General features: G+C 65.2%; 58 protein-coding genes, 2 tRNA genes and 2 pseudogenes (2 of these 62 running past the window's edge). 27 read left to right on the forward strand and 35 right to left on the reverse strand.

What is annotated here, in order from left to right; genetic code table 11:
- Positions 1–1,347: the 5' portion of an FAD-dependent monooxygenase gene (locus ACWEO2_RS26480; RefSeq protein WP_452407772.1), read on the reverse strand. Its footprint begins 201 nt before the window's first position; only the first 1,347 of its 1,548 coding nucleotides appear in the window; the start codon lies at positions 1,345–1,347; the stop codon falls past the left edge of the window.
- Positions 1,348–1,392: 45 nt separating this feature from the next.
- Here ACWEO2_RS26480 and ACWEO2_RS26485 point away from each other — a divergent pair, with 45 nt between their 5' ends.
- Positions 1,393–1,839 (forward strand): MarR family winged helix-turn-helix transcriptional regulator, encoded by a 447-nt coding sequence (locus tag ACWEO2_RS26485; protein WP_452407773.1) that lies wholly within the window; start codon positions 1,393–1,395, stop codon positions 1,837–1,839.
- 253 nt (positions 1,840–2,092) lie between these two features.
- On the opposite strand, the gene ACWEO2_RS26490 is transcribed toward ACWEO2_RS26485, so the two are convergent.
- From ACWEO2_RS26490 to ACWEO2_RS26500, 3 genes are read right to left on the reverse strand one after another with little or no spacing between them, the layout of a single operon-like run.
- Positions 2,093–2,446, reverse strand: a complete 354-nt coding sequence (locus ACWEO2_RS26490; RefSeq protein ID WP_452407774.1) for a putative quinol monooxygenase — start codon at positions 2,444–2,446, stop codon at positions 2,093–2,095.
- Complete coding sequence (locus ACWEO2_RS26495) at positions 2,443–3,198, reverse strand: MBL fold metallo-hydrolase (RefSeq protein ID WP_452407775.1); 756 nt, start codon at positions 3,196–3,198, stop codon at positions 2,443–2,445. The genes ACWEO2_RS26490 and ACWEO2_RS26495 overlap by 4 nt, the downstream gene beginning before the upstream one ends.
- 11 nt (positions 3,199–3,209) lie before the next feature.
- Positions 3,210–4,016, reverse strand: coding sequence for an alpha/beta fold hydrolase (locus ACWEO2_RS26500; protein WP_452407776.1), 807 nt, complete (start codon positions 4,014–4,016; stop codon positions 3,210–3,212).
- 93 nt (positions 4,017–4,109) lie between these two features.
- Here ACWEO2_RS26500 and ACWEO2_RS26505 point away from each other — a divergent pair, with 93 nt between their 5' ends.
- Positions 4,110–4,529 (forward strand): MarR family winged helix-turn-helix transcriptional regulator, encoded by a 420-nt coding sequence (locus ACWEO2_RS26505; protein WP_452407777.1) that lies wholly within the window; start codon positions 4,110–4,112, stop codon positions 4,527–4,529.
- A 151-nt stretch (positions 4,530–4,680) separates the two neighbouring features.
- Here ACWEO2_RS26505 and ACWEO2_RS26510 read toward each other — a convergent pair whose 3' ends face one another.
- The 3 genes from ACWEO2_RS26510 to ACWEO2_RS26520 all read right to left on the reverse strand — a co-directional run bounded on the left by ACWEO2_RS26510 (position 4,681) and on the right by ACWEO2_RS26520 (position 5,722).
- On the reverse strand, positions 4,681–4,941 hold the full coding sequence (locus ACWEO2_RS26510) for a hypothetical protein (RefSeq protein WP_452407778.1): 261 nt from the start codon (positions 4,939–4,941) through the stop codon (positions 4,681–4,683).
- Positions 4,942–5,074: 133 nt separating this feature from the next.
- Positions 5,075–5,308: an FAD-dependent oxidoreductase gene (locus ACWEO2_RS26515; protein WP_452407779.1), complete on the reverse strand. Its 234-nt coding sequence runs from the start codon at positions 5,306–5,308 to the stop codon at positions 5,075–5,077.
- Positions 5,309–5,649: 341 nt separating this feature from the next.
- Positions 5,650–5,722: transfer RNA gene (locus ACWEO2_RS26520), tRNA-Lys, on the reverse strand.
- 321 nt (positions 5,723–6,043) lie between these two features.
- On the opposite strand from ACWEO2_RS26520, the gene ACWEO2_RS26525 reads away from it, so the two are divergent.
- A complete protein-coding gene (locus ACWEO2_RS26525; protein ID WP_452407780.1) occupies positions 6,044–7,258 on the forward strand; it encodes a L,D-transpeptidase in 1,215 nt (404 codons plus the stop codon).
- A gap of 75 nt (positions 7,259–7,333) precedes the next feature.
- Here ACWEO2_RS26525 and ACWEO2_RS26530 read toward each other — a convergent pair whose 3' ends face one another.
- From ACWEO2_RS26530 to ACWEO2_RS26545, 4 genes are all read right to left on the reverse strand, one after another.
- Complete coding sequence (locus tag ACWEO2_RS26530) at positions 7,334–7,636, reverse strand: hypothetical protein (RefSeq protein ID WP_355180978.1); 303 nt, start codon at positions 7,634–7,636, stop codon at positions 7,334–7,336.
- Positions 7,637–7,809: 173 nt separating this feature from the next.
- Positions 7,810–8,199: a TauD/TfdA dioxygenase family protein gene (locus ACWEO2_RS26535; protein ID WP_452407867.1), complete on the reverse strand. Its 390-nt coding sequence runs from the start codon at positions 8,197–8,199 to the stop codon at positions 7,810–7,812.
- Between the two features lie 101 nt (positions 8,200–8,300).
- Entirely contained in the window at positions 8,301–8,696 is a 396-nt protein-coding gene (locus ACWEO2_RS26540; protein WP_452407781.1) for a hypothetical protein, read from the reverse strand.
- 108 nt (positions 8,697–8,804) lie between these two features.
- A complete protein-coding gene (locus tag ACWEO2_RS26545) occupies positions 8,805–9,419 on the reverse strand; it encodes a TetR/AcrR family transcriptional regulator (protein WP_452407782.1) in 615 nt (204 codons plus the stop codon).
- A 98-nt stretch (positions 9,420–9,517) separates the two neighbouring features.
- On the opposite strand from ACWEO2_RS26545, the gene ACWEO2_RS26550 reads away from it, so the two are divergent.
- The 5 genes and pseudogenes from ACWEO2_RS26550 (at position 9,518) to ACWEO2_RS26570 (ending at position 14,074) form a co-directional block, all read left to right on the forward strand.
- Positions 9,518–10,411: a metal-dependent hydrolase gene (locus ACWEO2_RS26550; RefSeq protein ID WP_452407783.1), complete on the forward strand. Its 894-nt coding sequence runs from the start codon at positions 9,518–9,520 to the stop codon at positions 10,409–10,411.
- Positions 10,411–11,488 (forward strand): annotated as a pseudogene (locus ACWEO2_RS26555) (PDR/VanB family oxidoreductase). Before ACWEO2_RS26550 ends, ACWEO2_RS26555 begins: the two are co-directional and overlap by 1 nt.
- A 29-nt stretch (positions 11,489–11,517) precedes the next feature.
- Positions 11,518–11,721, forward strand: a complete 204-nt coding sequence (locus ACWEO2_RS26560) for a hypothetical protein (RefSeq protein ID WP_452407784.1) — start codon at positions 11,518–11,520, stop codon at positions 11,719–11,721.
- Between the two features lie 2 nt (positions 11,722–11,723).
- Positions 11,724–13,187, forward strand: a complete 1,464-nt coding sequence (locus tag ACWEO2_RS26565; RefSeq protein ID WP_452407785.1) for a flavin-containing monooxygenase — start codon at positions 11,724–11,726, stop codon at positions 13,185–13,187.
- The gene (locus tag ACWEO2_RS26570; protein WP_452407786.1) at positions 13,187–14,074 is read left to right on the forward strand and encodes a short-chain dehydrogenase/reductase; all 888 of its coding nucleotides are present in this window, start codon (positions 13,187–13,189) and stop codon (positions 14,072–14,074) included. Before ACWEO2_RS26565 ends, ACWEO2_RS26570 begins: the two co-directional genes overlap by 1 nt.
- 62 nt (positions 14,075–14,136) lie before the next feature.
- Here ACWEO2_RS26570 and ACWEO2_RS26575 read toward each other — a convergent pair whose 3' ends face one another.
- From ACWEO2_RS26575 to ACWEO2_RS26600, 6 genes are all read right to left on the reverse strand, one after another.
- Positions 14,137–14,589 (reverse strand): hypothetical protein, encoded by a 453-nt coding sequence (locus ACWEO2_RS26575; protein WP_452407787.1) that lies wholly within the window; start codon positions 14,587–14,589, stop codon positions 14,137–14,139.
- A gap of 570 nt (positions 14,590–15,159) precedes the next feature.
- Positions 15,160–17,961 (reverse strand): DUF5682 family protein, encoded by a 2,802-nt coding sequence (locus ACWEO2_RS26580; RefSeq protein WP_452407788.1) that lies wholly within the window; start codon positions 17,959–17,961, stop codon positions 15,160–15,162.
- Positions 17,958–19,076 carry an ATP-binding protein gene (locus ACWEO2_RS26585; RefSeq protein WP_452407789.1) on the reverse strand — a complete coding sequence of 373 codons (1,119 nt, stop codon included), beginning with the start codon at positions 19,074–19,076 and terminating at the stop codon, positions 17,958–17,960. Before ACWEO2_RS26585 ends, ACWEO2_RS26580 begins: the two co-directional genes overlap by 4 nt.
- Before the next feature lie 13 nt (positions 19,077–19,089).
- A complete protein-coding gene (locus ACWEO2_RS26590) occupies positions 19,090–20,466 on the reverse strand; it encodes a vWA domain-containing protein (RefSeq protein WP_452407790.1) in 1,377 nt (458 codons plus the stop codon).
- Positions 20,467–20,507: 41 nt separating this feature from the next.
- Positions 20,508–21,884 carry a hypothetical protein gene (locus ACWEO2_RS26595; RefSeq protein ID WP_452407791.1) on the reverse strand — a complete coding sequence of 459 codons (1,377 nt, stop codon included), beginning with the start codon at positions 21,882–21,884 and terminating at the stop codon, positions 20,508–20,510.
- Positions 21,884–22,393 carry a hypothetical protein gene (locus tag ACWEO2_RS26600; RefSeq protein ID WP_452407792.1) on the reverse strand — a complete coding sequence of 170 codons (510 nt, stop codon included), beginning with the start codon at positions 22,391–22,393 and terminating at the stop codon, positions 21,884–21,886. Before ACWEO2_RS26600 ends, ACWEO2_RS26595 begins: the two co-directional genes overlap by 1 nt.
- Before the next feature lie 591 nt (positions 22,394–22,984).
- Here ACWEO2_RS26600 and ACWEO2_RS26605 point away from each other — a divergent pair.
- Together ACWEO2_RS26605 and ACWEO2_RS26610 are read left to right on the forward strand one after the other, a co-directional pair.
- Complete coding sequence (locus tag ACWEO2_RS26605) at positions 22,985–23,806, forward strand: alpha/beta fold hydrolase (RefSeq protein ID WP_452407793.1); 822 nt, start codon at positions 22,985–22,987, stop codon at positions 23,804–23,806.
- 29 nt (positions 23,807–23,835) lie between these two features.
- Positions 23,836–24,606 carry a MerR family transcriptional regulator gene (locus ACWEO2_RS26610; RefSeq protein ID WP_452407794.1) on the forward strand — a complete coding sequence of 257 codons (771 nt, stop codon included), beginning with the start codon at positions 23,836–23,838 and terminating at the stop codon, positions 24,604–24,606.
- Between the two features lie 308 nt (positions 24,607–24,914).
- On the opposite strand, the gene ACWEO2_RS26615 is transcribed toward ACWEO2_RS26610, so the two are convergent.
- Positions 24,915–24,987, reverse strand: a tRNA-His gene (locus tag ACWEO2_RS26615).
- Positions 24,988–25,042: 55 nt separating this feature from the next.
- Positions 25,043–25,693 carry an oligoribonuclease gene (gene orn / locus ACWEO2_RS26620; RefSeq protein WP_452407795.1) on the reverse strand — a complete coding sequence of 217 codons (651 nt, stop codon included), beginning with the start codon at positions 25,691–25,693 and terminating at the stop codon, positions 25,043–25,045.
- Between the two features lie 244 nt (positions 25,694–25,937).
- Between orn and ACWEO2_RS26625 the strand changes: the two genes are divergently transcribed.
- The 3 genes from ACWEO2_RS26625 to ACWEO2_RS26635 all read left to right on the forward strand — a co-directional run bounded on the left by ACWEO2_RS26625 (position 25,938) and on the right by ACWEO2_RS26635 (position 29,934).
- Positions 25,938–27,782 (forward strand): helicase HerA-like domain-containing protein, encoded by a 1,845-nt coding sequence (locus tag ACWEO2_RS26625; RefSeq protein ID WP_452407796.1) that lies wholly within the window; start codon positions 25,938–25,940, stop codon positions 27,780–27,782.
- 145 nt (positions 27,783–27,927) lie between these two features.
- A complete protein-coding gene (locus ACWEO2_RS26630; protein WP_452407797.1) occupies positions 27,928–29,571 on the forward strand; it encodes a S8 family peptidase in 1,644 nt (547 codons plus the stop codon).
- A gap of 159 nt (positions 29,572–29,730) precedes the next feature.
- Complete coding sequence (locus tag ACWEO2_RS26635) at positions 29,731–29,934, forward strand: MarR family winged helix-turn-helix transcriptional regulator (protein WP_452407798.1); 204 nt, start codon at positions 29,731–29,733, stop codon at positions 29,932–29,934.
- A 206-nt stretch (positions 29,935–30,140) separates the two neighbouring features.
- Here ACWEO2_RS26635 and lysA read toward each other — a convergent pair whose 3' ends face one another.
- Entirely contained in the window at positions 30,141–31,484 is a 1,344-nt protein-coding gene (lysA, locus tag ACWEO2_RS26640) for a diaminopimelate decarboxylase (protein ID WP_452407799.1), read from the reverse strand.
- Positions 31,485–31,933: 449 nt separating this feature from the next.
- On the opposite strand from lysA, the pseudogene ACWEO2_RS26645 reads away from it, so the two are divergent.
- Positions 31,934–32,045 (forward strand): annotated as a pseudogene (locus ACWEO2_RS26645) (sugar phosphate nucleotidyltransferase); the annotation flags it as partial.
- Between the two features lie 184 nt (positions 32,046–32,229).
- Here ACWEO2_RS26645 and cmrA read toward each other — a convergent pair.
- Positions 32,230–33,033, reverse strand: coding sequence for a mycolate reductase (gene cmrA / locus ACWEO2_RS26650; protein WP_452407800.1), 804 nt, complete (start codon positions 33,031–33,033; stop codon positions 32,230–32,232).
- Between the two features lie 443 nt (positions 33,034–33,476).
- On the opposite strand from cmrA, the gene ACWEO2_RS26655 reads away from it, so the two are divergent.
- On the forward strand, positions 33,477–33,857 hold the full coding sequence (locus ACWEO2_RS26655; protein ID WP_354961309.1) for a VOC family protein: 381 nt from the start codon (positions 33,477–33,479) through the stop codon (positions 33,855–33,857).
- A 40-nt stretch (positions 33,858–33,897) separates the two neighbouring features.
- On the opposite strand, the gene ACWEO2_RS26660 is transcribed toward ACWEO2_RS26655, so the two are convergent.
- The gene (locus tag ACWEO2_RS26660; protein WP_452407801.1) at positions 33,898–35,928 is read right to left on the reverse strand and encodes an FAD-dependent oxidoreductase; all 2,031 of its coding nucleotides are present in this window, start codon (positions 35,926–35,928) and stop codon (positions 33,898–33,900) included.
- Positions 35,925–36,506 carry a PadR family transcriptional regulator gene (locus tag ACWEO2_RS26665; protein ID WP_452407802.1) on the reverse strand — a complete coding sequence of 194 codons (582 nt, stop codon included), beginning with the start codon at positions 36,504–36,506 and terminating at the stop codon, positions 35,925–35,927. The genes ACWEO2_RS26660 and ACWEO2_RS26665 overlap by 4 nt, the downstream gene beginning before the upstream one ends.
- Before the next feature lie 147 nt (positions 36,507–36,653).
- On the opposite strand from ACWEO2_RS26665, the gene ACWEO2_RS26670 reads away from it, so the two are divergent.
- Positions 36,654–37,991, forward strand: coding sequence for an MFS transporter (locus ACWEO2_RS26670; protein WP_452407803.1), 1,338 nt, complete (start codon positions 36,654–36,656; stop codon positions 37,989–37,991).
- Here the strand turns inward: ACWEO2_RS26670 and ACWEO2_RS26675 are convergent.
- Positions 37,988–38,608 carry a TetR family transcriptional regulator gene (locus ACWEO2_RS26675; protein WP_355181029.1) on the reverse strand — a complete coding sequence of 207 codons (621 nt, stop codon included), beginning with the start codon at positions 38,606–38,608 and terminating at the stop codon, positions 37,988–37,990. The two genes, ACWEO2_RS26670 and ACWEO2_RS26675, sit on opposite strands and share 4 nt — an antisense overlap.
- A 266-nt stretch (positions 38,609–38,874) precedes the next feature.
- Here ACWEO2_RS26675 and ACWEO2_RS26680 point away from each other — a divergent pair, with 266 nt between their 5' ends.
- The 3 genes from ACWEO2_RS26680 to ACWEO2_RS26690 are packed head-to-tail and all read left to right on the forward strand — an operon-like array spanning position 38,875 to position 41,440.
- A complete protein-coding gene (locus ACWEO2_RS26680) occupies positions 38,875–39,933 on the forward strand; it encodes a ferredoxin reductase (RefSeq protein ID WP_452407804.1) in 1,059 nt (352 codons plus the stop codon).
- 22 nt (positions 39,934–39,955) lie between these two features.
- On the forward strand, positions 39,956–41,104 hold the full coding sequence (locus tag ACWEO2_RS26685; protein ID WP_452407805.1) for a fatty acid desaturase family protein: 1,149 nt from the start codon (positions 39,956–39,958) through the stop codon (positions 41,102–41,104).
- 42 nt (positions 41,105–41,146) lie between these two features.
- Positions 41,147–41,440: a hypothetical protein gene (locus ACWEO2_RS26690; RefSeq protein WP_452407806.1), complete on the forward strand. Its 294-nt coding sequence runs from the start codon at positions 41,147–41,149 to the stop codon at positions 41,438–41,440.
- 23 nt (positions 41,441–41,463) lie between these two features.
- On the opposite strand, the gene ACWEO2_RS26695 is transcribed toward ACWEO2_RS26690, so the two are convergent.
- Complete coding sequence (locus ACWEO2_RS26695) at positions 41,464–41,997, reverse strand: DUF4254 domain-containing protein (RefSeq protein WP_452407807.1); 534 nt, start codon at positions 41,995–41,997, stop codon at positions 41,464–41,466.
- Between the two features lie 440 nt (positions 41,998–42,437).
- On the opposite strand from ACWEO2_RS26695, the gene ACWEO2_RS26700 reads away from it, so the two are divergent.
- Positions 42,438–42,716, forward strand: a complete 279-nt coding sequence (locus ACWEO2_RS26700) for a hypothetical protein (RefSeq protein ID WP_452407808.1) — start codon at positions 42,438–42,440, stop codon at positions 42,714–42,716.
- Positions 42,717–42,844: 128 nt separating this feature from the next.
- Here the strand turns inward: ACWEO2_RS26700 and ACWEO2_RS26705 are convergent, their stop codons facing one another.
- Positions 42,845–44,326, reverse strand: a complete 1,482-nt coding sequence (locus tag ACWEO2_RS26705) for a hypothetical protein (RefSeq protein WP_452407809.1) — start codon at positions 44,324–44,326, stop codon at positions 42,845–42,847.
- A 262-nt stretch (positions 44,327–44,588) separates the two neighbouring features.
- Positions 44,589–45,386 (reverse strand): alpha/beta fold hydrolase, encoded by a 798-nt coding sequence (locus ACWEO2_RS26710; protein ID WP_452407810.1) that lies wholly within the window; start codon positions 45,384–45,386, stop codon positions 44,589–44,591.
- Between the two features lie 166 nt (positions 45,387–45,552).
- Between ACWEO2_RS26710 and ACWEO2_RS26715 the strand changes: the two genes are divergently transcribed.
- Positions 45,553–46,419, forward strand: a complete 867-nt coding sequence (locus ACWEO2_RS26715) for a MerR family transcriptional regulator (RefSeq protein ID WP_452407811.1) — start codon at positions 45,553–45,555, stop codon at positions 46,417–46,419.
- 267 nt (positions 46,420–46,686) lie between these two features.
- Here the strand turns inward: ACWEO2_RS26715 and ACWEO2_RS26720 are convergent, their stop codons facing one another.
- Together ACWEO2_RS26720 and ACWEO2_RS26725 are read right to left on the reverse strand one after the other, a co-directional pair.
- Positions 46,687–46,935 carry a hypothetical protein gene (locus tag ACWEO2_RS26720; RefSeq protein WP_452407812.1) on the reverse strand — a complete coding sequence of 83 codons (249 nt, stop codon included), beginning with the start codon at positions 46,933–46,935 and terminating at the stop codon, positions 46,687–46,689.
- Complete coding sequence (locus ACWEO2_RS26725; RefSeq protein ID WP_452407813.1) at positions 46,928–47,251, reverse strand: hypothetical protein; 324 nt, start codon at positions 47,249–47,251, stop codon at positions 46,928–46,930. The genes ACWEO2_RS26720 and ACWEO2_RS26725 overlap by 8 nt, the downstream gene beginning before the upstream one ends.
- 462 nt (positions 47,252–47,713) lie before the next feature.
- On the opposite strand from ACWEO2_RS26725, the gene ACWEO2_RS26730 reads away from it, so the two are divergent.
- From ACWEO2_RS26730 to ACWEO2_RS26745, 4 genes are read left to right on the forward strand one after another with little or no spacing between them, the layout of a single operon-like run.
- Positions 47,714–48,661, forward strand: coding sequence for a helix-turn-helix domain-containing protein (locus tag ACWEO2_RS26730; RefSeq protein ID WP_452407868.1), 948 nt, complete (start codon positions 47,714–47,716; stop codon positions 48,659–48,661).
- Positions 48,651–48,848, forward strand: coding sequence for a DUF397 domain-containing protein (locus ACWEO2_RS26735; protein WP_452407814.1), 198 nt, complete (start codon positions 48,651–48,653; stop codon positions 48,846–48,848). Before ACWEO2_RS26730 ends, ACWEO2_RS26735 begins: the two co-directional genes overlap by 11 nt.
- 8 nt (positions 48,849–48,856) lie before the next feature.
- Positions 48,857–49,036 carry a DUF397 domain-containing protein gene (locus ACWEO2_RS26740; RefSeq protein ID WP_452407869.1) on the forward strand — a complete coding sequence of 60 codons (180 nt, stop codon included), beginning with the start codon at positions 48,857–48,859 and terminating at the stop codon, positions 49,034–49,036.
- Positions 49,033–49,239, forward strand: a complete 207-nt coding sequence (locus tag ACWEO2_RS26745; protein ID WP_452407815.1) for a DUF397 domain-containing protein — start codon at positions 49,033–49,035, stop codon at positions 49,237–49,239. Before ACWEO2_RS26740 ends, ACWEO2_RS26745 begins: the two co-directional genes overlap by 4 nt.
- 131 nt (positions 49,240–49,370) lie before the next feature.
- On the opposite strand, the gene ACWEO2_RS26750 is transcribed toward ACWEO2_RS26745, so the two are convergent.
- From ACWEO2_RS26750 to ACWEO2_RS26760, 3 genes are read right to left on the reverse strand one after another with little or no spacing between them, the layout of a single operon-like run.
- On the reverse strand, positions 49,371–50,216 hold the full coding sequence (locus tag ACWEO2_RS26750) for a helix-turn-helix domain-containing protein (RefSeq protein ID WP_452407816.1): 846 nt from the start codon (positions 50,214–50,216) through the stop codon (positions 49,371–49,373).
- Positions 50,213–50,740, reverse strand: coding sequence for a DUF6879 family protein (locus ACWEO2_RS26755; RefSeq protein WP_452407817.1), 528 nt, complete (start codon positions 50,738–50,740; stop codon positions 50,213–50,215). Before ACWEO2_RS26755 ends, ACWEO2_RS26750 begins: the two co-directional genes overlap by 4 nt.
- Positions 50,712–50,873, reverse strand: a complete 162-nt coding sequence (locus ACWEO2_RS26760) for a hypothetical protein (protein ID WP_452407818.1) — start codon at positions 50,871–50,873, stop codon at positions 50,712–50,714. Before ACWEO2_RS26760 ends, ACWEO2_RS26755 begins: the two co-directional genes overlap by 29 nt.
- 362 nt (positions 50,874–51,235) lie before the next feature.
- Between ACWEO2_RS26760 and ACWEO2_RS26765 the strand changes: the two genes are divergently transcribed.
- On the forward strand, positions 51,236–51,913 hold the full coding sequence (locus tag ACWEO2_RS26765) for a DUF4389 domain-containing protein (RefSeq protein ID WP_452407819.1): 678 nt from the start codon (positions 51,236–51,238) through the stop codon (positions 51,911–51,913).
- A 38-nt stretch (positions 51,914–51,951) separates the two neighbouring features.
- On the opposite strand, the gene ACWEO2_RS26770 is transcribed toward ACWEO2_RS26765, so the two are convergent.
- The 3 genes from ACWEO2_RS26770 to ACWEO2_RS26780 form a co-directional block, all read right to left on the reverse strand.
- A complete protein-coding gene (locus tag ACWEO2_RS26770; RefSeq protein WP_452407870.1) occupies positions 51,952–52,815 on the reverse strand; it encodes an ABC transporter ATP-binding protein in 864 nt (287 codons plus the stop codon).
- Positions 52,816–52,943: 128 nt separating this feature from the next.
- Positions 52,944–53,777 (reverse strand): ABC transporter permease, encoded by an 834-nt coding sequence (locus ACWEO2_RS26775; protein WP_452407820.1) that lies wholly within the window; start codon positions 53,775–53,777, stop codon positions 52,944–52,946.
- Positions 53,770–54,588, reverse strand: a complete 819-nt coding sequence (locus ACWEO2_RS26780; protein ID WP_452407821.1) for an ABC transporter permease — start codon at positions 54,586–54,588, stop codon at positions 53,770–53,772. The genes ACWEO2_RS26775 and ACWEO2_RS26780 overlap by 8 nt, the downstream gene beginning before the upstream one ends.
- Before the next feature lie 203 nt (positions 54,589–54,791).
- Here ACWEO2_RS26780 and ectB point away from each other — a divergent pair, with 203 nt between their 5' ends.
- A protein-coding gene (ectB, locus tag ACWEO2_RS26785; RefSeq protein ID WP_452407822.1) for a diaminobutyrate--2-oxoglutarate transaminase crosses the window boundary here: on the forward strand, positions 54,792–55,023 show its start. 1,025 nt of this gene lie beyond the right edge of the window; the window shows 232 of its 1,257 coding nt (coding positions 1–232); its start codon is at positions 54,792–54,794; its stop codon lies beyond the right edge, outside the window.

The raw sequence follows: 55,023 nt of genomic DNA on the forward strand, positions 1-55,023 counted from the left end.
TGCGTCGACACGGTCCACGTGGTCGGTCCACGGGGTGGGAATGCTCGTCGATCCGTTGGCACGGAGATCGATCAGCACCGGACGGGCTCGGTGGAGCAGGCTGAACACGTCTGTGCGGCCCTGGTCGGTGGTCAGAGGCAGATTTGGCATGCGCCGCCCGAGCAGGGGGTGGGTGTCGCCGAGTGGGTAGCGCAGATCCAGTCCGCTGAGGATTCCGCTCAGACGCAGGCACACCTCGGGCACGGTGAGGATGTCGGCGACGACCTCGCGCAGAGCGTCGTTCTGCCGTCCGGGTTTGATCAACGCGGTTTGGGCCTTGGTCAGCTGCAGCACGGTGGCCGCGATCGGGTGCCGCTCCTGGTGGTAGGTGTCCAGCAGGGCGTCGGCCGCAGTGCCGTCGAGTACGGCGGCGAGTTTCCAGCCCAGGTTCACCGCGTCCTGAATGCCGAGGTTCAATCCCTGTCCGCCGATGGGCGAGTGGGTGTGGGCTGCATCCCCGGCGAGGAAGACCCGGCCCCTGCGATAGTGGGTGACGTGGCGGAAGCCGTCGGAGAAGCGCGACATCCAGCGCGCGTCCCGTAGACCGTAATCGGTGCCCAGGCCGTCGCGCATGACCTCGCGCAATTCGTCAAGGGTGACCGGTGCGGTGCGGTCGGCCGGGGGCGTGGCCCGCATCAGGCTCAGGCGGAACAGCCCCGATTCGGCCCGGGAGATCTGGTAGGTGCCGATGCGTTCGTTGCGGCCGAAAACACCGTTGCCGTCGGGCGGGGAGTCCAGGTACACGTCGCCGACCACCCAGAACGCGACCGGCTCGTCGCCAGGGAAGGGAAAGCCGCTGATCTTCCGCACGGAGCTGTGGCCGCCGTCGCAGCCGATGAGATAGTCGGCGCGGATCGAGGCCGGGCCTTGCGGCCTTTCGAGAAACACCTCGATGCCGGTGTCGTCCTGGTGCAGGTTCACCACGGCCGTGGACCACAGGAAACGGACGCCGAGGTCGGCGGCGCGGGCGGCCAGGATCCGCTCGGTTTCGTGCTGCGGCAGGATCAGCGCGCAGGGCCAGGCCGGATCGAGTCGGTGCGGGGCCATCGGTATACCGGAGAACAGGACCCCGGGCAGGACCTTGCCGCTGCTGAGGAACTTCTCGGCCAATCCGCGCTGGGTGAATATCTCCATGCTGCGGGCATTGATGCCCGGTGCGCGCGACTCGCCGACCGTGCCGACCGGGCGGCGCTCCAGCACGACGACGTCGATGCCGCCGAGCCGCAGCTCGCAAGCCAGCATGAGGCCGGTCGGGCCCGCGCCCGCGATGACTACTTGGGCTGTTGGTGCAGAAACGCTATTGTTCATAGGATCCTATGTAACTCTAAATAGGATCCTATGTAAAGGAGGGATGTGGAAACCACATCGATGCCAAGCCTGGCCCAGCTGATCAATCGCGCCGCACGCGCGCTGGCGCGCGACGGAGACGCCGCGCTCAAACCGCTCGGGCTGCGTTACGCCCAGGTCCCCGTGCTCGCGCTGCTGCGCGACGGCACCGAGCTGACGCAGAAGGAGCTGGCCGACGCCACCGGTATCGAGCAGCCCTCCATGGCCCAGCTGCTCACCCGGATGGAACGCGACGGGCTGATCCGCCGCACGCCCAACCCCCGCGATGCGCGCAGTCAGACGATCACGCTGGCCACCGAGACCGCCCCGCACCTGAACGCCGCGCGCCGGCAGCTGGCCGACCTCAACGCGCGGGCCGTCGCCGGATTCACGTCCGCGGAGATCCGAACCCTCGAGGAGCTGCTGATCCGGCTCAACGACAACCTCGACAGGGGCAGTGCTGAATCGGCCTGAGGCGGTGCGAAGGAATTCGAGCTTCTCCGACGGGTTTCCGTCGGATCGCCCGCCGCGGTGGTAGCCACAGCGCCTGGCATGCCAGCTTTCGGTGTGGCGTCCGTTTCGTTTCTCGCACCAGCTCGATTCAGGCGCGAGAGTTCAATTCACCCAGCAGCCGCAGGGTTCGGTGTTCGTCTATGGAATTCCCCTCCGGAACAGGCATATTCGGGCTGTCGCCGCGCGGACCATCCTCAGCGGTCCAGCCGGTGGATCACGGGGCGGGGAGTTCGATGAGCTGGATCAGGGATCTGGCGTCGGTCGTGCTGTGCTGGGCGAGTTCGGTGAAGAAATGGGCGACGTGCGCGGTGGTCAGGTGGGTGCGGAAGGCGGCGGTGTCGGTGTAGATCTCGTAGAGGTAGAACATGCTGGGGTCGGAAGCTGTACGGAAGGAACGGAATTCGAGGCAACCCGGTTCCTTTCGCACGGCGGCGGTGAGGGTCGCGATGGCCGCCGCCAGCGGCTGCTCATGGCCGGGCGCGGCCCGGACCATCGCGACCATGGGGCGCTCGCCCGTCGGGAGGTCGTCGGGGATTTCGGGCGTGTACTGCGGGTAGGCGGCGCTCATGCGACTCGCACCGCCGTTCCGGGCAGGACCATGCGGACCTCGACATCGGGGGCGAGCCGGGCGACCGCGTCGGCGTAGTGCCGCGGGTCGCGATCGCCCTTGGTGATCATGCGGTCACCGAGTCGGCCGCTATGGAAGGCGTAATGGTGCGGGATCGCCAGGGTTGGGCGCAGGGCCGCGGTCAGGGCGGCGGCTTCCTCGGCGTCCATGACGACCTGGCGCATGTTCGCCGGGCGGACGCACAGGCCGTTGGTCGGCAGGATCGCCAGGTCGATCTTCCCGAAACGTGCTGGGATCGCGTCGAGTTCGGGCACTCGCAGCGTGTCGCCGCCGAAGAAGACGGTGCGCCCGCCGGATTGGAGCACGAAGGTGACCTCGTGGACACCGTGTTGGCCGGGCGTCGCCGTCACCCGCAGGTTGCCGACAATCGTCGACTCCCACGCCTCGATGGTGCGCAGTTCGCGGAAGCCTTTCCGGGCCGCGATGGCCGTCACCGTGGCCGGGCCGATCAGCGGGATGTCGAGGTCGAAGCCGCCGGCGACCAGGGCATCCAGGTCGCAGTGGTCGTAGTGCTCATGGCTGACCAGGACGGCGTCGATGCCGCCGAGTTCGGCGACGGTCGCGGTGACCGGCTCGCCCTGATGGTAGGTCGCGGTCTCGGTGAACCAGGGATCGGTCAGGACCCGGATGCCGCCGATCTCGATCAGCTGGCAGGCGTGCCCGATCCGGGTCACGGTGAGAGAGGTGCTCATGGTCGTGGTCCTCACTTCGGGAGGTCGAGGTCGAGGATGGCGCCGAGGAGTTCCTCGGGCGTCTCGACCTGGGGCATATGACCGGTGCGGGGCAGCAGCGTGAAGGCCGCGCCGGGGATCGCGGCGGCGTACGCCTTGCCGTATTCGGGGTCGACCATGCGGTCGCTCTCACCCCACAGCACATGGACCGGCAGATCGATGGCGGCCAAGCGCGTGGCCAGTGTCGGGTCGGTCATGGTCGGGCCGGTGTAGCCGATCAGCGCCTGCACATCCGGGCTCGGACCAGTGCCGGCACCGGGCGCGGTCGGCGCCTTGCTCGGGTCATGCCAGGAAAACGAGCGGATCTCCGCGATCGACTTGCCGCGCACATCGGTTATCGGGTGGCCTTCGACCTCGATGCCGATCGCGTCGATGATCACCGCGCCGCTGACCCGCGGGCTGGCCTGCATGGCGATCTCGGCGGCCAGCCAGCCGCCGAAGGAGTTGCCGATCACGGTCACATCGCCGAGGTCGAGTTGGTCGAGCAGCGCGACGTACGCCCGGGCCAACGCGGTGACATCGGTCAGCCCGTCGGCCTTCGGCGTGCCGGAGAAGCCGGGGTGGGTGGGCAGCAGCACCCGCGAGTGCGTGCGCTCGGCCAGTAGGTCGGCAAAGTCGACCATGGTCTGCACCCCACCGCCGCCGTGCAGGAGCAGGAATGGCCGCGTGCGGTCACGCTCGTCGACGGCGATCTCGACGGTGTCGACCGAATCGGTTGCGAGAGTGTGGATGTCGGTGCGGGTGGGTCGCAGGCTGCCGGCCGGAACGGAAGTGCTCATTGTCGTGATCCTTTGCGCTATCGGTTATATAAGGAACCTTATATCAGCAACCTTATGTAAGCAACCTTCATTTGAGCAGTTAGGATGAGTGCCATGAGCTATCGCCCGGCCGAGGTGGGTCTGTCCGTCAAACGGCTGCAGTACCGCCACCACCGCGCGCTGAACCGCGCCCTGACGCCGCTGGGAGTCTCCCTCGTGCAGTGGGACACGCTCCGTCACCTGCACCGCAATCCGGACGCCTCACTGCACGATCTGGCCGTGCTGACTTTTCAGACCGACCAATCGTTCGGCTCACTGGCCACCCGAATGGCGGACCGCGGACTGATCGAACGCATCTCCGGCCCCGGACGCGCGGTCCGCCATCGACTCACCGAGCAGGGCGAACGCGTACGCGCCGAGGGCCAGGCGATCATGGACTCGATCCTGGAAGAGTCCTTCCACGGCTTGTCGCAGACCGAACTCGACGCGCTCGGAGCGCTTCTGGACAAAGCTCTCGCCTCCGAACCGGCCTAGCAGGACGCCGACTCGCCGACGGGCAGGCCGAAGATAGACGATCCGGCTGTGATCCGACGATGGATCGACGAAGAGCCGAGCCTGCTCCGGCACGGCAACCACTCCCGGCTCGCCGATCGCTATCGCAGTGCGGAATCCGCTGAGTAGGTGTTCAACTCAGTTCTCGAGGCCGCAGTGTGCTGTCGGGGCGCAGGTGGCCCGCGACGTCGAGGTCGGCGAGCACGGCCGGTAGGCCGGTCGGCAGCATGGTGCGGCGGACCCTGCCCAGCAAGGTCGACAGCAGGAATCCGCCGATGCCGGTGTACCCGGTGTGGTCGTAGGTGAAGCGAGTGCGGCAGACGTGCGATTCGAGCCGATAGGTCACCGTAGTGAGCTGACCGCCTCCGCTGGTCCACGTCGGCGACGCGGTCATCGCCGACATCCACCGCGCGGCCCGGTTACTCGAGGAAGGTTTCGGCACCTGGAATTCACCACGCTGACACGCGAATTCGGATGCGGCGGTTGACCGCGGGACCTGATCGAGTGCTGTCCGCGCTGGTCGGCGACTACATCGTGGTGGGCATTGGGTCCTGGCCGACGAGGTGATGGCCGCGGGCCGTCGATTCGCGGACCGCATCGAAGGCGTAATCGAACATGTCCCGCTCATAGGCATGGAGGGCTTGCAGCAGCGGCCGTCCGTCGCGGGTCACCCGGGTCAGGTGATCGGTGAGCACCTGTGCGTCGCGCAATGCGGTGTTCGCGCCGATTGCGGGGCTCATGACGTGGACGACATCGCCCATCAGGGTGATCGCGGTGGTGTCTCACGCGATAGGCGGCGAGCGACACCAGTCGGCGGGCCTTGGACCGGCGCAACCCGCCGCCAGGTCGAGCTCACCCTCGTCGCGAGATCGCTGAGGCGTCGGATTCGAAAACGGCCGCGAAGCAGCTGGGGCATTCTCGTGAGGGCGTCACGGGGCATCTCGCCGGAGCAGGCACCGGACTCATCGCCCGCCCTGGAGCCGGGGTTAGGCACGGCCAGCAGAGGAACCAATGGTGGTGACTTTTTGGTGTTCTTTTGGTGACGGTCCGGTAGAGCAAAACAAGCCCAACCGTAGTATCGGGCCTGACCTGCTAATTTAAGTGCGCCATCAGGGACTCGAACCCCGAACCCGCTGATTAAGAGTCAGCTGCTCTGCCAATTGAGCTAATGGCGCGGATCTTGCTGTGCTCCGTGTTCCGGTGCGGGACAAAGATTAACAGGCGGAGTGCCCATAAGTGAAATCGGTTTCTGACCGGGGCAGATGGGGAGCCTGCGGCCGGTGTTAACACGGCGCGGGATGGAAGTGATCTAACCGGTGAACCTGCCAGCGGCGGAGTGGTTTCACGTTGGATCATGCCTTCCGACCTGACAGAATGGCGGGGGCGTGATCTTGACCGGACTCCAACGGCGTTGCGGGAGGAGCTGTGTCGGTTGGATCCGACGCCATCGGTGCGCTGACGCGGCATCGAGACTTGAAACGGGGTTGAAGTTGAATATGAGCGTTGGTCGGGGTCGGCATCGGTTGATGCGAAAGATCACCGGACCTGCAGTCGTTTTCGCGGTGTTCGCGCTGGCCTTGACGGCATGCTCGTCATCCAACGCCGCGGACACCGCATCGGTCGCCATCGACCGCAATCCGATCACCGAACTGATGAAGCCCAAGCTGTTGTCCCCGGTCAAGGACGGTGAGGTTGGGGTTTCTCCCGGCATGCCGATGACGTTCAAGGTCGATGACGGCAAGTTCACCACGGTGACATTGATCAATCCGCAGGGGGCTCCGGTCGGCGGCAAGCTGGCCGCCGACGGGCGGAGCTGGGAGACCACCGAGGTGCTCGGCTACGGCAAGACCTACAAGCTCAAGGCCGACGCGATCGGTCTCGGTGGCGCGAACTCCACTGTGCTGAGTTTCACCACCAGCTCGCCGAACAGTCAGACCAAGCCGTTTCTGCTGCCCGGCGAGGGCGAGGTGGTCGGCATCGGCCAGCCGGTCGCCGTGCAGTTCGACGAGAACATCCCGGACCGCAAGGCCGCGCAGAATGCGATCAAGGTCACCACTGAGCCACCGGTAGAGGGCGCCTTCTACTGGGTGAACAATCGTGAGGTCCGGTGGCGGCCGGAGCATTTCTGGGCGCCGGGTACCAAGGTCACCATCGATGTGAACGTCTACGGCCGCAATCTCGGCAATGGGCTGTTCGGCCAGGACAACATCCACTCCTTCTTTACCATCGGCGATCCGACGGTCTTCACCGCCGACGACAACACCAAGCAGGTGACGGTGGAGATGAACGGTCAGGTGGTGCGGACCATGCCGACCTCGATGGGCAAAGACAGCACGCCCACCGATAACGGCATCTACATCGTCGGCGACCGTTTCGATCGGATCATCATGGACTCCTCGACCTACGGCGTCGCGGTGAGTTCGCCGAACGGCTACAAGACGCCGGTCGACTATGCGACCCGGCTGTCCTACTCGGGCATCTTCTTCCACTCCGCGCCGTGGTCGGTTGGCGCGCAGGGCTATTCGAACACCAGCCATGGCTGCCTGAACCTCAGTCCGGCGAATGCGCAGTGGGTGCTGCAGAACGCCAAGCGTGGTGACATCACCATCGTCAAGAACACGGTGGGCGGCACTTTGTCGGGCGTGGACGGTCTCGGTGACTGGAACATTCCGTGGCCGGAATGGAAAGCGGGTAACGCCGACAATCGCTGACCTCCTCGGATAGTGAAAAGGCCCCCGGCGACAGCTTGGGTTCACGCTGTCGCCGGGGCCTATTCACAGATCGGATCAGGGAATGACCGGGCCCGCTGTGCCCGCGCAACTGAGCGTCCCGCCGACCGCGCTGCCGAGGGCGGCGCACAATAGCGGCCCGCCGAAGAGCAGGCTCTCGAAGCCTTTCATGGCGGCCCCGGCCGATCCGGTCCCCGAGGAGCCGGTGGTGGTGGCTCCGCCCGCCGATCCGGTGGTGAGTGTGCCCGAGCCGGAACTGGATCCGGTGCCCGGCTCGACCGCGATATCCGCGGTTGCGGTACCGGTGGCGCCTGCGAGCAGGGTTGCGCCGACGAAAGCTGCGATTACCGCGGAACGCATCACGAACTTGGTGTCTTTCTGATCAACCGGAGTGGCGTCCTTGCGACACCTCCCTCGTGCCCGCAGTCTACGGAGTGAAAAGGAGATCTGTCACATAATCCGCCGAGTTGGTCGGAGCCCGGGATGCAGGGGCTTGACACCCGTGAAATCGGCTGCGCGGCACTCGTTTCCGGTCAGGCAACCTTGACGTTGGCGGTTGCGCGGAATTCTTCGCCTTCGACGATCTCCGAGGTGTATCCGGTGGGGCCGACCGGCCGGTCACCGATCAGGGTCACCCGGTGCAGCACTCGCTCGACGTCGAGGTGGCCGAGGTCCTGCGGACCCAGGTGGGCGGTGGCACGGTTGTCCCAGAACGCCACACTGCCCGGCTCCCACTTGAATCGGACGGTGTACTCCGGACGGGTGAGGTGCTCGTACAGCAGTTCCAGCAGTTTGCGGCTCTCGACCGCGGACAGATCGAGGATCCGGATCGTGAAACCGGGATTGACGAACAGCGCCCTCTCGCCCGTTTCGGGATGCACCCGCACGACCGGGTGGTGGGAGACGAGCAGGTTCGCCTTGATTCATCGAACGGCGCGCCCAATGCGCCGAAGCTCTGGGCACCCCCAACGCCTGAAGCTCAGCCGGAAGGTGTCCGGGCGCTTCGTTCGGTCGGGGGTTCTGCTCAGCCGTCGAGTTCCAGCAGTTCCCACTGCAGCAGGTCTTTCAGCGCGGGGTCTTCGGCTCGCCAGGCGCGAAATACCTTGTGTACGAGATCCATTCCGGTGAAGCCGTACATTCCGGTGATCCTGGCGCGGTAGTGCTTGTCCGGGCCGCCGTCGCGGAACTCGACGTCGTAATCGACGTCGACTTCCGCGTCGGCGTCGGGATCCTGATCACCGACGTAGTCGAGGTGGATCTGGAAGTAGAACTGGTTCGTCGGCTCGCGATCGAGCCTTTCGACGATCGCGAACATCCAGCGTGCGTTGAGGCTCGCGAATAGATCGTGCACCTCGGTATCGGTTGGATCGTCCAGCGTGCGTCCGCTCGCATCCATTGCTCGAAGTTTCGGTGCAGTCACGCCGACGATCGTAGCCTCACCGCCAATTCGGTTGCGTCACAGACGGACATGCCATGACAGGTCGTAGAGCGATGCCCAATATGGAGTAGCACAAGGCGGGCGCCCCCGTTATCCGGTGATGATCGGCACCAGATATTTTCGCGCGAAGGTCTCGAGGTCCGCCTCGGATTCGAGTGTGATCGTTCCGTGTGGCTGCAGGATGAACGAGTGCACGATGCGGCAGGCGATTTCGGCGCGGGTATCCAGGTCGGCGGCATCGGGTAGGAGCCCGTTTTCGACAGCGCTGCGAAGTGTGGTGGCCGTTGCCGCCACCGACATCGTGAATATGGGTCCGCCATCGGTGGTGAGTTGAGGTAGGACGCGTTCCGGTTCCAGTGCCAGCATCCGGTTGACGAGCGGATGCGTGCGCCACCGGGTGATCACCGTGACGAAGATGTCGGCGACGAGGGTATCGACATTGTCGTTGCGCGCGGATATTGCGTCGAGTTCGGCGAGCAACGACTCCACTTCGCGGGTCATCACCGCCCGCACCACATCGTCGCGGGAGCCGATCCGCCGATAGACGGTGACCCGATCGACGTCGGCCTGTCGTGCGATGTCCTCGATCGTCGTCTTCTTGACGCCCACCTTTTCGAACTGGATGAGGGCGGCATCCAAGATGCGAGCCGCCACCGAATCGTCGATCTCGGGCTTGTTCGTCGAGGTCGCAGTCGGGGGGCTCACGTCAATGAGGGTAGCAACAAATAGACGTTGTGCAACATTCTCAAACTATTTGTTGCTGCTACATTGCCATAGAAAATGTTGCAATGTACTGTCGATGCATGGTCGAGACCGTCGGTGTAGCGAAGCACCACTACCGCGATGAAGCGCACGCGATCAATGCTCGGGACGTCCACTTCGACTTCGAATCCGTTCCGATGCACTACATCCCGGGCGAGGTGCTGGCCACGCACATCGTCAATGTCATGCACCTTGTGCTGCCCGAGGGTGAGCGTGCGATGGCCAACTGTCTGGCCGAGGCATTGCCGCTGATCCAGGACGAGCGGCTGCGGGAAGAGGTTGCCGGGTTCATCGGCCAGGAGTCGATGCACGCCAGCAGTCATGAAGGTGCCCGCCGCCATCTGCAATCGATCGGACTCGACGTCGAGTCGTATGTGCGAAAGATCGCGTGGCTGGTCGACCGGATCCTCGGCGATCACGGTTTGACCGGACGCGCGAAGCGGGAGTGGCTCGAGGAGCGTCTCGGCCTGTTCGCCGGTATGGAGCACTACACCGCCGTCCTCGGTGAATGGCTGCTCGAGGCCGAGGTCCTCGAGCAGAAGGGCATGCATCCGACGATGTTGGATCTGGTCCGCTGGCATGGCGCCGAAGAGGTCGAGCACCGCAGCGTCGTCTATGACGCCTACATGTATGTGGACGGTGGCTATGCCCGGAAGGCGCGCACCGCGATCCTCGCCAGTGCGACGCTGTTGCCGCTGTTCATCATTTCGACGGCGTATCTGTACCGGAAGGACCCCGAGCCGAACAAGGGGCGGCTGTGGCCGCTGCAGTTCGTGAATGCCACGGTCCGCGGTGTCATCCCGAGCTTCACGGTGTTCTTCACCGAACTGCCGCGCTATCTGCGCCCGGGCTTCCATCCGTCGCAGCTCGGCCCGATGGACACCGCGCTGCGCTACCTCGCACAATCTCCCGCGGCGCGCGCCGCGGGCCACTGATGGGAACCGATACGGTGGCAACGGAATTCACGCCGCCCGCGAGCCTGCGTGTCCTCGGCGCGATGATGGATGCCTATCTGCGGGTCTTCGTCGCCGGTTCCGCCGCATCCGTGTTTGTCGCGTCCGAATCCCGTGCGCCGCAGCGGATTCGAACTGGATCTCGTCGTCGAACGGGTGCACATCGAGGCCGAGGATGTCGTGAGTCTGACGTTCACGGCAGCGGATGGCGGGCCATTGCCTGCTTGGAAGCCGGGATCGCACCTCGATGTGTTCCTGCCCTCGGGCCGTCAGCGGCAGTACTCGCTCTGCGGCAACCCGAGCGATCGCTTCCGCTATCGGATTGCCGTCCGGCGCATTGCCGACGGTGGCGGCGGATCCCGCGAGGTGCATGATGTGTTGCGTCCTGGCCTCGCGGTGCGGGTGCGCGGACCGCGAAATGCATTCACGTTCATCGACGCGCCGTCCTATTTCTTTGTGGCGGGCGGTATCGGGATCACGCCGATCCTGCCGATGGTCAAGGCGGCCGATGCCGCCGGAGCCCACTGGAAGATGGTGTACCTCGGTCGATCGCAGGCGACGATGCCATTCCTCGGCGAGTTGGCGCGGCTGCAGGGCGGCGAGCTCGACATCAGGCCCGACAGCGAATTCGGCATCCCCGATGTCGCCGAACTGATCACTCGGGCGCAGGCCGGTGCGGCGGTGTACGTGTGCGGTCCGCCGCCGGTGCTGGCCGCCGCACAGCAGACGATGTTCACCGTCAATCCGACGGGTTCGCTGCACACGGAACGTTTCTCGGCGCTACCGGTCGTGGACGGCAGAGAATTCGATATCGAGTTGGCACGCACCGGTGCGACCGTTCGGGTGCGAGCCGAGGAGACCGCACTCGCCGCGATCAGGCGCGAGATTCCCGGAGTCGTCTACTCCTGCCAGCAGGGGTTCTGCGGCACCTGCAAGGTCGCGGTGCTCGCGGGCGAGGTGGACCACCGCGACCGAACGCTGACCGAGGGTGAGCGCGACACCCACATGCTCAGCTGCGTATCGCGCGCGGTGGGCGATCGACTCGTCCTCGACCTCTGATCATGGCGTGGAAAGGACAACGAAGTCCCATGACGACAACCGTCAAAACGATTGCGGGCCGGGAGTTTTCCACCTTGGAGGTCCATGACCCCGCCACCGGGCGTGCGATGGGCAGCTACCGGGCGCAGTCCTGGTACCCGTCGCCGCTCGCGCTCACAACGTTCGCTCGCAGCGCGACCATCGACACCGTCGTCGACCGACTCGCTGCGGTATTGCATGGAAGGACCGGCTGACCATGGCCACCGACACTGAACGCCGGCACATCGTGATCGTCGGGGCCGGTTTCGCCGGAATCGGTCTGGCGATAAAGCTGCGCGAAGCCGGATTCGACGATTTCATAATTCTGGAACGTGCCGATGACCTCGGCGGCACCTGGCGCGCGAACACCTATCCGGGCTGTGCGTGCGACGTGCCATCGCACTTGTACAGCTACTCCTTCGCCCCGAATCCGAACTGGTCGCGCACCTATGGTCGACAGGAAGAGATCCTGGCGTACCTCCGTTCGGTCGCGCAACGACACGATGTGGTGCGCCACATCCGCTACAACGCGGAGATGCTCGATGCCCGGTGGGACGATGCCGAATCGCTGTGGCAGGTCAGCACCGTAAGCGGAGACTTCACCGCGGACTTCGTGATCTCCGCGACCGGGGTTTTCAGTGAGGCGAAATACCCGTCACTGCCGGGGTTGGAGACGTTCCAGGGCAAGGCATTTCATTCGTTGCACTGGGATCATGAGCACGATCTGACGGGGGAGCGGGTCGCGGTGATCGGTACGGGTGCCTCGGCCGTGCAATTCGTGCCGGAGATCCAGCCCAAGGTCGGCGCGCTCACCCTGTTCCAGCGCTCGGCGCCGTGGATCGTGCCGCGCATGGACCGTAGGACGCTCGGCTTGGAACGGCAGCTGCTGCGACGACTGCCCCTGGCGGGCAAGGCGATTAGAGGCGGTTTTTATACGTTGATCGAGGGCTTCGGGCTGATCGGGTTCGTGGACAATCGATTCCGGCACCCGTACGAACTACTCGGCAAGTGGCAGCTGCGCCGTCAGGTCCGCGATCCGCGGCTGCGCAAGGTGCTGACCCCGGACTACATGATCGGCTGTAAGCGGGCGATCTTCTCCGACGCGTACCTGCCCGCACTCGATCGCGACAATGTCGAGGTCGTCACCGACGGCATTGCTGAAGTGCGCGCGCACTCGATCGTGACGCGGGGCGGTGTCGAGATTCCGGTCGACACCATCATCTATGGCACCGGATTCGAGCCTGTCTCCGCGGCTTTCGGACGATTCACCGGACGCGATGGCCTTACCATCGCCGAACTGTACGAGAAGCGTCCGCAAAGCTATCTCGGCAGTGCCCTGTCGGGCTTCCCGAACTTCTTCTTCACGCTCGGGCCCTTCGGAGCGGCCGGGAACCAATCGGCGATCTACATGATCGAGTCGCAGATCGCCTACATCGTGGACGCTTTGCAGACGATGCGGGCCGCAGGTGCTCGCCGCGTCGAGGTGCGGCCGCAGGCGCAGGAGGCGTTCCTCGACGAGATGGCGGAACGAAGCCGCTCGACGGTGTGGCTCACCGGCGGATGTCGCAGCTACTACCAGACACCAGACGGCCGCAATGCGGGCCTCTACCCGAACTGGAGTTTCGAATACCGCAGCCGCACAAGCCGATTCGACGCTGATGCCTATGAGGTGAGTGCCTGATGGATATCGGACAGCTCAACCCGCTGCGCTGGATCGGCGGCCCGGCATATGACGTGCGCGGCAAGGCGGTGCTGATCACGGGTGCCGGACAGGGCATCGGCCTGGAACTGGCGAAGATCCTGTACGCCCGTGGGGCCTCGGTCGCGTTGGTGGACATCGATGCGGGGGCCGCCCGCGCCGCGGCGCAAGCACTCGGTGCTCGGGCATATGCGATCGCCGCCGATGTCGCGAATCGCGTGTCGATGGACGAGGCCATCGCGGCGACGGTGGCCAGTTTCGGCCGCCTCGACGTGGTGGTCGCGAATGCGGGTGTGGTCCCGCGTCCGGCGACATTGCGGACCATCGACGGCGGCGATTTCGACCGTGTCATCGGCATCAATCTCACCGGTGTGTTCAATACGGTGCATCCGGCTCTCGACCATGTCATCGCCGCGAAAGGTCATGTGGTGGTGGTTTCGTCGGCGGCCGCCTTCGCGCCCGGTATGGGCGGTGCGCCGTACATGATCAGCAAGGCGGGCGTCGAGCAACTCGGGCGTGCACTGCGGGTCGAACTGGCCGCGGTCGGTGCCACGGCGGGTGTGGCCTACTTCGGCGTTGTGCAGACGGCCATGACGCATGACACCCTCGACGAAGACGAGTTGGGGCGCGCACTCGGGGACATGCTGCCGTGGCCGCTCAATGTGCGGATCACCGCTGCCGAGGCCGCCGAGACCATTGCCGACGGCATCGGTCGGCGGGCCGCGCGGACCATCGCCCCCACCGGCTGGGAGCCGTACGCCCTGCTGCGCGGCGCGGTGAATGTGGTGCTGGACAACCGACTTGCCCGCGATGCCGGGGTGCAGGCGCTGGTCCGGGCGGTCGAAGCGCGCAACGGTCGGGCTGTATGACCGTGTCCACTGACATGAAGGCCCCTCACCCACCCGGGTGAGGGGCGTTCATTGTTGCTGGATCAGGTGAATGTGGGGTGAGCCGACCACAGGATGACGAACGCGAGCATGCAGGTCGCGCTGGTGATGTGGTCGCGAAGGATGAGGCGGGCCAGGCGGGACTGTTCGGGGAGTGGGTCTGTGCGAGAGCCGAGTCGGACCGCGTTGGGGACGGTACGGAGGGCAGCCGGGGCAATTGCCGCGAGGGCCAGTACGAGTGCGAGAAGGGGGAGCCAGAGGGGATGGTGGCCGCGGAGCAGTTCGAATACCAAGCCTGCCAAGAGGATCAGCATGACCAGGGCGATCAGGGTGCTCATCGGGCGGGATGTGGTGGTGGCCCGATGGTAGTAGGCGGTGATGGAATCCAGTACTTCGGTGGGTAATTCGGGCTCCGCGCGGTGGCGCAGGACTTGGGTGTCGAAGATCAAATCCATCCAGAGGATGGCCAGGAGGAATCCTCCGCACGTGGTGAGCATGGGGGGATGCTAGTGGCGGTAGGTTGTGGCCCGCTGGTGTCCAATACCGACGAGCTGGTTGTCCTCGTCGGCACCGGCGAGATCGTCTACGCCTGACCCCAAGAAACGAATCGAATTGCCCGCCGCTGGGAGAACAGTGCCCGACGATCCCGGTACCGCAAGGCGAGCATATCGACCAGGTCCTGGTACATGTCCGGTGTGACCAGGGTGCCGTGTAGAACCACGAGTGGCGGCCCGTACCCCTGCAGGTGAAAGACGATGCGGGTGCCGTGCGTCGACAACTTGGTGGAATCGGTCGGTCAAGCCATGGTCTTTACCCGCCGAATGCCTATCGGCACGATCCGTATTGCTGGCCCTTCGACCGTCCAAGTGTTCGAGTTGTGAAGCGTTAGGCCCACTTAGATATACAGGTCAGGCCCGGTGGATCACCGGGCCTGACCTGTTCTGTTCGAACCGACCCCACGGTTCCCCCTTTTTTTCGCTGAAGCGGGGCTGTGGCATGTGTTTTGGCCGGGCCGGTTCGGCGGCCGCCCGGCCGCCCATTTCGGGGACGAACCGGCCGGGCCCGCGTCAGGTTCGCGCGGCTGACACTGCGAGCTGCGCCGCCAGTGCGGCGGCGGTTGCGGGGAACCGGTCGAGCAAGCCGGTTGCCTCGCTGTTTCCGGCCGGTCCGGTCTCCTGCCAGCCGCCCTCGACGCCGAGCAGTCCGGCGAGCGCGTCGCAGGCGGCGGGGTGGGCGGCCAGTAGTTCGGTGACCGGCCCGCGCGGTGCCGCCGCCACCGGCTTTGCGGCCGTGGTGGATTCGACCGACCAGGGCGGAACGAAGGCGTCCACGGCGGGCAGTGCGCCGGGGAAGGTGCGGCCCGCTTCGCGGACCAGTCCCGGGATCAGGCCGCCCGCCTGATCCTTCAGGGTGGTGATGAGCTTCGGCAGCCACGGCAGCAGCACCGTGTCCGGCAGCGTGCCGAAGGCCTTCGACAATAGCTCCACTACAAAGGGTTTCAATGCCGGAGCCGGGTCGATGGCCTGCACGAAACCGCTCACGTACTGCGGAACCGTCGGCAGTACCAGGGGATTGGCCAGCATCCCGTCGCACCGCTCGCGCAGCTCGGCCATGGTCAGCAGGCCGAGTTGGAACCGCGCCGCCCACAGCAGGGCCACCTTGGCCGGCGCCTCCGGATGCGATTGCAACACCGCCAATTCCAGCTGGGTGTGATCGCAGCCCAGCGATAGCGCCAGGTTCTCCATCCCGAACAGGAAGCCCAGCATGGCCGCCACCTGCGCCGGTCCGGTCTCCTCGGCGGCGAAGGCGGTGGGCAGCAGGGTGCAGTAGTGCGCGTACCCGGCCGTCACGAACCGTTCGCACCACGCCGGCAGGCCGGCTTCGGTGGAGCGGAAGTAGTTGAGCAGCAACCGGATACGCCGAAGCACGACGGGCGCATCGTCGACCGTTCGCTCGGCGGCGAGGAGGTCGACCGCGCGATTGCCCAGCTCGTCGGCGAGCCGGACCGATCCCAGATACACCAGCGCGTCCTCGACCGCGCCCAGCGCCACCGCCGCTGTCGCGTCCGGTGCGGCGACCGCACGCCGCAGGCGCTGCTCCAGCACCTGCTCCACCGACACGCCCTCGTAGCCGAGTTCCACCAGCGAGCGCTGGTATTTGCCGAGCCCGATATCCCAGCTCTCCTGGATCGAGGTCGCACCCAGTCCGCGTGAACCCATGATGGGCCGCAGCGCGTCCTGTGGCAGCAATCTGCGCAGCAGCCACAGCAGATCCGAGCACGGCCGCAGGTCCGGATTCGCCTTCAGGTCCAGCAGCGCGCGTTGCAGTGTCCGCTTGGACAGATCCAGTCCCAGTGGTTCCAGCCGGTCGAGCACATCGCGGGCCAGCGGTGGCAACGCGGCGTATCCGACCTGGCCGATGCGGTCGCCGCCGAGCAGGATTTCGCACAGCCGCCGCACATCACGCCGTCCCGGCACCCGGTCCTTCTCGACGCAGGTGACGGCCGCGTCCTGGAAGTCGTACGGCGTCGGACGGGCGCGATTGCGCAAGCCCGCCAGCAGGATCGAGGTCTCGAAGATGGCGATGGCGTCGGCGGTGCTGGCCAGGTACCCGTTGCGCCGGGCCAGCCGGACGATATCCACCGACCATTCCAGCAGTTCGGCCTCATCGAGTGGGTCCAGCACCGGCGGCCGGGACAGAAAACCCGAAAGCTGGTCCGTCACTTCGGCTTCCGGTTCCGCCGGCAGCAGCGACGGTTTCTTGGCGCGCTTCTTCGTGCCCTGTTGGCCCTCCAGCTGGAACGACTGCAATCTGCCGCGCCGCAATCCCTTTGCCCAGGTGGCCGCCGCGATCGACACCGCGCCGCCGGCCAGCCCGAACTGCGCCTCGATGGCGGAATGGCTGGACGGGATCAGCCCGTAGTGCCACTTGGTGGCCGAGCGCGACGAGATCTCGAACGCCGCGTCCGACTCCAGCCCGAACTGTTCGACCGGGCTGGCCGCATGGGCCGCGCCGCACACATATAACACCTGTGCCGGATCGATGTCGGTGGCGGCCAAGTGTTCCCGCATACGGGTCCACATGTACCTCTCACGGTCCTCGTCCTCGACGGTGCTGCCGCGCCGCAGCCGCCGGAACAGGCTGCCGATCATCACCATGACCTGGCGGTAGGTGTCGTAATCGGCGTCCACGAGGGGCTGTTCCACGTACTGGTCCCACCATTCCGACCAGTGCCGGACCTTGCCGTGGTGCAGCAGGTGTTCTTCCAATTCGGCGAAACGCGGCCGCAGATCACCGATTTCGATGCCGACCGCGGCGCCGTGCAGGCCCTCGTCCTCGGGCGGCTCGTCGTCGGCAGGTGTTTCCGACTCCGCCTTTTGGGGAGCCCACTGGAAGACGTGATCGGTGGACCGATCCACCAGCACCAGTTCGACACCCGGCGTATCGAGCGCATAGGCGATGGCCTGGTACTCGGCCGACGATTCGGTGATCGGCGCGACCACCGACAGCGGTGCCCATTCCGCCGGGAAACCCTCGACATCGGTGGCGAAGGCCTGCAAGGCGACTGGCAACCGGCAGTTGCGCAGTTCGTCCAGCAGCGGCCGCATGTCTTCGCACAGTTCCAGGTAGATGACGCTCGGCTGCTTTTCGCGCAGCCGCCGCACCATCGCCAGACCGGAGGCGGGTGAGTGGTGACAGACCGGGAAGATCTCCAGCCGCTCCGATAGCGCCCGGTCGACATCGTCGACCATGCCCGTCAGGATGTCGCCCGCCGCCCCCATTCCGGCGAACGCGACGGCGGCGTCCGCCAACTGATCCCGCAGCGCGGCAAAGGTATTCGGCGTGGACCGGGTATCGGAGACGATCACGACAGCCTCGCGATGGCCGCCCGGCCGCCCTCCAGGAATTCACCCCAGACGGCATTGCCCTTCTTGTCCTTGGTGCGTGGCTCGACCACGCCGTGCAGGTACTTGTTGAGAATGGCCAGGTCCTCGGGCGTGCGCCGGGCCAGGGACCCGACCAGCGAACCGGCGAGGGTCTCGGCGCGCAATTCCTTCGCACCGAAGAACTGGCTGTGCAGGATGGCGTCCTCGAGCACACCGATCTGCTCGGCGGTGGACAGCGCCGACTCCAGCTTGTCGTCGTCGCTGGTGGCGGCGGCCGCGGCGGCGCGCAGATCGGCGAAGCTCTCCAGCAGGATGTCCAGCAGCGTGGGTGGCAGTTCCAGTTCGAGGGAATGGCGGCGCAGCAGTTCCGCGGTGCGGAAACGCACGATCTCCGCCTCGCTCTTCTTGTTGGACACCACCGGAATGCGCACGAAGTTGAAGCGCCGCTTGAGCGCCGAGGACAGGTCGTTCACACCCCGGTCGCGGCTGTTGGCGGTGGCGATGATGGAGAAGCCCGGCTGCGCGAACACCACATTGTCGTCGTCGAGCTCGGGGATGGAGACGTACTTCTCCGACAGGATGGAGATCAGCGCATCCTGCACGTCGCTGGTGGAGCGGGTGAGCTCCTCGAAGCGGCCGATCACGCCCTGCTCCATGGCGGTCATGATCGGGGACGGGATCATCGACTCCCTCGACTGCCCCTTGGCGATGACCATGGAGATGTTCCACGAGTACTTGATGTGGTCCTCGGTAGTGCCGGCGGTGCCCTGCACCACCAGTGTGGAATTGCGGCTGATGGCCGCGGCAAGCAGCTCGGCCAGCCAGCTCTTGCCGGTACCCGGATCACCGATGAGCAGCAGACCCCGGTCCGAGGCCAGGGTGACAATGCTGCGCTCGACGAAGCTGCGGTCGCCGAACCACTTCTGTTCCACCTCGCGGTCCAGTCCGTCGGCGCGTTCGGAGCCGAGAATGAACAGCCGCACCATCTTCGGGCTCAGCCGCCACGCGAACGGCTTGGGGCCGTCGTCGATGGACTCCAGCCAATCCAGTTCTTCGGCGTACTTGACCTCGGCGGGGGCGCGCAAAACGTCGTTCATAATGGCTGGTCTCCTAGTCGAGAAAGTTCTTGAGTTCGTGCACGAGCTTCTGGATGCGTCCGGAAATCACCGGGGTGCCAAGGTTTTTGAATCGTTCACGGAACCAGGGGTTGACGCTCTGGTGGCCGGAGCTGTTCACCGAGCCGACCGGGATGAGCTTCACCCCGGAGCGGTGCACCGCCTCCATGGCCTCGAACAGCGGCTGGGAGCGGTCGAACTCGTAGAAGTCTGAAATCCACACCAGCACAGTGTTTTTCGGGTCGGTTATCTTGGGCTGGGCCATGGCCATGGCGACCGGGCCGTCGTTGCCGCCGCCGAGATTGGTGCGCAACAGCACCTCGAACGGGTCGTGCACCCACGGGGTGAGATCCAGGGCGCGGGTGTCGTAGGCGATGAGATGTACATCCACCTTGGGCAGGCCCGCGAAGATCGACGCCAGAATGGTGCAGTTCACCATGGAGTCGACCATGGAACCGGACTGGTCCACCACCACGATCATGCGGGCGGGGACGGTGCGCTTGGCGGTCTGGCGGTAGTAGAGCCGGTCGACGTAGAGGCGCTCGTCCTGGGGGTTCCAGTTGGGCAGGTTCTTCCAGATGGTCCGGTCCACGTCCAGGTTGCGCAGGATCCGCTTGGGCGGGACCGAGCGGTCGACGGTGCCGACGCTGGTCTGCTGCACCTGGGTGCGCAGGACTTCGGCGACCTCGTCGATGTAGCGGCGGATGAGGCGTTTGGCATTGACCAGGGCCACGCCGGACAGATTGTGTTTGTCGCGCAGCAGTTGTTCGATGAGCGACATGCTCGGGGTGAGCTGGGCGGCCAGGTGCGGATCGGCCAGCACTTCGCGCAGCCGCATGCGGGACACCAGTTCGCCTTCCAGACCGGTGAGCACGCCTTGTACGGCGCCGGCCTGCTCCTCACCCAGGCAGCGGCGCAGCCAAGTGGCATCGGACTGCCAGCCCGCCAGTTGGGTGGCGCTGACCTGACCGGAGCCGGTGGCGAAGACGTTCAGCAGCAGCTTGGAAACCAGTGCGGCGGTGCGGATATCGGCCGCGCCGACGGGCCGGGGCGAAGCGGCTTCGGCCTCGTTACCGGCGTCCTCGGCTGCGGAGTCCACGGTCTCGGCTGTGGAGTCCACGGTCTCGGCTGTGGAGTCAACTGTCTCGGAGAAGTCGAGGCTTTCGAACTCCGCCTTCATCTCCGGATAGCGTTGCACCACATTGTCGATGGAAATGCCCGGATCGAGCACGGCCAGCGGCAACCCCAGATCATCGACGATGCCCGCGCTCGCCTGTTCCAGCGTCGGTTGCTGATCCGCATTGAAGACGCCGGCCAGTAGACGCCAGTACAGGATCTGGCGTCGCGTCTCATGATTCGGCCCACCCGTCACCCGACCGCCACCTCCCATGGAATCGCTTCGCGATGCTGTAGTCATTTGCGCAGCAACCGTCCCGCGCGTTCACGCAACACCGCCACGGCGTCGCCCGACTTGGCCTGTGCCTTGGCGACTTTCGGATCGGTCGGGCCGAGCGCCCAATCACCGTTGTGGAAGGCGGTGAGTGCGCTCTTGACCTTGCGCCGCACCGCCAGCGGTCGCACCGACCAGCCGCCGGCATCCCAGCGCAGCAATCCGATCATGGCGCTGGAGCCGGTCACCCCGGCCGGAGTGAGCGGACCGGCGGACGGCAGCGCGTCCAGTTCCACCCGAATCCGCTGCTCACCCAACTCCAGCGCACCGTCGCGGAACCGATACCCCTCGAGCAGAACCGGTTCGGCGATGTGCACCGGATCGCGATTCAGCGGCGCGACGGCCGGGGCCTGCGCCTGCGGCAGCTGCACGGTGGCGGTGACGAACGGATCGGCGGCATCCCCGGCCTTGGCCTGATCGTCAGCCCACAGCAGGTCACCGGTCGCCGTCAGCGGCATCTCGGTGAGCTCCAGCGCGCGCTGCTCGGCCAACGCGGTGAGCAATTGCCGATGCGCGCCCAGCAACTGCCAAACCGCTGGTCCCACAATGGTGTCCACCTTGGCCGCCGCCACCGACACCAACACCCGGCGGGCCGGTGTGCCCGCGACTTCCAGCACGCCGTGCACCTGTGCCTGCACCGCGGTCCCGTGCTCGTGTAGGTCCACGCCCAGTAGCAGCAGCCGACCCGAAACCGACTCGGTCACGGCGGATTCCGCGCCGCGCCAGGACAGCAGCAGGGCGCGCGTCCAGAGATCGGCCCAGCGTCGCGCGGGCACCCGGTCCATGGTGGCGATCGGCGCGCAAGCGCCCAGTTCGGCGGTGAAGCCGTCCAGCAGCATCGCCAGCCGTCGCAGCGCGGGTTCGGCCAGCAGCGACTCTACGGTTTGATCCGCGGCCGCCACCAGGTCGTGGTCCACGCCGCGCCATCCGGCTATGGCCAGTTCGCCCAGCCAGGCGCGGGAACCCGTCGCGAGTGGGCTCGGGGTGGCTTGATCCAGTTCAATTGACCACTCGGATCGATTGCGGCCCATGGCCGTATCGGCTTGGTCGACCAGTGCGTCGTGCACCGCGCCCAGCAGGGCGGCACGGGCGGCGGCCAGCGCTGACAGCTCGTCCGTGCCGATTGCCCCCGTGCTCACCTTCGACACCGCCGCCGTAACTGCCTCGGCCAGTGGCGAACCCGCCACGGCCGCGGCCAGCGCCGCCAGTGCCGCGCTCTGCGGTTCGGAAACCCGGGCGAAGCCGTTGACCAACGCGGTATCGAAGCCGCTCACCGCGTCCAGGGCCGCCGCGACGCCGTCGGGTGTAGCCGCCAGCGCGGCCAGTTGTACAGCCTGCATCAGCGACCCACCCCCGCCGGGAACCAGTGCAGTTCCGGGATCGGCGTCGCGCTACCCGGCAGTTCCAGGTAGGTCAGATGCCGCAGGAACCGGCTGAACACCGCGGCGGCGGGAGCCGGGTCGCGAGTTCCGTTGAGGCAGTGCGCGAGTCGGGTGCCCTCGGGGACCTCGACACGCAGGAACCGCGCCACCCGGTCCTGCCCGTACTGGAGCACCGCTTCTTCGATGAGTGCGTCCAGATGCTTGCAGACCCACCCCTGGTTCAACCCGCCGCACGGCCGGTTGTTATTGGTGCTACAGCTCAGCCCATGCGTCCCCGCGGTCACCGACGCCACGTACACGCGTGAAATATCGGAGCCACTCGACACCACGCCCTGGACGCGTCCGTCGGCTAGTTCCACGAACGGCACCTTGTTCAGTTTGCGCGGTGCGACGGCGGGCAAAACCCGTACGACAGAAGCACTTTCCCAGGCCGGTTCATCCGGCGTGGCACTCGGATTCGAGGCCATCGTTCTCCCTCCCGGTCGATCACGATGCGCCCAAGATAGGTGACGGCACCGACAAGTGCCGTCCCATCCCCGAATCGGCTGGTGAAGAACACTTCCGCGCCGGCTTCCAGGCCCACCCGGCGGCGATGGCGACCGCCATGAACTGAGCGCGCGCCGCATACGATGCGGTCATATTCCGGTTCCCCGCAACGCAATTGCGATGCGAGTGCATCAGCGACCGCGTCGACCGGCTAGTCCACTGGCGGCGGGGACGGCAGAGGCAGGATCACAGTCGGGAAGAGCCGAGACAGCGACGAGTCGCGGCAAGCTGATGATCGCCACGAAACAATTCCTCGAGCGTAACCGCACACCACCGTTCGGGCTCGCTGCCAGTTGGGTCATTACCGTCCTTGGATTCACGATCAGTGTCGTTCGAACCAGCCGCCGATGCCGCGGTCGATACCGCATGCTGCCTGCTGTGGCTTCCGACCGTGCGCAAGCGGGGCTTTTTGCTGACGCAGGCTGATCGTTTTGTCGATTGCCGGGGGGTGCAGCGGACAGGTCGTCCGACGGTTGACCCTGACGCAGGGGCAACCTCTCAGCATGGTTGGCATGACTACGGAAACCATTGCGATGCGGCACTTCACGGTTCACCACGACGGTGTCACGATCCCGGTGTCGCGCGGCGGCGAGGGACGACCGCTGGTCCTGTGCCCTGGGCTGACTTCGACACAGGTCGAATTGCACGAACTCATCGAGCTGCTACGGCACGATCACGACGTTTTGACCTTCGATCTCCGCGGCCATGGTCTTTCCTCGGCCGCCGACCGGTACTCCTTCCAGGCGTTCCTCGGTGATCTCGCCGCCGTGATGGCGGAGATTCGACGCCTCGACCTGCCCTCGGCGCCCGTGCTCGTGGGCCACTCGCTGGGCGCGGATCTGATCGTGCACTACGCCGCCGAATGTCCTGACATGGTCGCCGAGCTCGTTCTCATCGACGGGGCGAACCCGGTGCCCGAACCCTTCATCACCCAGGCCGACCTGCCGGAGTTCCGCGCAATGCGGGAGAATTTGGCGACGCAACTCGAGGCCGAGCGGGGCACCGCGCGTCAGGTGTTGCTCACCGCACAGGCATTCCTCGACCTCGATCTCGAGATCGAAGTGGTTCGGTCCGGAATCCTCGACCAGTACCGGCGGATCGACTGTCCGGTCACCATGATCATGTCGAGCTCGATGGCCGGCGACAGCGGCGAGGGGCGGGCACCGTGGCGCAACCAGAACTGGCGCGCCGGCATCGAGCGCCTCGTCCGCGAGCGGCCGCATATCTCCACCTGCTGGCTCGACGCCGGTCACGGGCTCGTCATTACCCACGCCCCGGAAATCGCCCAGATCATCCGGAGCACACAAGGCCCGGCGGGCCAAGCGGCCTCGTAAACAGCTCTCAGGTCCAGGAGACTGATCCGATGCTGACGATCGGCGAGCTGGCGTCCTATGCCGGAGTGACAGTGCGGGCGGTGCGGCACTATCACGCCAAGGGGCTGCTGCCGGAGCCGGAGCGGGACCACTCCGGTTATCGGCGGTACGACGCCGGCGCCGTGGTCGAATTGATCAAGATTCGGATCCTCGCCCAGGCCGGAGTCCCGCTGGCGCGCGTGCGGGAGCTGCTGCAGGCTGACCCGGAGGGGTTCGCGGCGGCGGTCGCAGACATCGACGACCGGCTACGGGCGGAGATCCGAGAGCGGCAGCGGCACCGCGAGCGGATCGCCCGTCTCGCCGCCGGCGACAGCCTGGCGCTGCCACCAGAAGTCGTCGAGTTTCTCGATCGACTGCGGGCACTCGGGGTCGACGAGCGGATCGTCCAGGTCGAACGCGACGGCTGGATCCCGCTGGCCGCACACTCACCCGAACAAGTCCCGGAGCTGATGGCACGCAAGCGCAAGCAGATCGCCGACCCGCGGTTCATCGACTTCTATCTCACCCTGGGCCAGGCTCTCGACCGGACCGACGACGACCCGAGGCTGGTCGAGCTGGCCGACAGGACGGTCGCCTACATCACGCAGACGGCCGACGAGCAGGGCGAAGACTATGTCGGCGGCGGCATCGACCCACCGCTCGCCAAGCTGCTGGACACACTGGCGCTCGATACCACGCCGCAGGTGGGTCGGCTGATCGAACTGCTGACGAAGCGAGGCTGGACCGGCTGGACCAAGCTCGAGCGCGTGGACCCAACATAAGCCGCGGCCCAACCCAACGCTCTGCCACTAGGTGATATGGCCCTGCTCGCTACCCACGACCTGGGTCACCTGGCGCCCTCACTTCACGACCGGCTTTGTTGTCACCGCGAGCGGTGTCCCAGTGGAATTTACGTCGGCTGCGGAATCCGACGATATGGGCTGCCGGTTTGTCCCCAACGGGTTCCTACGCCTCGTTCGAGGGTGCTCGTGTCCCGCTGTGCGAACCGGGCGGTCCTACCGTTCTACCTGCGGAAATGAAGAAGGTGTGAACCGCCTCCCTTGGGATTCGGTTCACACCTTCATACAGGGGTGAGTGACGGGACTCGAACCCGCGACAGCCAGGATCACAACCTGGTGCTCTACCAACTGAACTACACTCACCATCGCCGGTGAATTACCAGCGCGGTCGATATTAGCGTGTCAACCCCTCGAGTCCCTAATCGGTTTCTGACGTGCCGTTTTGTCCGGCCGCATCGGCGCTCTTCACGGTTCCGCTCAGTTCGTTCGCGATGGCGGCGATCTCCGCGGTCGACGGGCCGGGGGTGGGGACGAAGGCGGTGCGTCGGTAGTACTCCAACTCGCGGATGGACTCCTTGATATCGGTGAGGGCGCGGTGGGTGAGGCCCTTCTCCGGCTGGCCGAAGTAGATGCGCGGGTACCAGCGGCGGCACAGCTCTTTGATCGAGCTCACGTCGATCATCCGGTAGTGCAGATGCGAATCGAGCGCGGGCATATCGCGGGCGATGAAGCCGCGGTCGGTCGCGATCGAATTGCCCGCCAGCGGGACCGTGCCCGCCGTCGGGGCGTATTCGCGGATGTAGTCGAGCACCTGCTTCTCGGCGTCGGCGAGGGTCACGGTGGAGCGGCGCACCTCGTCGGTGAGGCCGGAGCGCGCATGCATATCGGCGACCACCTGCGGCATGGCGGCCAGCGCCTCGTCATCGGCGTGGATGACGATATCCACGCCCTCACCGAGAATATTGAGGTCGCTGTCGGTCACGAGCGCGGCCACCTCGATCAGCTTGTCGCTGTCCAGGCGCAGGCCGGTCATCTCGCAATCCATCCACACCACGTATTTATCGGACACCAGAGCAACCTTAGCTGTGTTTATCGGCGATGCCTTCGGCATCGGCGGATGCCCGCTCTCGCATTGCTCGAAACCGGCGGCTATACCGGTGCTTTCTGCGTAATAAGTGCACGTCACCAGCGGGTTGAGCCGGCTCGACCGCAGGGGCGGCGATAGAGTTTGGATGAGATCGGCGTAGGCGTTTTCGACATGACAGCTAACACTGCGGAAGCAGTGCGAAGTCAGACCAGACGGAGGACGCGCGATGAATACAGGATCGCGGAGCGATTCGATCGGGGGTGGTCGGGAGCCGGGTGGGCCGACCCCTCAGGAGAGGGCGGCCGCGGCCAGGAAGGCAGCCGAGGAGGCGGCGCGCGTCGCAGCGGAGGCGGCCGCGGCGGCCGAAGCCGCCGAGCGCGAGTTGGCAGAGCAGGAGGCGGCGGCCGCGACCGCCGATCCGAATGCGGCGCATGCGGTGGTGCAGGCCGGTGCCGCGCAGTCGAGGGCCGCCGCGACGGCCGAGACGGCGGCCGCCAGTGCCGCGGCGGCCGAAACCGCGAAGGCGGCGGCAGACGAAACCGAAAGGGCCGCAGAGCAATCCGTGGCGCAGGAGATCGCCGCCGGGTACGCGTTCGACGGAGTCGCGCTGGAGCTTGGCGCCATTGTCGTCGACGGCGCGGTCGATTCGACTGCGCGCGTACGGATTCCGATGCGCACCATGAACCGGCACGGTCTGGTTGCCGGTGCGACGGGTACCGGTAAGACGAAGACGTTGCAGGGCATTGCCGAACAGCTCTCCCGGGCCGGTGTGCCCGTGGTGCTCGCCGATATCAAGGGTGACCTTTCGGGGCTCGCGCAGCCGGGTGAGGCGAATGACAAGCTCAGCGCCAGAGCGGCCGAAACCGGCGCGGCGGGTTGGGCGCCGTCCGCATTTCCGACCGAATTCGTCTCGCTCGGGACCGGCGGAGTCGGGGTGCCGATCCGCGCGACCATCACCGCATTCGGGCCGGTGTTGCTCAGTAAGGTGCTCGGCCTCAACGAGACCCAGGAGTCCACGCTCGGGCTGATCTTCCACTGGGCGGACAAAGCGGGGCTCGGCCTGCTGGATCTGAAGGATCTGCGTGCGGTCATCACCCATCTCACCAGTCCGGAGGGCAAGGAAGATCTCAAGGGCATTGGCGGCGTTTCGGCGGCGACCGCGGGTGTCATCCTGCGTGCGCTGGTGAATCTGGAGGCCGACGGCGGCGATACATTCTTCGGTGAGCCCGAACTGGATCCGACGGATCTGCTGCGCACCGCGGGCGGCCAGGGTGTGATCACGCTGTTCGAACTCGGCGCCCAAGCGGCCCGGCCGGTAATGTTCTCCACCTTCCTGATGTGGGTGCTCGCCGATCTGTTCCAGACCCTGCCGGAGGTCGGCGATGTCGAAAAGCCCAAGCTGGTCTTCATTTTCGATGAGGCACACCTGTTATTCGCCGATGCCTCGAAGGCATTCCTGGAGCAGGTGGAGCAGACGGTCAAGCTGATCCGATCCAAGGGCGTGGGCGTTTTCTTCTGCACCCAACTGCCCACCGATATCCCGAATCCGGTGCTCTCCCAATTGGGCGCGCGCATTCAGCACGCACTGCGCGCCTTCACCCCGGACGATCAGAAGGCGCTGTCCAAGACGGTGCGCACGTATCCGAAGACCGGGGCCTACGACCTGGAGAAGGCGCTCACCTCGCTGGGCACCGGTGAGGCGATCGTGACGGTGCTCTCGGAGCAGGGCGCCCCGACTCCGGTGGCGTGGACCAGGATTGCGCCGCCGCGCTCGCTGATGGACACCATCGGCGATGAGCAGATCAAGTCGCGAGCGCTGTCCAGTGTGCTGTCCGCCAAGTACGGCCAGACCATCGATCGAGAGTCGGCCTACGAGATACTCGCCGCGAAAGTCGCTGCGGCGCAACAGGAAACGGAGCCAGCTCCGGCACCCGGCCGTGCCCCTGAGGCGGAGGAGTCGGCGGCCGAGCGAATCATGCGGAATCCGGCGGTGAAGAGCTTCCTGCGTTCGGCGGCCACCGCCGCCGGGCGCGAGATCAGCCGCAGCATTTTCGGCACCCGTAAGCGCTGAGGGGCGCCACCCGGGTGGAAATCCGGACCCGTTGTTTGCCGTCGGCGGGTCCAGTCATTTTCGAGTAGCCGGTACTCGATACATCGTCGCTGGTCAGCGCTATTTTCGCGGTGGTGTTCGGGGCGGAGACAGTTAAGGAGTCGTCATGCCTACCGTAAACTTCGGGACCAAAAACGATCCCGGTTTCCCATTGCAACAAAGTCCGGACCTGATCGCGGTCCGAACCCAGAACAAGCGTCCGATTCCCCGCTCCATCGGATCGGTCCGCACACCGCTGAGCGGTGAACTCGATGACGCGGCACTGGTGGTGTCCTATCCCGAGGCCGGCGTGCAGGTCTATCGGGTGCCGCCCGATTCGCGGTCGGTCGCCGCGCGCAAGTCGGTGCTGGCCGCCGCGCCGGAGGTGCGTTTCGCCGGTCACGTGCTCGTGGATCCGGTGAGCGAGGAGCCGGTGCTCTACACCGAGAACATCTTCGTGAAGTTCACCGACGACGCGAAGCCCGAGCAGTGTCGCAGGGTGCTCGACGAGGCGGGTCTGCGGATCAAGGAAACGGTGACATATGCGACCAACGCGTATTTCACCAGCGCGGCCGAGGGGACCGGGCAGCAGGTGTTCGATATCGCGAATGGGCTGCTGAGCCGTGACGATGTCGTCTATTGCCATCCTGAGCTGATCCGGCGTCGCTCCCGCAAGACGATCTTCCCGCAGCAGTGGCATCTGAAGCCGACCACCATCGGCGGCGTCGCGGTGAACGCGCACGCGAATGTGGAAGCGGCCCATGCGATTACGCGCGGCAATGGCGTCACGATCGCGCTGATCGATGACGGTGTCGATATCGACCACCCGGAATTCGGCGGGGCGGGCAAGGTGGTCGCACCGCGCGACGCGACCCTGCAGACCAGCAATCCGCGCCCGCGCGATTCGAACGGGACCGGACCCCGGGACGGCGATAATCACGGCACCGCCTGCGCGGGTGTCGCCTGCGCCGATGGCACGCTCGGTGCCTCCGGCGTGGCACCCGCCGCCCGGCTGATGCCGATTCGGCTCGCCTCCGAACTCGGGTCCCAAGCGGAGGCGCGCGCCTTCGTGTGGGCGGCCGACCACGGCGCCGATGTCATCTCGTGCAGTTGGGGCCCCGCCGACGGCGTCTGGTTCCGACCGAACGACCCGGCCCACAATCAGGTGGTGCCGCTACCGGCCAGCACGCGATTGGCGATCGAGCATGCGGTGACCAATGGTCGCAATGGCAAGGGATGCGTCGTGCTGTTCGCCGCGGGCAATGGCAACGAGTCCGTCGACAATGACGGTTACGCGAGTTTCCCGAAGGTGATCGCCGTCGCGGCCTGCAACGACACCGGAAAACGCAGTGTCTATAGCGATTTCGGCAAGGCGGTCTGGTGCGCGTTCCCGAGCAGCGACTTCGGGCATCCGCCGTTCCATCATCCCGACGCTTTGACACCCGGTATCTGGACCGTCGACCGGCACGGTGCCGCCGGGTACAACGTCGGCACCACCGATGACGGCGATGCCGCCGGAAACTTCACTAATAGCTTCGGTGGTACGTCGAGCGCATGCCCCGGGGCGGCCGGTGTCGTGGCCTTGGTGCTGTCGGTGCACCCGGATCTCGCGTCACACGAGGTCAAGGACCTGTTGAAGCAGTCATGCGACATGATCGATCCGCAGCACGGCGGATACGGCGCGGACGGGCACAGCGCCAAGTACGGCTTCGGCCGTCTCAATGCGCTCACCGCGGTGCAGACGGCGAAGAAGCTGCGTGGGCCGAACTGAGCGTCAGGTCACGCTGCGCGGGGAGCGTTCCACCATGTCGAAACCGTAGTCGAGCATTTCGCTCTCGTAGGCATGGACCGCGTCCCGCGCTGCGGGTCGAGGAACCGCACGCCCGTGCCGGGTTTTCCCGCGGTGGCGACGATTCGTTCGTAGCGGGGGTTGGCGGAGCGACGCAAGGATCAGCGGGACCGCCGCAGCTATGCCGTGCACATCACGGCGAGCGGCCGGGAACGGCTCGACGCCGCCAACCGCACCGCTGATGCGGTGGTGATCGAGTTGCTGGCGCCATTCTCGGATGCCGAGCGGCGACAGTTGCACGAACTGCTGGGCCGGTTCATCGAACACGCCGCCGGACAAAGCTGAGTTGCCGCCAGCGCGCTCGGCGAACAGTCCGGTCCGAGGCGCCGGATGATCGAGATGGGCTCGTGAACTCGTGGCGCGGTCCAGCTCGCGCGCCGCATCGCCGGGCCGCGCTGCCGCGGTGCGCGAGGCCGGATTGCGTCGCCGTCCCGCTGACCGCCGCGTCCCCGCCTGGCGCGGTTCGTTTTCTGATTGGACCGGCGGCGCGGTCAGTTGCCGATATCGCGGAGGAGTAGATCGGCAATGGTTTCGCGGCGGACCAGTTGGCGGGCGCGCCCATTGTGCACCGCGATGATCGGTGGACGGCCGACGCTGTTGTAGGACGAGGCGAGGCTGTGGTGGTATGCGCCGGTACACGGCACTGCCAGCACCTCGCCGGGACGTAGGTCGGCGGGCAGACGGATATCGGTGGCCAGCACATCGCCTGCCTCGCAATAGCGACCGGCCACCGTCGCGGTCATCTGTGGACCGCATATATGCCGATTGGCAACGACCACTTCGTAATTCGCGCCATAAAGCGCCACGCGGGCGTTATCGCCCATGCCGCCGTCGACGGTGACGTAGGTCCGTCCGCCATCGATGTGCTTGACCGACAGCACCCGATACAGCGTGACCCCGGCGCGCGCCACGATGGCGCGGCCCGGTTCCATGGCGATATTCGGGCGCGGGAAGTGGTGTCGCGCGCAGCCTGCGTCGAGGGCGTCGTCGATGATGTCGGCGAGTTCGGCCAGATTCATCTCGGCGTCGCAGCTGCGGTAGGCGACCGCATGTCCGCCGCCCAGGTCGAGGTCGGTGAGGATGCGACCGTAATCCTGGCGGACCCTTGCCATTTCGCCGATCATCCGCCGCACCGCCTCGCCGTAGTGGTCCGGATCGTCGATCTGGGAGCCGAGGTGGCAGTGGAAACCGATCAGCTCGAGGTTCGGCATGCGCAGAACGCGTTCGATCGCTTCAGTAGCCATCTCGCTGCCGATCGGGAAACCGAATTTCTGATCCAGCACACCGGTTTTCACCGCCGGATGCCCGTGCACATCGATGCCTGGAGATAGTCGGAGCAGTACCTGCTGTGGCCGGGTGGCCAGCGCGGAGAGCAGGGTGATCTCGGTCAGCGAGTCGACCACGATCCGGCCGACGCCGCTGCGAACGGCGGCATCCAGCTCGTCGTAGGATTTTCCATTGCCGTGCAGGACGATCCGCTTCGGATCGACACCGGCAGCGAGTGCGATGGCCAGCTCGCCCGCCGAGCATACGTCCACCGAAAGTCCTTCTTGGGTAACCCATTCCGCGACCGCGCGAATCATCAGCGCCTTGCCCGCATAGATGATCTCGGCCTCCGGGAAGGCCTTCTTGTAGGCGCGGCAGCGGGCGCGCACCTCCTGCTCGTCGAGTACGTAGGTGGCGGTGCCGTACTGGTCGGCGATGTCGGCGAGGGCGACCCCGCCGAGGGTGATTCTGCCGTCGCCGTCGTAGTGGGTATCCCGCGGCCAGACCGCGGAGTCGAGGCGCGAAGGCATTCCCGACCGTAGCGACGGGAAGATTTCGAGCAGCGTCACGTGGATTCTCTCCTCGGTGTGCCCCCGCTTTCTCTCCATGCGGGGCCGACTTCAGGACTACGCCGCTTCCTATTGACCATGGGAAATGCTGACAGTTCCTTGACGCGCCCGAGCTGGTTCCTGACGGGTTGCTGACCGATGTGCAGTGCGCTGTGACCTGGCCCGCGCTCGCGCTGAGCCGGGCCCGATCCGACGTTCCCGCCGGTGCATGGCTCGGCTTCCTGCCGCCCGACAGTGCTGCTGGACATCCTGCGCGCGGAACTGATCGCGGAACCGGCCACAGTGGACCTGACCTCGTGGTGGCTCGGCGCGAGGGTGTCAACCGGCGGCGTCTGTCACCACTTCGGGTCGAAAGTGAGTTTGCTGGCTGCCGCCTCCAGCGCGTTCTACGGGGCGCGGCGCAGATCTGGCATCTCGTCGCAACGACGCTGGAACTCGGACCGCGGGGCGTGCGGTCCGGGTCGGGAGTGGTTCTGGTCGGTCAGGGCACGCGGTTACGTCCGCTGACCCTGTCGGCACCCAAGCCGATGCTGCCCACGGCCGGGCTGCCGTTCCCGTCACGGTTGACGCGTGCGGTCGGCGGGTCAGGACAACCAAGACGCACCGGCTGTGGTCGGCGCAGCAAAGGAACAGTGGGTGCGCGACGTCTCCGCCGACCGGATCTTCGAACTTGGGCCGTGTGCGAGGTCATGCCTGCGGCCTCATCGGGTGGTGACCGCCGAGCGTTCGCAGCGGCCCGGGGTCTTCAGCCGCCGAGCTTCTTGTAGAACGCACCGGCGATCGGGGCGGTGAGGGAGCGGGGGCCGTATTGGCCTGCGACGCTCATGCCCTTGCTGATCAGGCCCGGGACCACACGCATCTTGTTGCGGACCAGGGCGTCAATGGAAATCTTGGCGGTGTATTCGGAGGTGACCCACATGAAGTCGGGGACCATTTTGTCGACGATGGAGGCCTCGGCCGGATCCGGGGTTTCGGTGCGGACCGGGCCGGGGGCGAGCAGGGTGACGTGTACGCCCGAGCCCTTCAATTCGCCACGCAGCGATTCGGAGAAGGTATTGGCGAAGGCCTTGCTTGCCGCATAGGTCGCATTGTTCGGAATCGGCATATTGCCCGCCGCCGACCCACTGATCAGGATCCCGCCACCACCCCTGGCGATCATCCCGGGCAGCACGGCCAAGGTGAGATCGTGCACCGCGACGGCGTTGAGCTCCATCTGGTCGCGCTCATAGGCCGGATCGAGTTCGGCAACCGCGCCGAATGTGGCAATACCGGCGTTATTGCACAGGATCGAGATATTGCGAGCGGCCAACTCCTCGACCAGCGGCGCCCGTGCGCTGCGGTCGGACAAATCAACTGCGCGCACCTCAGCGGTAATGCCGTGCGCCAGCGTCAGCCGCTGCGCCAGCTCGTTCAGTACCTCCCCACGCCGCGCAACCAGGATCAACGAATACCCGCGAGCAGCAAGTTCAGCGGCCAGTGCGGTACCGATGCCGGACGAGGCGCCGGTAACGACCGCGCGATTCTCAGAGGTAGGAGAGGGCAAGCTCACGAGTGGAGCCTAGGGGATAGGACCAGAAGATGATCTCAGCGCCCATCCCTGCCCCGAATCGGCAAGGTCCCACAGGATCCGGACAAGAACGCGTGCACTCACCCACAGCCGAACTCAACTGGTGATCGCCGACCGCACAATGGTCTCGAACACACAGACCACGCCACCCCATCGACACCATCGAGGATGCAACGAACTGGCACCCGGTTTGCTCCAGACCGAGGACTACTCTCGCGCCCTGATACGCAGCTATCTGCTGGAGGAAACTGACCAAGGCAGCGATCGGCACCTTGCCCGGCTGCCCGGACCGGGTCGGCCCTGAAATCGCGTCGCCCGTGCTCGCCTCGTCCGGTACGATCGCGGGATTGTTTTCACCGCTGGGAGCCCATGAGGTTTGCCTGTGGTCTCCCGGCAGTTCCCCAGGCTGAGAGCAGGTTTCGCTAATGGCATGTCGTATCAGTGAGCTCGTGCTCGGTTGCCGCGACCCTGAGGTGCTGGCGCGGTTCTGGTGCGAGGTACTGGACTTCGTCGTGCTCGATCGGGAGGACGACGGCACGCTGGAGATCGGGCCGCGCGAAGGGTTCGGCGGTCCGCAGCCGACGATCATCCTCAGTCGCAGGGATGAGCCGGAGCCGGGGAAGTCCCGGCTGCACATCGACGTCAACGCCACCGACCGCGATCAGGACGCCGAGCTCGAACGCCTGCTGAAGCTCGGTGCGCGCCCGGCCGACATCGGCCAGACCGGGCAGGAGCAGTGGCATGTCCTGGCTGACCCGGAAGGTAATGAGTTCTGCCTGCTCAAGGCCCGCCTCAACCCACTCTGATAGGTCGCGCCTCGACACCGGGTACCCGGCCGGTGCGCTGCTAGAGCCGGGCGGCCAGGCGCGTGCCCTGGTCGATTGCGCGCTTGGCGTCGAGTTCGGCTGCCAGGTCGGCGCCGCCGATGAGGTGGATGGTGGCTCCGGCTGCGCGCAGGGGTTCTTCGAGTTCGCGTACGGATTCCTGGCCTGCGCAGATGATGACGTTGTCGACCGGGATCAGTTGGGGGCGTTGGCGTTTTTCGCCGAAGCTGATGTGTAGGCCGCTGTCATCGATGCGCTCGTAGTTGACGCCGCCGACGTGTTCGACGCCCTTGGCTTTGAGTGCGGCGCGGTGCACCCAGCCGGAGGTTTTGCCGAGGTCCTTGCCGAAGGGGGTCGATTTGCGTTGCAGCAGTACGACTTCGCGCGCGGCGGGCGCGGGTTTGGGCTTGGTGAGCTGGCCGGGGACCTGCTCGTCGGTGGAGTCGACGCCCCATTCTTCCTTCCACTCGTCCAGCTTGAGCGCGGGATGTCCTTCGACAGTGAGGAATTCGCTCACGTCGTAGCCGATACCGCCCGCGCCGATGACCGCGACGCGCTTGCCAACTTGCCGCTCCGCACGCACCAGTTCGGCATAGGACAGCACCATCGGGTGGTCGATGCCCGGAATATTCGGAATGCGCGGGCGCACACCGGTGGCCAGCACGATTTCGTCGTAGCGCGCCTCGATCAGCTCCGCCGCGGTGATCCGCTTGTTCAGGTGCACGTTCACGCCGGTGATCTCGAGCATCCTGGTGTAGTAGCGGATCGATTCGTTGAACTCTTCCTTGCCCGGAATGCGGCGCGCGATATCGAATTGGCCGCCGATCTTGTCGTCGGCCTCGAAAAGGTCTACGCGGTGTCCACGTTCGGCGAGATTGACCGCGGCCGAAAGTCCGGCCGGGCCGGCGCCGACGACCGCGACGCGCTTGCTGCGCCGGGTCGGCAGCAGCTTCAGTTCGGTCTCATGGCCTGCGCGCGGGTTCAGCAGGCAGGACACGGTTTTGTGCTGGAAGGCGTGGTCCAGGCAGGCCTGGTTGCAGGCGATACAGGTGTTGATCTCGTCGACCCGGTCGGCGGCGGCCTTATTGACCCACTCCGGATCGGTGAGGAACGGACGCGCCAGCGAAACCAGTTGCGCATCACCGCGAGTGAGGATTTCCTCGGCGATCTCTGGCATATTGATCCGGTTCGACGCGCAGACCGGAATATTCACCTGCTCGGTGATCTTCGCGGTGAATTCGACAAAGGCCGCGCGCGGCACCGAGGTAACGATGGTCGGGACGCGCGCCTCGTGCCAGCCGATATCGGTATTCAGAATGCTCGCACCCGCGGCTTCGAGTTCCTTTGCCAGCGCGACGATTTCATCGAAGGTCTGGCCCTTCTCGACCAACTCGGCCATGGACAGCCGGAATACGATGATGAAGTCGGTCCCCACCGCGGCCCGGGTGCGGCGCACGATCTCCACCGCGATCCGGCGCCGGTTCTCCGGCGATCCGCCCCATTTGTCGGTGCGCTTATTGGTGCGCGGCGCGAGGAACTGGTTGATGAAGTAACCTTCACCGCCCATGATTTCGCAGCCGTCATAGCCGGCGAACTGGGCCAGCTTCGCACAGCGGACGTAGTCATCGATGGTCTGCTCGACGCCGCGCGCGGAGAGCTTGCGCGGGCGGAACGGGTTGATCGGGGCCTTGATCGAGGATGCCGAAACACTGCCCGGCATATAGGAATAGCGGCCCGCGTGCAGGATCTGGATGGCGATCTTGCCGCCCTCCTTGTGCACGGCCTTGGTGATCACCCGGTGCCGGTACGCCTCGGTCTTGTTGGTGAGCTTGGCGCCGAACGGCAGCAGCCAGCCGGTGCGGTTCGGTGCGTAGCCGCCGGTAATGATGAGACCGACACCGCCGCGGGCACGTTCGGCGAAATAGGCGGCGAGCCGATTGGTATCCCAGGCGCGATCCTCCAGGCCGGTGTGCATCGATCCCATGATTACGCGATTGCGCAGGGTGGTGAAGCCGAGATCGAGGGGCTCGAAAAGATGGGGGAACGAACTCATCGCTGAGTCTCACCTTTCTTCGGGTCCGCGTGCGGGGCTGTTGCACGAGGTTGCAGGGCTTGCAGTACTTCGTCGCACCATTCGACGAATCCGGACTCCACGCGAATGCCCGCGCGCAGCACCAGGTACTGGTGCAGTGGGGTACCGGAGAGCTGATCCGGTGCCGGGAAGTCGCGCTTTTCGATGAGCCGGAAGAGCTCCAGCCGCTGGTGGTGCTGATCGCGGTGCCGGGCGACCTCGACGCAGAGCGCGTCGATATCGCCATATTCGGCGGCGCGGATCTTCACGCCGAGTTCGTTGCGCGGGATAGCGGTATCGGTCGGCGCGGCGATCCAGCGCGCCAATTCGGCGCGGCCCGCCTCGTTCACCGAGTAGACCTTCTTATCGGGGCGCCCCTCCTGGGCCACCGCCTCGCTGCTCAGCCACCCGGATTCCTCCATGCGCTTGAGCACCCGATAGATCTGCTGATGGGTCGCGTTCCAGAAGAAGCCGATGGACTTGTCGAAGCGGCGCGCCAGTTCATAACCCGAACCGGCGCGCTCGGTCAGCGATACCAGCAGCGCATGTTCGAGGGCCATAGCCCAAGGTTATCGTTACAGGCAGTACTATGCAACTGAGTGCATAGAGGACGGTATCGAGCGTTGACCCGCCTGTCGACGAAATCCGCATTAGGCTGCGCCCATGAGGGCGGCATTGCGCGGCGATTCGAATGGGTTGGTGGTCGCGTGACGGGCGAGCCCGAGGTGGACCCGCGAGCGGTAGTCGGGCAAGCCGCCGGGCGCGGGCACGTGGTGGCGTGGGGATTGTGGGATTGGGGGTCCTCGGCGTTCAACGCCGTGATCCTGACCTTCGTCTTCTCGGTGTATCTGACCGATAAGGTCGGCGACGATCTGCCGGGCGGGGTGTCACCGAGCGCCTGGCTCGGTTGGGCGCTGGGCCTTGCGGGTTTCGCGGTCGCGCTCACCGCGCCGATCAGTGGGCAGCGCTTCGACGCGAGCGCGAAACGCAAAGGCTCCCTTGGGGCCTTGACCACGCTGACCATCCTGTCGATGGTGCTGATGTTCTTCGTGCACGACGACTACCGGTACTTTTGGCTCGGTCTGGTCCTGCTCGGCTTCGGCTCGGCATTTTTCGAATTGGCGGGTGTGCCCTACAACGCGATGCTGCGCCAGGTCTCCACTCCCGACGATGTCGGACGGGTCTCCGGATTCGGCTGGGCCATGGGCTATTTCGGTGGCATCTTCATTCTGCTGATCAGCTATTTCGGCTTCATATCCGGCCATGGCGACAACCGCGGCTTGCTGGGCGTGCCCGTGGATGACGGGACGAATATCCGTTTGGTGGCGATGCTGGCCGCCGTCTGGTTCGCGGCCTTCGCGCTGCCGGTATTGCTGGTCGTGCCCGAACTACCGCGCACCAATGCCGATCCGGGCGCGGCGAGGGCCGGATTCTTCGGCTCCTACCGGGTGCTGTGGCGGGATCTGCGCGAACTCTGGGCTGTCGATCGGCGCACCGTCGGCTTCCTGGTCGCCAGTGCGATCTTCCGGGACGGCCTGGCCGGGGTGTTCACCTTCGGTGCCATCCTGGCCGTGCGGGTCTATGGCATCGCCGATTCCGATGTGCTGCTCTTCGGCATCGCAGCGAATGTCGTCGCGGCGCTCGGTGCGGTCACCGCGGGGCGTTTCGATGACCGGGTCGGCCCGAAGATCGTGATCGTCATCTCGCTGGTCGCCATGGTGATCTGCGGCATCGCGCTGTTGATCGTGTCCGGTCCGACCATGTTCTGGGTCTTCGGCCTGCTGCTCACGATCTTTGTCGGCCCCGCCCAATCCGCCGCCCGTTCCTTCCTCACCCGGCTGGCCCCACCCGGCCGCGAAGGCCAGATGTTCGGCCTCTACACCACCACCGGCCGCGCCGTATCATTCCTTGCCCCAGCTCTTTTCGGCTTCTTCGTCTGGGCCTTCGATGCCGATCGCGCGGGCATTGTCGGCATCCTGGCGGTCCTCGCCCTCGGTTTGGCGGCGCTGCTGCCGGTGCGCGGGCCGGAGCGGAACGCGGCCTAACGGTTCTTCGCGGGCCGCCAGGCGGCCATGCCGAGGGCGATGAGGCGGACCTGGCGGATGGTGCGGTCGATGATGGCGGGTTGGTCGCGGGGTGCGGCGGCCACGTAGTCGGCGATGCAGTCGGCGACCGTCGAGACGATCAGGTCGGCGGCCAGCTCGAGGTCTTCCGGGGACCAGGAGTCCAGGTCCGGAATGCGGGAGAGGTCGACGACCAACTCGCGGACGATCAATTGCAGTTCGAGTGCGATGGCGTGCTGCAGGGCGGCCGAACCGCCACGGCGTTCCCGGGTGATGAAGCCGAAGAGTTCGCGCTTGGTGGCGACCTGTTCGAAGACGAACCGCACGGTCTCCGAAAGCCGGGCGTCGGGCGTGCGGCGCAATTGGCGCAGGGCCAGCCGCAGCGCGCGGATGCCTTCGTCGACCAGGGCCGCGCCGAGATCGTCGAGTGAGGCGAAATGGCGGTAGAAGGCGGTCGGCACAATGCCCGCGGAACGGGCGATCTCGCGCAGGCTCAGGGCACCGAAGCCGCGCTCGGCGGCCAGCGCGAGCGTGCCGTCGAGCAGGGCCTGCCTGGTGCGCTCCTTGCGTTCTATTCGGCTACCTGCGGGCTCGCTCATCACAGTGAGCATACATCCGTTCACCATTCGTCCATTCCGAGGATGTAGTTCGGGTCACATCAATTGCTGGTTGACACCGGACCCGGTTCATCAGTCACACTTGTTGAGTGTACAGGCGTGCACTGAAATCTTCGTCGAAGAAGTTCGGGAGCACGCCGCAGCCCGACAAGTAGAGGCACCCGCGGCATGAGCTCGCGGTCCGCTGGACAGCAGCTTGCGTGACCACGGAGGACCCAGCGCCCGCCGCACATTGAACGGAGAACCGCATGGTCGGACTTCTCGACCTGGTACAAACCCTGACCACCCCGCACCCACTCGATCGCTACCTGGAGCTCGTTCATCCGACGCTGACAGCTCGCGAGCTGCGGGCGCAGATCACCCACGTCCGCCGCTCGGTGCCGGGTTCAGTGACGCTGACTCTGCGTCCCACCCGGCAGTGGCGCGGCCACGCCGCCGGACAATATGTGCAGATCGGCGTCGTGATCGACGGCATCCGGCACACCCGGTGCTACTCGCCGGTGAATCCGGAGGCCCGGCGCGACCGGCACATCGAACTGACCGTCAAGGCGCATCCGGGCGGCCTGGTTTCGCAATATCTGTACTGCGATGCGGTCCCGGGCATGGTCGTCAGCCTCGAACCCGCCGACGGCGTCTTCCGGCTACCCGAACCGCGCCCCGAACGGGTGCTGCTGATCAGCGGCGGCAGCGGCATCACGCCGGTGCTGTCCATGCTGCGCACCCTGGCGGATGAGGGCTACCCGGGTGAACTCGCCTTCCTGCACTATGCGAAATCGCCCGAAGTGGTGCCACATCGGGCGGAGCTGGAGGCGATCGCGCAGGCGTACCGGAACTTCCGCATCGAGGTGCGCCATCCCGGCGACGGGTCCGGCTACTTCGACTACGACCAGCTCGAACGCATCGCGCCGTGGTTCGCCGATGGCGAGACCTATGTCTGCGGACCGCAGGGCCTGATGGACGCGGTGCGCAAGATCTTCGAGGCCGAACGATTGGACCACCGGCTGCACGCCGAGGAGTTCACCCTGTCCACCACCCCCGTCGATGCGGACGAGGCGTTCGGCACGGTCAGCTTCACGGCCAGCGGCAGGACCGCCGAGAACAACGGCGCCGTCCTGCTGGAACAGGCCGAGGCCGCTGGCCTGACCCCGGAATACGGCTGCCGGATGGGTATCTGCTTTTCCTGCACCGCGGTGCGGCGCACCGGCTGCACCCGCAATGTGCGCACCGGCGAAACCGACAGCGATCCGGATCAGCCCATCCAGCTCTGCATCAACGCGCCCGTCGGCGACGTCGAGATCGATATCTGAAACAACAAGGGGACCAACACCAATGACAATTTTGACCGAAACGAAAGATGGCCCGGTGGTACTGAGCCCGGAGCAGGTCGAGGAACTCGGCCGGGCCCTGGACGACCTGCGCGCCCGCATCGTCGCCGACCTCGGCGACCGTGACCGCGAATACATCTACTCGATCATCAAGGCGCAGCGCGGTTTCGAGATCGCCGGTCGCGGCCTGATGTATCTGGGTTTCCTGCCGCCGTTCTGGCTGGCCGCGGTTGCCGCGCTGAGTGTGTCGAAGATCCTGGACAATATGGAGATCGGCCACAATGTCATGCACGGCCAGTACGACTGGATGCGTGAACGCGGCCTGAATTCCCGTGAGTTCGAATGGGATACCGTCTGCCCGGCGGATCAGTGGAAGCATTCGCACAACTACATGCACCACACCTACACCAATATCCATGGTATGGACCGCGATATCGGCTACGGCATCCTGCGCATGGATGCGGCGCAGCAGTGGAATATCCTGCGACTCGGTCAGCCGCTGTACGCCTTTGCGCTGATGGTGGCGTTCGAGTGGGGCGTAATGGGCCACGACCTCGAGGTGGAGAACATCCTGCGCGGCAAGAAAAGCTGGGCGGAGGTCAAGCGATTGCTGAAGGGCCAGTGGCGCAAGGCCGGTCGGCAGGTGCTCAAGGACTATGTCGTCTTCCCGGCGCTGACCGGTCCGCTGTTCCTCAGCACGCTCGCCGGGAACGCCGCCGCGAATCTGGTGCGCAACCTGTGGGCCTTCTCCATCATCTTCTGCGGCCACTTCCCAACGGGCGTACAGACGTTCACCGAAGCGGAGACCACCGAGGAGACCCGCGGCGAGTGGTACGTCCGGCAGATGCTCGGCTCGGCCAACATCACCGGCAGCAAGCTGTTCCACATCATGTCCGGTAATCTGTCGCATCAGATCGAACACCATCTGTTCCCGGATCTGCCCGCGAACCGCTATCCGGAGATGGCGCCCGAGGTTCGGGAACTGTGCGCGAAGTATGGATTGCCGTACAACACCGGTTCGCTCGGAAAACAAGTCGGATCGGTTTGGCGGAAGATTTTCGAGCTGGCGCTGCCGCCGTTTTTGGTCGGGAAGGAGTCCACGTCCGGTGTTATTGTGATGCGACAGCGAAACACAACCGAAGTGGGCGTGTGAATGATCGGGAAATTCGAAAGTAACAAGGATCTAATTCAGGAATTGACTTCCTCGGGCGCGCGACATGTCGGAAATATCGCCAACATCATTACCGGCACCGTCGCGGAGGTCACCAGGGAGATCGGTGAGTGGATCACCGACGCCATCGAGATGAACGAGGCCGCGGCCGCCGCGCGTAAAGACGCGGCGGCGCAACGGGGCGACGAAATCGTCGACGACGACGATTTCGCGGGTGCCGTGGTCCGGGACCGGGCCGATGTGTCCTTTGACGCGGAGGTCGAGCCGACCACCTCGTTCGTCGAGGCCGAGGTGGTTGAGCCCGACAACGACCGATAGGGGGCTCGAAGACCCCTCGGTGATCACCACACCGGCAGCCTGCGCCGGTGTTCGGCCACGTCGGTGATCAGATCCTTGTACCCGTCGGCCAGTTCGGCCAATCGGCTCCACTGCAGCTGGGCGTCATCGTCCAACTGCAGTGGGTGCGGGCCGGCGGGTGTCGACATACCCAATGCATGTTGTGCCGCAACCCATTTCGCCGCCAGCCGATCGATGACGGCGCCGAGGGTCTCGGTGTGCAGCGAGGCGCCGGTGCGGTGCTGGACATGGGTGGCGACCCAATTATCGATGCGGCCCACAAGCTCGGTTCGGTGCGCGTCAGTATCGTCGACGAGTTGCAGGCTCTGCGCGACGCAGCCGCTCGGCGCGTCCGGAGCATGCGCCGCCAGCAGGGCGTTGTACCTGCATTCATGGCATTCGACCAATTCGTGTGCCACGGCGAGCACGCGGTGCCGGTGCCGCTTCGGATCGTCGGGTTCGCGAAATGCGCGCAGTAGCGCCACTGGCGATGGCAACTCGACGGCTCCGATTCGGCCTGCGGCATATTCGGTAGGCATGATGCACGCCCCTGCGGTAACGATTGATGTGTCTGGATGCGCCAGGGCCGAGGAGGATTTCGGGGAGGGGCACCCCTCGGCTCCGGCGCAGCCCCGCAGCCCGGACGCCCCCTCACACAGTCCACCAGCACGGCAAAGAAACCGGGAAATCCGCGACGATGCGATGAGGAAGACGGCCCGAGAAAATCGGGACCTTTTCAGGAAAGCGCGATAGTCGAATCGGCGCAATAGTATGGTGTAAAAGCAGATGAGCTGCCTGGAAATCGTTATGATCCGTTACGGATCGGTCACATACGCGCCAACATTCACGCCCTAACGGAATCACCGAGCGCATGGGCAGCAATCACTTCTGGCGAGGCATACCCGCGACGTCGTTCGATAGACTAACCTCGACGTTTGTGCCCGCATATGTGTCTTCGCCCGAGCTGACATTCGGGTTCATGTTCGCGCTGGAAGACCCCGAGCGAATCGCCGAGGTCGTGCGCACGCTCATCCTCCGCAAGACGGTGTCTGTCTTTCGACTCGCGCGCCTGTCCGACGATGACGGACCGCCCGAACGCTATGTCGTGAACTGGGCGGTGATTCCACAGATTTCGATCACCACCAGCGCCCCCGATCCGGATGAGCTGCAGGCGAGCCAGATCATGCTGGTGAACGCCTTCCTCGGCGAGGACGGCGAAGTGAGTCTGTACTCGGCCCAGGGCCAAGCACCCGGCTGACCCTCTTGTGCGCACCGGCAACTCCACCCAGTCCGCCATCACTTGATGATCACTGGGCCATTCCCGGTAACCGGTGTGTCGTGAGTTCAGGCGGTCCGGCAGTGCTCTACGTGCAGCAGGACGTGTGGTCAGATCGGATATGCGCCCCGGCGCTTTTCGTTGCGGACATCGGCCGGTACGGCCAGAACGCCTGTGCCTTCGATCCGGGTGTGTGGTCCGAGCGTTTCCGGGTTCACCGACAACCGCCAGGACACACCCTTGACGCCGAATTCCCAGTGGGCCAGGGCGTTCGGACGATAGGTCATCTCCTCCTCGGCGATGTCGTCGACGTTGTCGTCGCCTTGAAACTTTCGGCGCAGGGCGGCGACGGTTGCTCGGCGTGATATCGCGTGGATGCGGAAACTGTCGGGGATCGGTTCACGATGTCCGGTGCCGTGGTCGTTGTCGTTCAGCCAGGCTCGCAGTTGCTCGACGGTCGGCTGTCGACCGGAGTCGTCGGGAAGAACGACCACCTCGTCGTCGAGGACCATGCATGCCTGCTGGAGCAGACCGTCTGCTGCGATACACCAGTTCGCGTGCCAACCGTGACCGTCGTCGCCGTGGCTATACCAGTGCGCGGTGCCGAAGCGCTGGCTCAATTGTCTGCAGCGGCGGCGTACTTCGTCGTCCGGCTCGTCGTTGTAGATTCCGTCCGCCCAGTAGGTGTGACCGATTATGAGCGTCCAGCCGTCCAGCGCGGGGGTAACGAAGACGCCCCGATCCAGGTATGAATTCGGCTGGTATTCGGACGGCCATGAGAACGGGTTGACCGATAACGGCTGCCACGAGCGTTCCCAGCGGTACCTGTCGAACCCCATGCGCAGAGTGGCGGGCACCGGATTGTGCAAGTCCATCGCTTCCAGTACCGCCGCCTGGTCGATGGTCTGCACCGCGAACCACCCCGCCCGCAGTTCCATCGGCTGTGGTACTTCGGTGAGTTGTTTGGCACGAATCAATCGCCGCAGCAATGTGATATCGGCCGAATCGATTTCCTCCCAGCTGAATTCGGCGAGGAGTTGCAACACCTCGCGCCGTCCGGGCAGCCTCGAGCGCCGCATGGTCCGCAGGATCGGCGCCACGCCGGGGCCCAGGTTTCCCAACTGCTCCAACGCCAGCCGGCGAACCGATTCGGTGCGAGTGGCGAGCAGCATCACCAGCGCCGCCACCTGCTTGCACACTCGTGCCTCGGTACGCTCGCGCTTGCACATCAGGCATTCGATGCGCAGCTCTCCGACGGATTCGGTGGTGAAGTCCGGAAGCGTGGTCCCCGTAGGAACTCCGAGCGCATCGAGCAATCGGCCACCCGGACCGTTCAGATCCCAGACGGTTAGCGCTTGCACCAATAGCGTGAAGACCATGTCATTGGGCGTCATGGTCCGGAGTATTTCGATGCAATCCGACCAGGCGTGGGCGAGCTGTTCGTCTCGCAAAATCTGTACCACCACAAGGGCGCGAGCGTGCAACACCTCCCAATCGACGAGGTCGTCCTGCAGTATGTCCCGCACTTGCCGACGTATCTCCGGATCCAGATCGATGAGGAGTTCCCGCAGTTGGTCGGTCTTGATGCGCATGATCGGATCCTATATAGCCATGCGATACCCAGTAAGCCATTCCCTGGAGCGGTGGCGCGGGTGGCGTGACCTGCGGGTACGCCGGAAGTTGTTGGGGTGCAACGTGAAAGCGCAGAACCTGGGATATGAAGAAGGTCCTACCAAAGATCAACTTCATAGAGGTTCTGCGCATCGTGAGCATGACTATGAGGCAGTGCTGCCGGTCGGCGACGTCACCGCCGAGTACCTGCGAGTGTTCGCAACCGGCACATGGTGTCCAGTGTCATGACCGATGGAATGCGAGTAGGTCGTGGTTGAGCTGTTCGCGATGCGATAGGTGCAGCATGTGCGAGGCGTTCTGGTAGATCACGAGTTCGCTGTCGGGAATCAGGTCGGCCGAGCGCTGTCCGCAAGTTTGCAGCGGGGCGAAGGCATCGTGGTCTCCATGTAATACCAAGGCCGGGACCGTGATCCGGCGGGCCTCGGCTCGGAAGTCGGCAGCCATGTTGACCCGCGTGCATTCCACGGCAGCACGTAGCGATACCCGCATCCAGTCCCGGATGGTGGCGTCCTTGTCGAGTTGCGGGATATCGCAGCCGGGCAGGTCGTCGCCGAAGGATAGCGCGGCGTTATCGGCCACCCAGCGGCCGTAGTCGGTGGCGAGTTGGTTCAGCAGTGCGGTCGTGTGGTGGGGATCGATGTCGAGGTGCGGCGCCGTCGCACCGACCAACGCGATGCGGGAAACCCGATGCGCACCAGGGCGACTGAGGTATCTGATCGCCTCGCCGCCGCCCATGGAGTGCCCGACCAGTGTGACATCGGTGAGGTCGAGCCGGTTCAGCAGCGTAGCCAGATCGTCGGCGAGAGTGTCGAAGTCGTATCCCATGCCCGGGTCGTCGGATCGTCCGTGGCCGCGGCGATCGTAGGCAACGGTGCGGTAGCCGTGACCGGTCAGGTACAGCATCTGCTGCTGCCACATGTCACTGCTCATCAGCATGCTGTGCACGAACACGATCGGCCGACCGGCACCGTAGTCACGATAGAACAGGGCGGTCCCATCCGAGGCTGTCAGGAATGGCATTCGAATTTCCTTGTCGACGATGATTCTTCGCGGTAGCGGGCCGAACGGGCTACCGGTCGGCCGGCGGGCGGACCGCTTCCACCACGATCGGTGCTACCGCAACCGGACGGTCAACCCGCATTCCGCGAAAAACCCTCCGGTAAGGGGAGATCCCAGAATGGAGGCCATGACCGCATACATGTCGATCGGTGACTTCTCCCGCGCCACCCATCTGACGGTGAAGACGCTGCGCCACTATCACCAGATCGGACTGCTCACCCCGGCCGACATCGATCCGCACACCGGCTACCGCAGATACACCACTGCGCAACTGGCCGCCGCGCAGGTCGTGCGGCGACTCCGCAACCTCGATATGCCGCTGGAGGAGATCCAGGTGATGCTGACGACCTCCGATCCCGACACCCGCAACGCGCGGATCGTGGCACACCTGGACCGGCTGGAGGAACAACTCGGCCGCACCCAGCAGGCCGTCCACCAGCTGCGTGATCTGCTGGCGCACCCGGCATCCGATGACAGCACCGTCGAGCTGCGGGCCGTACCGGCGGTCACGGCAGCTGCGATCACCGAAGTCGTCGACGCCGTGGACAGCGTCGCCTGGCTGCAAGGCGCGCTCGGCGAACTCCAGGCAACCTTGCTCGCCCAGCACCTGACCCCGACCGGCCCCGCCGGGGGCATCTACACCGACGAACTGTTCACCGACCACCGCGGCCAGTCGACCATCTTCGTACCCTGCACCGGGACCGTCCGGCCGGTGGGGCGAGTCCACCCGACCATCGCACCCGCCGCCGAACTGGCGATCATGACCCACCGTGGATCACCGGTCGACGTTGATCGCACCTACGGTGCCCTCGCGGCGTACGTCGCCCGGCACGCCCTCAGCGTTCCCGGTCCGATCCGCGAGTACTACCTGACCGGCCAGCGCGACACCCCCGACCCAGCACAATGGCGCACCGAAGTCGCCTGGCCGGTCTTCCTCACCAACGCCACTGGCCTGCAACAGGGTTCGAAATCGAACGCAGCCGAACACGCCTGAACCGACACTGGCTACCGGACTAATGCCCCGTCCAGATAGCTTGCCGCGCTACCCACTTCGGCTGCTCGCCGAGCGTACTCATACGGCGGTCGATACGGCCTGGACGACGACCATTCGACTACCTTCGACCGCCCCCTGGACCCGGGGGCGATACGGTAGGAGCTAGCTGGACGCCGCACTAGCCCACTGATTCGCTGTTCCGGCGGGTTGCGGAACACCTTGCACCGCAATAGCGCCCACGACTTGTGGGTCGAGATATTAAGGGGATCACGGCTCCTCGTTATCGTGAACGTGAGTCGATTCGGCGGTGATTGCTTCGGCTTCGTCCTGGTCGTCGTACTCCGTGGGCCAGCCGTCGGCACCGATCTCGCACAGTGAACCGTCTGCGTGCTCGCACAGTGGGCTGCTATCGCTGGGGGCCAGTTCGAGTTTGAGGCAGGTGTCTTCGTGGAAGGTGGCGAGCAGTGCCTGGACGGATGGGGCGATGTTGTCTTGTTGGGGTCGGTTCTCAGTCATCCGCGTTACTTCCCAACGGATTTGGGAGGTCCGTGGCGCGCAGCAGGGCGGTCCAGTACTCATTGCGCAGCGCGTTCCAGAGGTCGTCGTGCTCGGGGAGCAATCGGCGGGCGTCGACCAAGTCGGGGTAGGTGTCGAACAGGATCGTGCCGGGTTGTGCGTCGGGGACTAGCGTGCGCGACGGGACTCGATGGGCGGTGAACGCTTCGTGCGGGAACTGCACGCGCAGGATTCGTGCGGAACTGCGGACCAGTTGCCAGACGACGGTCTTGCGGCCGTCTCGAGTTTGTGTGGTGCGCAATGCATCTCGGCGCATTACGACACCTTCCCGTTGGTGCGCCCGATGCCGGGGGACTCGACACCCCGGCACCGGGACGGTTTTGCGGGTGCAGGTCGGTTTGCCCACTCCCGGACGGCGTCGGCGAACTGTTCGACTAACTCGGCGGAAGCGCCGGTGTAGATTGCGGGCGGCCCGATGAACGGGTCTCGCTGTGGAAGCTCTCGGCTCGGCATTTGCCGACCTCCCGGACCTCGACGAATGTTTGGTGCGCCCGGCCCCGACAACCCCTGAATGTCAACGGGCGGTTGGGGACTGCTGGAGGGGCTAGCGGGTCGTTCTCCCGGCCGGGCGCGCATCGAGCACACACCGTGCAGTCGTGAAAGACACTCGAAATTGGATGATCCGTTGCAAGTCATCAGAATTCGCTGCGGAGGATCCGGCGGGTGCGGCACGATCGTTCGCGAAGTGGCACACCACCATCCAGCCAGGAGGTTCGCGTTGTCCATAAACGACTCAGCGTCCGAACGGGCACCGAAGGCGAGGTCCAGGCGACCCGCCAAGCCGGGTGCAGAAGTCGGCTCGACCGTCCCGCGGCGGCAGCTCGGACGGCATCTACGGGAGCTGCGCCAGCAGACCGGAATGTCTATCGCCGAGGTCGCCAAATTGATCGAACGCGGGGCGACCACGCTCCAGCGGCTCGAATCCGGTACCGCCGATCGAATCCGCTTGTGGGACATCGAGGCGCTGTGCCGGGTGCTGGGCGCGGACGAGACGACCACCGATGCGCTGAAGGGACTCGCGCAGCAGGGGAACACCGAGAGTTGGTGGCATGAATATGGGGATCTGATCCCGAAGGACTTTGATGTGTACATCGGCCTGGAATCGGCGGCGAGCACGCTCACGTCGTTCCAGGAACTCGTGCCGGGACTGTTTCAAACCCCTGGTTATGCCGAGACCCTGATCCGCGCGGTGTACCCGGAGGAGCCATCGTCTGAGATCACTCGCAGGGTAGAGATGAAGATGCACCGCCAGAGACTCATCACGCGCAAAGGTCGCCCCGCTGCCGTCGATGTCATCTTGGACGAATCAGTCCTGCGCCGGATGGTCGGAAATCCGCGAATCATGGCCGAGCAGCTGCGCCATCTGGCCGATCTCAGCACTAGACCCAATATCACGGTAAGGGCCTTGTCCTATATTGCTGGCGTTCCGCTGGGGGACCTGACCGGTCCGTTCACGATCGTAGACTTCGCCTCGGACGCGAAAGGCAAGCGCGAACCGTCTGTTGTCTACGTTGAGAACTTCACTGGTGCCATGTACCTCGAGCGGCCGGAAAGCGTCAGCCGATACAGGGCAGCGCACGAGACCATCGGTCGCGTAGCGTTGAGTCCAGAGTCGAGTAGGGACCTGCTTCGCAGGGCAGCAAGGGAGTACGAGCGTGAACGTTGACCTCTCCGGGGCTCGGTGGTTTAAGAGCACTCGCAGCGGCGGCAGCCAGGACTGTGTTGAGGTCGCCTTCCTTGATGACGGTCGGGTCGGTGTGCGGGACTCGAAGAACCCCTCTGGCCCGGCGCTCGTGTTCACCCCGAGCGAGTGGGACGTGTTCATTGCCGGTGCGAAGGAGCATGTCGAGTGAATGTCGGTATGTCGAATGCGGATTGGTTCAAGAGTGCTCGCAGCGGGGGCAGCAAGGACTGTGTGGAAGTTGCCTTCCTTGATGACGGTCGGGTCGGCGTGCGGGACTCGAAGAACCCGACCGGCCCGGCGCTCGTGTTCACGCCTAGCGCATGGGATGCGTTCGTTGCCGGTGCCAAGGAGCAGTGAGCGCCGACATGCCGAATGCGGATTGGTTCAAGAGTGCTCGCAGCGGGGCGAGCAAGGACTGTGTGGAAGTCGCCTCCCTCGATGACGGCCAGATCGGCGTGCGGGACTCGAAGAACCCCACCGGCCCCGCCCTCGTGTTCACATCCGGTGAATGGGATGCCTTCACCGCTGGCGTAGCCGACCGAGAGTTCGGGCGTCCGTAAGGGTTTCGCCCCGAAGACCCACGCGGCCCCCAGCATCAAAGCTGGGGGCCGCTTTGTGTCCGCGGACCTCCCAGGCCGATGCACGCTCGAGTCAGACGTTGCGCTCCAGCGCGGCCGTGATGAGTGCCGCGCTACTGAGACGCCGTTCGTCTGCGATCGACTGCGGCCAGGATCAACGCGCGGGCAAAGTCATCGGTGACGGACAATTCGGCGAGCATGTCGAACGTTTGCCCGTAGGTCGCGACTTCGCGTGGCTGGGTGACGGTCAGCTCGGCCGTGATGGTTTCCACGGTGGTCACGCGGTCGTCGAACATCACGAAATTGGTTGTCTGCTGGGGAATCTCAGCGGTGGCCGGGACGATGCCGAGGGTGACACGCGGGAGCCCGGCGGCGACGAGCAGGCGGTCGAGCTGGCCGAGCATCACCGAATCGCTGCCGACGGTGGTCAGTAGCGCCTGCTCGGCTAACAGAACGTGAAACCGGCGGTCGCCGTGGTAGAGGAATCGCTGACGCTCCATGCGCTTGGCAATGCCTGCGTCGATATCGTTCGGGAGTCGGTGCCGCATGATAGATCGCTCGAGGATCGCTCGCGCGTACTCGGGAGTCTGCAAAATTCCTGGGATCAGGACGTTCTGATAGATACGCGTCAGCCGGGTCCGCTCGGCCAGCTTGACCAGCTCATCTTGGCCGCGCCCGGTCCCGGTGCTGAGCAGACGCCGCATTTCCATGTAGGCGGCGTCGATGTTGTGCAGGGTGGCGAGCAGGTCCGCGAGTTCATCCTCGGTACCAGCATGGGCGCAGTAGGCGCGGACATCGGCGTCAGAGGCACGCAGCTTGCCGTATTCGAGTTTGGATATCTTCGATTCGTGCCAGTCTGCCAGCGCGGCGAGCTGACGCCCGGAAAGCCCTGCCCTTCGCCGAATCTCGCGCAAGCGTTGGCCGAGGGCCTCCCGAGCATCTCGAGCGGCGTTCGTCACCGGGTATCGACCGAGTTGAGGTAGTCGGCGTACGGCGTTGCCAGCGCCCATAACCGATCTCGTACACCCCGGCACCGGTCGACGATCTCCAGGTCGGAAGTAACCGCCATTCCTGCGGGCCGCCCGTCCCGGTCGACCAGATTGAACGCGACGAGCTCGTCATCGAACAGCCACCAGTCATCCGGCGGAACGCTTCCGGCATGGTGCCGCGGGACATACCGGATGTCTTCGCCGGCGGCGACGTTGCTCACCGTGATCGACAGCAACCACCGTTGATAGTCGGAGTGCGGGACGGTCACGACACGCACCCTACGCACTGTGACACCGCGCCCGACCGTCTCCCGCATGAATTGCGCCCACGGCCGTTGGCCGTAATCGGTCGGGTCGGGCTCGCCCGCGAGGAACCGTCTCAGGCCTTCCGATTCCGACGCCACCGCATAGGTGTCGCGCACCTCGAGGTGGAATGCCTCGTGCCGACACTTGCGGAACAGGTCATCAGCGGCGGGTCCGTGGACTAGCAGCACCGTAGAACGTCCTCTCTAGCTTCGGCACCTCGATCGCGGTCTCGTCGACGGCCAGTGTGAGCCGACCGAGTGTTTCGTCGTCTGTGACGGGGCGGCCCGACAGGTGGAAGGTGCCGCGGCCGGTATCGGTCATCGTCGCACTGGTGAACCGGAGGATGTGGCTCGGTTCGGTGATCAGCTGATCGAGTTGGTCGGTGCAGGGGAGGCAGTGCGGGGAAGCTGTTGCGGCGTTGGGGATTTCGCGGCAGCGGTGTTACGCGATCCTGCGGCGGAGGGCGTTTAGCTCGGCAAGCCCAGAGGGGCGAGGGGGCCGCTTTGTGTCCACAGGACGTTCTGCTCCGCGCTGCGGGGAACGCGATTCACCGCGCCCACAGGGCACCTTTTCGTTGGCGTGTCGGTATCGGAACGTGGCGTGAGCGGATGGTCGATACGGGACAATCAGGACATTCCTCACTCGTTGTCGAGGCATCGAAGCACCTGGAAGGAGCATCGATCATGGAGCCCGAGAACACCGCCAAAGCCGCGAGCCCGGTCAATCCGGTACGTGTCCGAGGAGATCTCGATCCCGCGCTATCGCGGTGGATGTGGCTGGTCAAGTGGATCCTGGCCATACCACACGCCATCATTCTGTTTTTCCTGTATATCGCGTACGTGATCGTTTCGGTCATTGCATTCTTCGCGATCCTTGTCACCGGGCAGTATCCGCGCGCGCTATTCGACTTCAATGTCGGAGTCATGCGTTGGGGGTGGCGGGTCGGCTTCTACGCCTACTCGGTGCTCGGCACCGATAAGTACCCGCCGTTCAGTCTGCAATCGGATCCCGACTATCCGGCGGATCTGGAGATCGACTACCCGGAGCAGCTGAGTCGTGGTCTGGTACTGGTGAAGTGGTGGCTGCTGGCCATTCCGCACTATCTGATCCTCGGCGCGGTCTTCAGTGCCGGTGTGGGCGGTGGCGACAACGGCTGGGGCGGATTCACCCTTGCCAATGTGCTGCTGCTGGTCGCTGTGGTGGCACTGCTTTTCACCGCGGTGTATCCCAAGGGCCTGTTCGACTTCTTGCTCGGCGTGCATCGCTGGGCCATCCGGGCCGGTGCCTATGCCTCGCTGATGCGTGACGAATACCCGCCGTTCCGGCTCGACCAGGGCGCGCGTGAACCCGAAAGTGACTGAATAGCAATAGAATCGCCGAGCCGGACAGCGAGTCGCGGTCACCACGCGGATTCATAGATCCGCCGGACCACATCCTCGATGTCCGGCTCTTCTATGGACAGATCGCGCACCTCGGCGCGATCGGATACGGCGGCGAGAACCTGTGCGGCCGTGGTTGCTTCGGCATCGAAGGCCAAACGCTGCCGCATCCCGTTGCCCTCGCTGGTCAGCAGTTCGGTGCTCGGCAGATCATCGAGATTGCGGGTGGGTTCGACCAGATCGACGACCAACACCCGCCGGGCACCCACCCGCACCGCGAGTCCGGTCAGTGAACCGTCGTACACCAGGCTGCCGCGGTCGACGACGAGCACGCGATCGCAGAGCCGTTCGATATCGCCCATATCGTGGGTGGTGAGCAGCAGCGTGGTGCCGCGCTCGGTACGTTCGGCGCGGAGGAATTCGCGTAGTCGCTGTTTCGACAACACATCCAGGCCGATGGTCGGCTCGTCGAGAATGACCAGTTCGGGCGAGTGCAGCAGCGCCGCGGCGACCTCGGCCCGCATGCGCTGCCCAAGCGAGAGTTGGCGCACCGGGGTATCCAGCGTCTCGGCCATCTCCAACTGTTCCACCAGCTCGTAGGTGCGTTTTTGCGCGACATCGGATTCCAGCCGATGGATGGCGGCCAGGATCGAAAACGATTCGCGCAGTGGCAGATCCCACCAGAGCTGGGAGCGCTGGCCGAAGACCACCCCGATGCGGGCGGCGAGTTCGCGCCGCTGGCGCACCGGGTCCAGACCACAGGTGCGCACCGTGCCCGAGGTCGGGACCAGGATGCCGGTCAGCATTTTGATCGTGGTGGATTTGCCCGCCCCATTCGCCCCGATATAGCCAACCGCCGAGCCGCGTTCGATTCGGAACGTCATCCGGTCGACCGCGGTGAGCGTCTCGCGGCTGCGTCGCCAGCGGTGCCCGTTCTTGCGGTGCAGCGTGAATTCTCTTGTCAGATTCTCGATGTCGATGATCGAGTCCGGTAGCGCGCTCTCTACCACGCTTATCCGCCCCCTCCTTGATAGTGCCGAGTACCGAGTCGCCACAAGCCCAACGCGAGCAGCCACACCCACAGCGCCGCCAACGGTGTCAACCAGGCCAGCCAGGATGGCAGCAGCGGCGGGCCGGGTAGGTGCAGGAGCGCGATGGTCGGTAGGTACGCCGTGAACGCGACCGGGATGGCGAAGCCGAACACCAGCTTCAGCGATGTCGGGAACACCGATGCGGGTTGCATGGCGGCGAACGAGCCCCCGTAGGTGAAGCTGTTGGTCAGTTCCGAACCGTCGATCAGGTAGAACTGGGCGCCCGCGGCGCAGACGAACAGGCCGCCGAAGACGGCGACACCACTTATCAGGGTGATCGTCAAGAGTACGAAAGTCCGGGGCCCCCAATCGATATCGTTGCGAATCAGTCCCGATCCGAGCACGATGATCGCCACCGAGGCGCGCGCCAACCGGCGCAGTGAAATATCGCTGGTGATCAGCTGCAGCAGTAGTGGTTGGGGGCGTAGGTGGTAGGCGTCGAGCATACCGAGCCGGATGAGCGTCGGTAGCGAATCGAGGTGGCCGAACAGGACTTGGGCCAGTGCGAATCCGGTATTGCTGAGGCCGAACAGCAAAAGTGCGCCGTTCAGGTCGAGCCCGCCGAGCACCCGGACGTTGTGGTAGATGACCCACACCTCGGCGAACTCGACAACGCCGATCAGGAAGGCGCTGAATACCTCACTGGCGAAGGACAATCGGTAGGTGCGTTGGGCCCGTATCCGGGATCGCAACACGGCCGCGTACGGGGTGAACCGGGTTCCGGCCGGTAGGGGCGTATACGGAGGCTCAGCCACCCTGCACCTCCAGCCTGCGACGTCCGGCCGCCAACAGCACGCGGCCGATCGCACCGATCGCGAGCACCCAGAAGATCTGTGTGGCAACGACCGTCCCGGCGGTCAGCCCGGTGACCCGACCCGACAGGATGTCGATCGGCGACTGCAGGATCGACGGGAACGGGGTGGCCTGCGCGACGGTGCGCAGCCATGCCGGGAACATGTGCACCGGCACAAATAGCCCGGCCAGGAACGTGCCGCAAATCTGGTACAGCACCCGAATGCCGCGTGTCTCCACCACCCAGAATCCGATCAATCCGACGGCGAAAAGGCATAGAAACGACAACGCAACGGCCAGAACCACACTGACCAGTCCGAGTAGGTAGGGGCCCGGTGTGCCGGGCATGGCGAGCCCGAAGGTGAACACGCCGACCAGCACACTCGGCACGCCGCGCGGCAGGATCGTGCAGGCGGCACGGCCGAGATCGATGGTGAGATAGCTGAATTGGACATCGACCGGACGCAGGAAGTCGATCGCGATATCGCCGTTCTTGACCCGGTCCACCAATTCCAGTGGTGGACCCATGAATTGGGTCGCGCCGAGCAGGGCCTGGGACAGCCAGACATAGGCGCCGATCGATCCCGCGTCGTAACCGCCGAACCCGCCGGAGGCGCGCACCGCGGCCATCATGACAGCGGCGCGGACGAACCCGAAGACGCAGTTGGTGAAGAGTCCGGCGAACATCGCGAGTTTGTACTGGGATTGGCGCCGGAATCCGGCCCGGGCGAGATAGAGATACAACCGTGCGGTTCGGAACGCGGGCGCTACCACGGGCAGCAATCTGTCGCTCTCCACACTGCCGCGCACAAACGGTTAACTCTACGGCGACCGGGCCGACGCGCGGTAGGTGTGCGCGCGATTTTTGGAAAAGTGCTACAAAGCCGGTGCGCCGATGTTAGAAACACAGTCACTTCAGATTTGCGCCGTCGCATCGAGTGGGCGGAGTCGCTCGCGCACGACAGGAAGGATCGTCGATGACTGTCGTCCCGATGACCGTTTTCGAGTCACTCGAGTCCAACGTGCGCGGGTACTGCCGAGCCTGGCCCGCCGTCTTCGATACCGGCAGCGGTGCCTGGCTGCGCGATGAGAACGGCAAGGACTACCTGGACTTCTTCGCGGGTGCCGGCGCACTCAACTACGGCCACAACAACCCCATCCTCAAGCGGGCGCTGATCGACTACATCGTCGGTGACGGAATCACCCACA

Source organism: Nocardia sp. NPDC004278 (assembly GCF_053602975.1).

Excerpts from the sequence above, each read along its gene's own strand:
- ACWEO2_RS26490 (WP_452407774.1), bottom strand. The coding sequence starts at position 2,446 with ATGAGCGCCGCCTACCCGCAGTACACGCCCGAAATCCCCGACGACCTC.
- ACWEO2_RS26495 (WP_452407775.1), bottom strand. The coding sequence starts at position 3,198 with ATGAGCACCTCTCTCACCGTGACCCGGATCGGGCACGCCTGCCAGCTG.
- ACWEO2_RS26500 (WP_452407776.1), bottom strand. The coding sequence starts at position 4,016 with ATGAGCACTTCCGTTCCGGCCGGCAGCCTGCGACCCACCCGCACCGAC.
- ACWEO2_RS26505 (WP_452407777.1), top strand. The coding sequence starts at position 4,110 with ATGAGCTATCGCCCGGCCGAGGTGGGTCTGTCCGTCAAACGGCTGCAG.
- ACWEO2_RS26510 (WP_452407778.1), bottom strand. The coding sequence starts at position 4,941 with ATGACCGCGTCGCCGACGTGGACCAGCGGAGGCGGTCAGCTCACTACG.
- ACWEO2_RS26515 (WP_452407779.1), bottom strand. The coding sequence starts at position 5,308 with ATGGGCGATGTCGTCCACGTCATGAGCCCCGCAATCGGCGCGAACACC.
- ACWEO2_RS26525 (WP_452407780.1), top strand. The coding sequence starts at position 6,044 with ATGAGCGTTGGTCGGGGTCGGCATCGGTTGATGCGAAAGATCACCGGA.
- ACWEO2_RS26530 (WP_355180978.1), bottom strand. The coding sequence starts at position 7,636 with ATGCGTTCCGCGGTAATCGCAGCTTTCGTCGGCGCAACCCTGCTCGCA.
- ACWEO2_RS26550 (WP_452407783.1), top strand. The coding sequence starts at position 9,518 with ATGGTCGAGACCGTCGGTGTAGCGAAGCACCACTACCGCGATGAAGCG.
- ACWEO2_RS26560 (WP_452407784.1), top strand. The coding sequence starts at position 11,518 with ATGACGACAACCGTCAAAACGATTGCGGGCCGGGAGTTTTCCACCTTG.
- ACWEO2_RS26565 (WP_452407785.1), top strand. The coding sequence starts at position 11,724 with ATGGCCACCGACACTGAACGCCGGCACATCGTGATCGTCGGGGCCGGT.
- ACWEO2_RS26570 (WP_452407786.1), top strand. The coding sequence starts at position 13,187 with ATGGATATCGGACAGCTCAACCCGCTGCGCTGGATCGGCGGCCCGGCA.
- ACWEO2_RS26575 (WP_452407787.1), bottom strand. The coding sequence starts at position 14,589 with ATGCTCACCACGTGCGGAGGATTCCTCCTGGCCATCCTCTGGATGGAT.
- ACWEO2_RS26585 (WP_452407789.1), bottom strand. The coding sequence starts at position 19,076 with ATGAACGACGTTTTGCGCGCCCCCGCCGAGGTCAAGTACGCCGAAGAA.
- ACWEO2_RS26595 (WP_452407791.1), bottom strand. The coding sequence starts at position 21,884 with ATGCAGGCTGTACAACTGGCCGCGCTGGCGGCTACACCCGACGGCGTC.
- ACWEO2_RS26600 (WP_452407792.1), bottom strand. The coding sequence starts at position 22,393 with ATGGCCTCGAATCCGAGTGCCACGCCGGATGAACCGGCCTGGGAAAGT.
- ACWEO2_RS26605 (WP_452407793.1), top strand. The coding sequence starts at position 22,985 with ATGACTACGGAAACCATTGCGATGCGGCACTTCACGGTTCACCACGAC.
- ACWEO2_RS26610 (WP_452407794.1), top strand. The coding sequence starts at position 23,836 with ATGCTGACGATCGGCGAGCTGGCGTCCTATGCCGGAGTGACAGTGCGG.
- ACWEO2_RS26625 (WP_452407796.1), top strand. The coding sequence starts at position 25,938 with ATGAATACAGGATCGCGGAGCGATTCGATCGGGGGTGGTCGGGAGCCG.
- ACWEO2_RS26630 (WP_452407797.1), top strand. The coding sequence starts at position 27,928 with ATGCCTACCGTAAACTTCGGGACCAAAAACGATCCCGGTTTCCCATTG.
- ACWEO2_RS26655 (WP_354961309.1), top strand. The coding sequence starts at position 33,477 with ATGGCATGTCGTATCAGTGAGCTCGTGCTCGGTTGCCGCGACCCTGAG.
- ACWEO2_RS26660 (WP_452407801.1), bottom strand. The coding sequence starts at position 35,928 with ATGAGTTCGTTCCCCCATCTTTTCGAGCCCCTCGATCTCGGCTTCACC.
- ACWEO2_RS26665 (WP_452407802.1), bottom strand. The coding sequence starts at position 36,506 with ATGGCCCTCGAACATGCGCTGCTGGTATCGCTGACCGAGCGCGCCGGT.
- ACWEO2_RS26675 (WP_355181029.1), bottom strand. The coding sequence starts at position 38,608 with ATGAGCGAGCCCGCAGGTAGCCGAATAGAACGCAAGGAGCGCACCAGG.
- ACWEO2_RS26680 (WP_452407804.1), top strand. The coding sequence starts at position 38,875 with ATGGTCGGACTTCTCGACCTGGTACAAACCCTGACCACCCCGCACCCA.
- ACWEO2_RS26685 (WP_452407805.1), top strand. The coding sequence starts at position 39,956 with ATGACAATTTTGACCGAAACGAAAGATGGCCCGGTGGTACTGAGCCCG.
- ACWEO2_RS26695 (WP_452407807.1), bottom strand. The coding sequence starts at position 41,997 with ATGCCTACCGAATATGCCGCAGGCCGAATCGGAGCCGTCGAGTTGCCA.
- ACWEO2_RS26700 (WP_452407808.1), top strand. The coding sequence starts at position 42,438 with ATGTTCGCGCTGGAAGACCCCGAGCGAATCGCCGAGGTCGTGCGCACG.
- ACWEO2_RS26705 (WP_452407809.1), bottom strand. The coding sequence starts at position 44,326 with ATGCGCATCAAGACCGACCAACTGCGGGAACTCCTCATCGATCTGGAT.
- ACWEO2_RS26710 (WP_452407810.1), bottom strand. The coding sequence starts at position 45,386 with ATGCCATTCCTGACAGCCTCGGATGGGACCGCCCTGTTCTATCGTGAC.
- ACWEO2_RS26715 (WP_452407811.1), top strand. The coding sequence starts at position 45,553 with ATGACCGCATACATGTCGATCGGTGACTTCTCCCGCGCCACCCATCTG.
- ACWEO2_RS26720 (WP_452407812.1), bottom strand. The coding sequence starts at position 46,935 with ATGACTGAGAACCGACCCCAACAAGACAACATCGCCCCATCCGTCCAG.
- ACWEO2_RS26725 (WP_452407813.1), bottom strand. The coding sequence starts at position 47,251 with ATGCGCCGAGATGCATTGCGCACCACACAAACTCGAGACGGCCGCAAG.
- ACWEO2_RS26740 (WP_452407869.1), top strand. The coding sequence starts at position 48,857 with ATGTCGAATGCGGATTGGTTCAAGAGTGCTCGCAGCGGGGGCAGCAAG.
- ACWEO2_RS26760 (WP_452407818.1), bottom strand. The coding sequence starts at position 50,873 with ATGACCGATACCGGCCGCGGCACCTTCCACCTGTCGGGCCGCCCCGTC.
- ACWEO2_RS26765 (WP_452407819.1), top strand. The coding sequence starts at position 51,236 with ATGGAGCCCGAGAACACCGCCAAAGCCGCGAGCCCGGTCAATCCGGTA.
- ACWEO2_RS26770 (WP_452407870.1), bottom strand. The coding sequence starts at position 52,815 with ATGACGTTCCGAATCGAACGCGGCTCGGCGGTTGGCTATATCGGGGCG.